The organism is Pseudomonas sp. GZD-209 (assembly GCF_049310485.1).
GTDB lineage: Bacteria > Pseudomonadota > Gammaproteobacteria > Pseudomonadales > Pseudomonadaceae > Aquipseudomonas > Aquipseudomonas sichuanensis.
This window is the reverse complement of record NZ_JBMOWQ010000052.1, coordinates 1-54307: the sequence shown is the minus strand read 5'-3', so window position 1 is coordinate 54307 and position 54307 is coordinate 1. Positions and strand designations below refer to the sequence as shown.

The window sequence follows — 54307 nt, the reverse complement described above, 5'->3', positions numbered from 1 at the left end:
TAACGAGAGCGAGGCCGAGGCGCTGACCGGGGTGGTGGTGACCGACCTCGACAGTGCTCGCCGTGCCGGCGAGCAGTTGATAAAGCTGGGGGCAGGGAAGGTGATCGTCACCCTGGGTGCCCAGGGTGCATTGTTTGTCGACGGGCAGGGCGACAGGCATTTCCCCGTCGCACCGGTCAACGCGGTGGACACCACGGCGGCCGGTGACACCTTCGTCGGTGGCTTTGCCGCCGGCCTGGCCCGCGGCCTTTCGCGCGAAGACGCAATCGTTTTCGGGCAGCGTGCTGCGGCGTTGTCGGTCACCCGCGTGGGGGCCCAGCCTTCGATTCCCTATTTGCAGGAGCTGGCGCCATGAAGAAGACCCCGTTGCTGAACGTTGCCCTGTCACGGGTTATTGCCGGGTTGGGCCATGGCGACATTGTGGTGATCGGTGATGCCGGTTTGCCGTTGCCGCCTGGGGTCGAACTGATCGACCTGGCGCTGACACCGGGGATTCCCGACTTCGCCAGCGTGCTGCGGGTGGTGTTGAGCGAGATGCAGGTGGAGCGGCATGTACTGGCCGAGGAAATCATCCAGGCTGCGCCGCCGGCGTTGGTGGAGGTTGAACGTTTGCGTGGCGAGGGGGTGATCGGCCCGTGCCAGTTACTGACCCACGCTGAATTCAAGGTGTTGTGCCAGCAGGCACGGGCCGTGGTGCGCACGGGTGAGTGCAAGCCTTACAGCAATATCGCGCTGGTGGCGGGCGTCATTTTTTGAGTCGTCACCCTCGCGGGGCAAGCCCGCTCCCACGGTTTGGCGCTGTTCACAGCCAAAGTGAGCTGCCCCTGAGGAGCAGGGTGCCTCAAGAGCGTGGGAGCGGGCTTGCCCCGCGATTGAATGGATCACCAAGCAACAAGGAGTGCTGAATGTCTCTCAAACGCCTGCTCCAAGGAGCTGCTCTGATGTCTGCGTTAACCGCTACCACGTTGATGGCCGCCCCAAGCGACCTGATCATCGACACCGACCCCGGCGCCGACGACGTGGTCGCGCTGCTGCTGGCCATGGCTTCGCCTGACGAGCTGAAAATCCGCGCCATCACCACGGTCGCTGGCAACGTGCGCCTGGACAAGACCTCGCGCAACGCCCGCCTGGCCCGTGAGTGGGGTGGCCGTGAAGATATTCCGGTCTATGCCGGGGCAGGGCGGCCGTTGCTGCGCACGCCGATCTACGCTGCCAATGTGCACGGTGAAGAAGGGCTGACCGGCATCCAGGTGCATGAGCCGAAACAGCCCTTGGCCAAAGGCAATGCCGTGCAATACCTGGTCGATACCCTGGGCGCCGCCGAGCCCCACAGCATCACCGTCGCCATGCTCGGCCCGCAGACCAACCTGGCCCTGGCGCTGATCCAGCAGCCGGACATCGCCAAGGGCATCAAGGAAGTGGTGGTCATGGGCGGCGCTCACTTCAATGGCGGCAATATCACCCCGGCGGCCGAGTTCAACCTGTATGCCGACCCACACGCTGCCGAGGTGGTGCTGGCCAGTGGCGTCAAGCTCACTTACTTGCCGCTGGACGTCACCCACAAGCTGCTCACCAGCGATGCACGCCTCAAGCAACTGGCGGCGGTGAACAACAAGGCCAGCAAGCTGGTGGTGGATATCCTCAACGCCTACATCAAGTTCGACATGGACACCTACGGCATGCCTGGCGGCCCGGTGCACGACGCCAGCGTGATCGCCTACCTGCTCAAGCCCGAGCTGTTCAAGGGGCGGGACATCCACATGGTGGTCGACAGTCGCGAGGGCCCGACTTTTGGCCAGACCGTCGCCGACTGGTACGGCGTGCTCAAACAGCCCGCCAATGTCACCTGGGTGGAGGAGGGCGACGCACAGGGCTTCTTCGATCTGCTCAGCGCACGCCTGGCTCGATTGCAATAGCAGCCTGAGGCGCGTGGCGTTCCAGTACCTGCTCGATGAAGCTGCGCGCCGCTTCACCGCCGCGGTCGCGCACCAGCAGATCGATGGCGATCAGTACCAGTTCTTCGGGCGAACCCGGGCTATAGGCACTCTGGCCTTCGTCCCATTTGACCTTGATGTCGGCATCGATGCTGTGGTTGCTCATGAAGCGCTCTCGCTGGGGCCTGGGCTGAGGAGTCGAATACCGGGTCCTGGCGTTCGAGGGGGAGGCGTTGCGCACTCCACTGTTTGCAGTAAATCATGCCTTGGTCACCTTGGCCCTGCGACTTAGGCATAAGGGCGGCGTCAGGGTGAACCAGTGGTTCGGTGCAAAATCCCGTCACGATTGCCCTTCGCGTCTACGGCCGGGTTCAGGCAGAATCTTGCAGTTTTGCAACAATCAGTTTTAGGGGCTGTCGTATTGGACAGTTCCCACGATCGATTAGGAGGATTCATGTTCCGTACCCGCGCTTCCCTGGCAACCCTGTTGCTGGCTACCGTTCTCGCAGGCTGCAGCACCGGCGGCACCTCGGGTGGCACCGCCGCCCCTGCCGCCCCGGCCGGCAACGATGGCCGCTGCGAAGCCAGTGGCGCCGATTTCACCGTCGGCAAGCCGGCTACCGCGGAGTTGCTCGAGCAAGCGCGCAAGGCCAGTGGCTCGCAGATGGCGCGCATCCTCAAGCCCCACGACATGATCACCCTGGAGTATCGCTCCGAGCGCCTGAACCTGAATGTCGATGACAAAGGTGTGGTTACCCGCGTCAACTGCGGCTGATCCGATCGCAGGGCAAGCACCCTCCCGTGTTAGCGTGGGAGCGGGCTTGCCCCGCGATGAGAGCCTGCAAGGGCCATGGCGCCTTTTCTCGCGCCCAATAAAAAACCCGCCACAAGTGGCGGGTTTTTTACAGCTATCCGAATTACTCCGGACGAACCTGTGCAGCCTGCATGCCCTTCTGGCCGCGCTCGGCGACGAAGGAAACAGTCTGACCTTCTTTCAGGCTCTTGAAACCGTCGGTTTCGATGGCCTTGAAGTGTACGAACAGGTCGTCGCCGCCGCCTTGTGGGGTGATGAAGCCGAAGCCTTTTTCATCATTGAACCATTTGACGGTGCCGGTTTGGCGATTGGACATGGGATGAATCTCCAGAAACATGATTTTTTTTCGAGGTGCGATGCGGCCAAGGCTGCAGGGGCACCGGGTACATCATAGTCTAATTCTGCGGATCAAGCGCCTATTACCTTCGCACTATGTCGATAAAGCGCAAATGAAGGGGGGCAAGGTCGCATAAAACGCGGCTATTTCGGCTTGCAGGCAGCCTGCACGGCGGCCTGGGCACGGTGCATCAGCTTGGCGTCGACACCGTCCGAGCTGTCGAGGTCCTTGATCTCCTCGTCGGTAAAGTTCTTTTTGATGGCCTGGGCGCCGCAGGTGCAGTGCTTGGTCGCCGTCGCGGCGTCGACGCCTTGCGCCTTGGCCGTTTCCTGGCACTGGGCCATGTAGTTTTTCTCCTTGCCCGCCGGGAAATCGCCCGCAGTGGCAGCCAAGGGCAGCAGCAGGGCGCTAACGGCGCAGGCGGCCAGAAGGGAGGGAAGTCGCATAACCGGATACTCCTTGGGTTAAGGTCTCATCAAGAGTAGGTTGCTTCAGAAGGTCTGATAGGAAATTTTCCGTACAAGTTCACCTGGCCGGCACTCTTCCCAAAATTTTCTGCCGACCCCTCTAGCCCCGTGCTAGCATGCCTCCCTTGCGGTATGCCTGTGGCAGCCGCATTTCTTTTTATACCTCCAGTCACTCTGGTTCGCCCCTGACCGGCCGAAAGGTCTCTGCCACTGTGAGGCAGGCTTTCCCGCGGGAAAGGCAGGGCGGATCTTGTACTGGCTCATCCCAACCCACGTGACCTTTGGTAGGGGTCACCACTAGGAGAGGAGGCGCCATGCCCGTTATTACTCTTCCCGATGGCAGTCAACGCACGTTCGACCAGCCGGTATCCGTAGCCGAAGTCGCCGCCTCGATCGGCGCCGGCCTGGCCAAGGCCACCCTGGCCGGCAAGGTCGACGGCAAGCTCGTCGATGCCTGCGACAAGATCGCTCACGACGCCACCCTGCAGATCATCACCCCCAAAGATGCAGAGGGACTGGAGATCATCCGTCACTCGTGCGCCCACCTGATCGGCCACGCAGTGAAGCAGCTGTACCCGACCGCCAAGATGGTGATCGGCCCGGTGATCGACGAAGGCTTCTATTACGACATCGCCTACGAGCGTCCCTTCACCCCGGACGATCTCGCTGCGATTGAAAAGCGCATGCAGCAGCTGATCGACACCGACTACGACGTGGTCAAGAAGATGACCCCGCGTGCCGAAGTCATCGACGTGTTCACCAGCCGTGGCGAAGACTACAAGCTGCGCCTGGTCGAAGACATGCCGGATGAACAGGCCATGGGCCTGTACTACCACGAAGAATACGTCGACATGTGCCGCGGCCCGCACGTGCCGAACACCCGCTTCCTCAAAGCTTTCAAGCTGACCAAGCTGAGCGGCGCCTACTGGCGCGGCGATGCCAAGAACGAGCAGCTGCAGCGCGTGTACGGCACCGCCTGGGCCGACAAGAAGCAGCTGGCGGCCTACATCCAGCGCATCGAAGAAGCCGAAAAACGCGACCACCGCAAGATCGGCAAGCAGCTCGACCTGTTCCACCTGCAGGAAGAAGCGCCGGGCATGGTGTTCTGGCACGCCAACGGCTGGACCATCTACCAGGTACTCGAGCAGTACATGCGTAAAGTCCAGCGCGAAAACGGCTACTCGGAAATCAAGACCCCGCAGGTCGTCGACCGCATCCTCTGGGAGCGTTCCGGCCACTGGACCAACTACGCCGAGAACATGTTCACCACTTCGTCGGAAAGCCGCGACTACGCGGTAAAACCGATGAACTGCCCGTGCCACGTGCAGGTGTTCAACCAGGGCCTGAAGTCCTACCGCGACCTGCCGCTGCGCCTGGCCGAGTTCGGTGCCTGCCACCGCAACGAACCGTCCGGTGCGCTGCACGGCATCATGCGCGTGCGTGGCTTCGTGCAGGACGACGCGCACATCTTCTGTACCGAAGAACAGGTGAAGAAAGAAGCCGCCGACTTCATCAAGCTGACCCTCGATGTGTACAAGGACTTCGGTTTCACCGACGTCGCCATGAAGCTCTCGACTCGCCCGGCCAAGCGCGTGGGTTCCGAAGAGCTGTGGGACCGCGCCGAAGGCGCCCTGGCCGAAGCGCTTAACGACTCCGGCCTTGAGTGGGAATACCAGCCGGGCGAGGGCGCGTTCTACGGCCCGAAGATCGAGTTCACCCTGCGCGATTGCCTGGGCCGTAACTGGCAGTGCGGCACTCTGCAGTACGACCCGAACCTGCCGGAGCGCCTCGACGCCAGCTACATTGCCGAAGACAACAGCCGCGTGCGCCCAGTGATGCTGCACCGCGCCATCCTCGGTTCGTTCGAGCGCTTCATCGGTATGCTCATCGAGCACTACGCTGGCGTGTTCCCGGCATGGCTGGCGCCGACGCAAGCCGTGATCATGAATATCACCGACAAGCAGGCCGATTTCGCCCTCGAGGTCGAGAAATCTCTGAACGGTAGCGGTTTCCGTGCCAAGTCGGACTTGAGAAATGAGAAGATCGGCTTTAAAATCCGCGAGCATACTTTGCTCAAGGTCCCGTACCTTTTGGTTATAGGGGATCGTGAAGTCGAAACGCAAACCGTCGCAGTGCGTACTCGCGAAGGCGCTGACCTGGGCTCCATGCCCGTCGCCCAGTTCGCTGAGCTGCTGCAACAGGCGGTTTCCCGGCGTGGTCGCCAAGAATCGGAGTAATGACTATTAAGCGTGAAATGAGAAACGATAAGCGTGCTGTACCGAAAGCCCCGATCAACGAGAATATCTCGGCCCGCGAGGTTCGGTTAATTGGCGCTGATGGCGAGCAGGTTGGCATCGTCTCGATTGATGAAGCGCTTCGTATTGCTGATGAAGCGAAGCTGGATCTGGTAGAGATCTCTGCAGACGCGGTACCGCCTGTCTGCAAGGTCATGGACTACGGCAAGCACCTCTTCGAGAAGAAGAAGCAGGCCAACGAAGCCAAGAAAAACCAGAAGCAGATTCAGATTAAAGAAATCAAGTTTCGTCCAGGGACGGAGGATGGGGATTACCAGGTAAAACTACGCAACCTGGTACGTTTCCTTACCGATGGGGACAAGGCCAAGATCTCTCTGAGATTCCGTGGCCGTGAGATGGCCCACCAGGAGCTGGGCATGGAGCTGTTGAAGCGGGTTGAAGCTGACCTCGCCGAATACGGCACCGTTGAGCAGCATCCGAAGATGGAAGGACGCCAGCTTATGATGGTCATCGCCCCCAAGAAAAAGAAGTAATCTCCCGGGCACGGCAGGCCTGATGATTATGTGTAATTTTATCGAATGCGGAGTTCCAACATGCCAAAAATGAAAACCAAGAGCGGTGCTGCGAAGCGTTTCCTGAAAACTGCTTCCGGCTTCAAGCACAAGCACGCTTTCAAAAGCCACATCCTGACCAAAATGTCGACCAAGCGTAAGCGTCAACTGCGCGGTGCCAGCTTGCTGCACCCGTCTGACGTGGCAAAAGTCGAGCGCATGCTGCGCGTACGTTAATTTCGGTCAAAGATAGAGGAAGTTACTCATGGCTCGTGTAAAGCGTGGCGTCATCGCTCGTAAGCGTCACAAGAAAATTCTGAAACTGGCTAAAGGCTACTACGGTGCACGTTCGCGCGTATTCCGTGTTGCCAAGCAGGCTGTCATCAAGGCAGGCCAATACGCCTACCGCGACCGTCGCCAGAAGAAGCGTCAGTTCCGCGCTCTGTGGATCGCTCGTATCAACGCCGGTGCACGCACCAACGGCCTGTCTTACAGCCGTCTGATTGCTGGCCTGAAAAAAGCGTCGATCGAAATCGACCGCAAGGTTCTGGCTGACCTGGCAGTGAACGAAAAAGCGGCGTTTGCTGCAATTGTCGAGAAAGCTAAAGCCGTTCTGGCCTAAGTACCCACGACAATCATCCGCCGGCGCCCTGCGCCGTCGGGTGTAAAACGTCATCGATAGGGGAAGAGCCTTCAAAAGCTCTTCCCCTATTTTCGTATCTGGAGTCTGTACATGGAAAACCTGGACGCGCTGGTTGCCCAAGCCCTTGAGGCCGTGGAACGCGCTGAAGACATCACAACCCTGGAACAGATCCGGGTCCAATTCCTCGGCAAGAAAGGCGAGCTGACCCAGGTGATGAAGACCCTGGGCAACCTGCCAGCCGAAGAGCGCCCCAAGGTTGGCGCGCTGATCAACGACGCCAAGGAACGCGTCACCGATGTGCTCAACGCACGCAAGGCCGCCTTTGAAGAGGCCGAGCTCAACGCTCGCCTGGCCGCCGAATGCATCGACGTCACCCTGCCAGGCCGTGGCCAGACCACCGGCGGGCTGCACCCGATCACCCGTACTCTCGAGCGCATCGAGCAGTTCTTCACCCACATCGGCTACGGCATCGCCGAAGGCCCTGAGGTCGAAGACGACTACCACAACTTCGAAGCGCTCAACATCCCCGGCCACCACCCGGCCCGGGCGATGCACGACACCTTCTATTTCAATGCCAACATGCTGCTGCGTACCCACACCTCGCCGGTGCAGGTGCGTACCATGGAATCGAGCCAGCCGCCGATTCGCATTGTCTGCCCGGGCCGCGTCTACCGCTGCGACTCGGATATCACCCATTCGCCGATGTTCCACCAGGTCGAAGGCCTGCTGATCGACCGCGATATCAACTTTGCCGACCTCAAGGGCACCATCGAAGAGTTCCTGCGGGTGTTCTTCGAGAAAGAACTGGCCGTGCGCTTCCGCCCGTCGTTCTTCCCCTTCACCGAGCCGAGCGCCGAAGTGGATATCCAGTGCGTGATGTGCTCCGGCAAAGGCTGCCGCGTGTGCAAGCAGACCGGCTGGCTGGAAGTGATGGGCTGCGGCATGGTCCACCCGAGCGTGCTGCGCATGTCCGGCATCGACCCGGAAGAATTCCAGGGCTTCGCCTTCGGCATGGGCGCCGAGCGCCTGGCCATGCTGCGCTATGGCGTCAACGATTTGCGTCTGTTCTTCGACAACGACCTGCGGTTCCTGGCGCAATTCCGCTAGGCCCAATCGACGCAAATTCTAGGAGAACAGCATGAAATTCAGTGAACAGTGGCTGCGCGGTTGGGTAAACCCGCAAGTCTCCCGTGACGAACTGGTCGCCCGCCTGTCCATGGCCGGCCTCGAAGTCGACAGCGTGACCCCCGCTGCCGGCCAGTTCAGCGGCATCGTGGTGGGCGAGATCCTCGCCACCGAACAACACCCGGACGCCGACAAGCTGCGCGTGTGCCAGGTAAGCAACGGCGCAGAAACCTTCCAGGTGGTCTGCGGCGCCCCCAACGCCCGCCCAGGCATCAAGATCCCGTTCGCCATGATCGGTGCCGAGCTGCCGGGCGACTTCAAGATCAAGAAAGCCAAGCTGCGCGGCGTCGAGTCCTTCGGCATGCTGTGCTCGGCTGCCGAACTGCAGATCAGCGAAGAGAACGACGGCCTGCTGGAACTGGCTGCTGACGCCCCGATTGGCCAGGACATTCGCCAGTACCTGAACCTCGACGACGCCAGCATCGAGATCGGCCTGACCCCGAACCGCGGCGACTGCCTGTCCCTGGCCGGCCTGGCCCGCGACGTCAGCGCCCTGTACGACGTCCCGGTCACTCGCCCGGTAGTGCCGGCTGTCCCCGCAGCCCACGACGAAGTGCGCTCGGTGGAAGTCAGTGCCCCGGCTGCCTGCCCACGTTACCTGGGCCGCGTTATCCGTAACGTCGACCTGAGCAAGCCGACCCCGCTGTGGATGGTCGAGCGCCTGCGCCGCAGCGACGTGCGCAGCATCGACGCCGCCGTCGACATCACCAACTACGTGATGCTCGAACTCGGCCAGCCGATGCACGCCTTCGACCTCGCCGAAATCAACGGCGGCATCCGCGTGCGCATGGCCGAAGAGGGCGAGAAGCTGGTCCTGCTGGACGGCCAGGAAGTTGCCCTGCGCGCCGACACCCTGGTGATCGCCGACCACACCCGCGCCCTGGCCATTGCCGGCGTGATGGGTGGCGAGCACAGCGGCGTCAACACCGAGAAGACCCGCGACCTGTTCCTGGAAAGCGCCTTCTTCGAGCCGATCTCCGTCGCCGGTAAGGCCCGTTCCTACGGCCTGCACACCGACGCCTCGCACCGCTACGAGCGCGGTGTCGATTCGCAACTGGCCCGCGAAGCCATGGAGCGCGCCACCGCGCTGCTGCTGGAGATCGTCGGCGGTGAAGCCGGCCCGATCGTCGAAGCCGTCAGCCAACAGCACCTGCCGAACATCGCGCCGATCACGCTGCGCGACGAACGCATCACCCAGATGCTCGGCCTGCAGATGGACGCCACCCAGGTCGAGCAGTTGCTCAACGCCCTGGAGCTGAAAACCAGCACCAGTGGGGCAGGGCAGTGGACTGTCACCGTGCCAAGCCACCGCTTCGACATCAGCCTGGAAGTCGACCTGATCGAAGAACTGGCCCGCCTGTACGGCTACAACAACCTGCCGGTCCGCTACCCACAGGCGCGCCTGGCGCCCCAGGGCAAGCCAGAGACCCGCGGCGAGCTGCCGAACCTGCGTCGCCTGCTGGTCGCCCGCGGCTACCAGGAAGCCATCACCTACAGCTTCATCGACCCGAAACTGTTCGAGCTGTTCACCCCAGGCGTCGAGCCGCTGGTGCTGGCCAACCCGATCTCCAACGACATGGCCGCCATGCGCGCCTCGCTGTGGCCGGGCCTGGTCAAGGCGATGCAGCACAACCTCAACCGCCAGCAAGACCGCGTGCGCCTGTTCGAAAGCGGCCTGCGCTTCGTCGGCCAGCTGGGTGACCTCAAGCAGCAGCCGATGATCGCCGGCGTCGTCACCGGCAGCCGCCTGCCCGAAGGCTGGGCCAACGGCCGTGACGGCATCGACTTCTTCGACGTGAAAGCTGACGTGGAAGCCCTGCTGGGCTACTCGGGCGCCCTGAGCGACTTCAGCTTCGTCGCCGGCAAGCACCCAGCCCTGCACCCAGGCCAAACCGCCCGCATCGAGCGCGACGGCAAGGAAGTCGGCTACCTCGGCGCCATCCACCCGGAACTGGCCAAGACCCTCGGCCTCGACCGCCCGGTCTACGTCTTCGAGCTGGTGCTCGGCGATGTAGTGGAAGGCCGCCTGCCGAAGTTCAGCGAACTGTCCAAGTTCCCGGAAACCCGCCGTGACCTGGCCTTGATCGCAGGCCGTGATGTGGCTTCCAGTTCGGTGCTTGAAGTAATTCGTGACAATGCCGGCGAATGGCTCACAGACCTCAGGCTGTTTGACGTCTACCAGGGTAAAGGCATTGATCCTGATAGAAAAAGCCTGGCCGTCGGCTTGACCTGGCAACATCCATCGCGCACTCTTAACGACGATGAGGTGAACGAAACCCTGCAAAATATCCTCACCTCGCTCGAACAAAGGTTGAACACCACGTTAAGGAAATAACGGCATGGGTGCTCTGACGAAAGCTGAGATGGCCGAGAGGCTGTACGAGGAGCTGGGGCTCAACAAGCGAGAGGCCAAGGAGCTGGTCGAGCTGTTTTTCGAAGAAATTCGGCATGCGCTTGAAGATAACGAGCAGGTCAAGTTGTCCGGTTTCGGCAACTTCGACCTTCGCGACAAACGCCAGCGGCCGGGCCGCAACCCCAAAACAGGGGAAGAGATCCCGATCACCGCTCGCCGCGTCGTCACCTTTCGTCCAGGGCAGAAGCTGAAAGCCCGGGTAGAGGCCTATGCTGGAACCAAGCCATAACGACGAGCTGCCCCCCATCCCGGGCAAACGCTACTTCACCATCGGTGAAGTCAGCGAGCTCTGTGCGGTAAAACCGCACGTGCTGCGCTACTGGGAGCAGGAATTTCCGCAGCTCAACCCGGTGAAGCGCCGTGGGAACCGGCGGTATTATCAGCGCCAAGACGTGCTGATGATCCGCCAGATCCGCGCTTTGCTGTATGACCAAGGCTTTACCATTGGCGGGGCGCGGTTGCGGCTTTCCAGTGATGAGGTCAAAGATGATTCCAGCCAGTACAAGCAGCTGATTCGGCAGATGATTGCCGAGTTGGAGGATGTGTTGGTGGTGTTGAAGAAGTGACCCGTTTTCCGATGAATGGAAATTTTTGAAAAAAAGCTTTCATTAATCAAAAGGTTAGGGTACATTTCTTCTCGTTCTCGGCAATATTGAGAACCGCCTTGTCGGGGCGTAGCGCAGCCCGGTAGCGCACTTGCATGGGGTGCAAGGGGTCGAGTGTTCGAATCACTCCGTCCCGACCATTATTGAAACGAAAAAGCCCAGTCGGCAACGACTGGGCTTTTTTGTTATATGCATTTTCATTAGGGTTGCTGTCATTTTGGTTAAGTTGACTCTTGTGTTATGTTGGCTGAACCTTCCATTTTTCTCGAGCTGTATCGCTGATCGCATCTACCACAGTCGATGAACTTTAGGAGCTTTTCATGAAGGCAACTGCAGGAACGGCTTTGTCTTGGTCAGAACTCGACCAGGCTCCCGAAGAGCCTGGGGTTTATGCGTGGTACTCCAGACTTGTTATATCAAAGGCAGATATTGATCTGGCCATTAAACAAATTATTCTGGCGCGCGAGAAAAGTATTTATGATGCTCGTGTTACCGTCGAAATGATCTTAGATAAATTTGTTTTTGGGCCATATCAAGAAACGCCATATCAAGTTTCACTGAGAGGGCAGCTAAAGCCAAAATTTATTGGTGAGGTGCTTCATGAGCCATCAAAGTCAGATACTCTGATTGATCGTTTAATACATGAGCCAGAAAGACTCAGGGTCATCGCTGATGTGCTTCGTAAGGCAGCGCCGTGGTTCACTGCGCCATTATATATTGGGATGGCGAAAAATTTGCGATCAAGATTGCTACAACACCGTAAGAAAATAGTAAATCTGAGAGATAAATATGGTGGTGGTAGTAAGGATATCAACGCTGAGGCAGGGTTTGCTAACCAGGTTGCGGCGAGAAATTTTGACCCAACAAATTTATTTGTGCATATTGAAGTAATTGATGTCATTGCTAGTGAGCATAATGATTTAGAAAACATTCTCAATAGGATAAATTATCCAATCTTTGGAAGGAACTGAGATGGCGGCTCTAATTGGTGGCGGGACTAGTGCGTTGGATGTTCACTTGAATGGTACCATTGGTACATTTAAGGTGAGTAAGGAGGATGGTTCTACTGCGGGGATTGAAGTTAGGTATCTTTTAACTCATGTGACTCTCTCTGAAAAAGTAGGGCAGGCGAAGCTACTGAGTATGTTGGCTCCGGTTCGAGAAGTTTTCGATTTGCAACAGCTAGGGTTCGACGAAATTATGCAGCGGGATATCGAAGACTCGCGAGTTTCTCTTGAGTTAATTCCCTATCTTTTGGATACTTCAACCTCAGGACTGATAAAGCTATTTCCACCTATCGTGGCTGTCGCGCTGCCATTAAAGCCAAATAGTCGTGTTCCTGCTTCTAACTATCGAAAGGTAACAAACCGCACAACCGAGTCTTCTGAGCATTCAGGTATCCAAGAGCACCGAATAACTGCAGGGGAGAAGGGAGAAGAGCAATTTGAGTTTTTCCAGCACTATAGGGGTGATACTCCATTATCAGAAGGTGCGCAGCTAAGGCTGGCTAAAGATAATTGCACTCTAGCTATTGTGGATGGACAACACCGTGCGATGGCTTTGCTTGCGCTATACCGGAACCTGACAGGGGGCTGGGCCGACGCTAATCGGAGTCCGTACGAAGGGTATTATAAAGTATGGCCCGATAAAGAAATTCGTTCGTATGACCTTAGTAGTTTACAGCTGCCGGTGCTTATTTGTACATTCCCAGAGCTTGATGCATCATCCGAAAAGGATATAGATGTAGTTCGAGCGGCTAGACGAGTTTTCCTGACACTTAATAAAACAGCAAAAAGCGTATCTGATTCGCGCAATAAGCTTCTTAATGATCAAGATATTGTTGCTGAGTGTCTGCGAGCGACTTTGTCTTATATCAAAGATCTTGATGTAAAAGACGATACTGCTTTAAGAATTTGGAACGTCGAGCTAGATCAAGAGCGGGATCGTGTAAAAATTGCCAGCGATGTCGCGTTTACTGGCGTTAGCCACTTATATCATCTCGCCGATCACCTTCTCATGGGGCACCATGTTCACGGCATCGAGGCTCGTGGTAAAGTTGGCGCTCCCAAGAAGAAATTGGATACCGCCTATGATCGCCTTGGGTTAAAAGATGAGTTAACTCAAGAGCAGCGAGATGTTAATAATAAATTTAATTATTCTGACGAAATAAAGGTTGTTTTCAGAGAGACATGGTCTAGGTTGTACACGCCGATTATAGATAAGCTTTTTGCACTGGTAAATCCGTTTTCTGCTTTTGGACGTGCAACGATAAAACTGAACCAGGAGTTGAGAGCTGGGCGAGATACAGAGCTTGAAAAAATGCTTTTTGATGGGCAAGCAACTGTTCGTATCTTCGACGATTTCCGCGAGGGATTGGCACGGCGTGTGGGTGACAATGAACAGGACTGGAATACACCTGAGATTAAAGAGACACTGATTCGAGTTAATGGGGTGCTTAGCAGTAGAAAGGAAAAAGTTGAAAATATGAAGGCTGATCGAGCTGCATATTTTTTGGCAGCATTAGCTACTTCTTCCCAGAAAAAGGTTATTCTGGATGGTAAAGTTGCAAAGCCCCTTCGAGAGTTCATAGACAAACTTTTTGATAATGTTTTTACAACGGTTGCTTTTCAAACGGCTGTGGTGTGTACGTACTTAGAAATGGTTGAGCGCGCTTATTCAGGTGTCTCTGACTCAACAGATGAGCTTTTACTCGAATATATCGACTCGTTGAATTCTCTTTTCTCACCAAAGACCGGTGAAGGGCTTAAGTCACTGGTTGGGGTTTTTGAAGGTGATCTGCGAATGGATGGTGAAATTGCTATTGCAGCAGGTGGGCCCACCTTTAGAAAAGTTGTCCTACCTGGTGAATTGCAACCGGCGGAATGGCCCAAGTATCGTTATCTTATTCTTGAGATCTGGAAGACTAAAAAGCCAGAGCTGTCCCGCCTGATTGAGATGGACAAAAAAGCATGTCGTGCATCTGTGGCCCAGGCTTTAGTTAAAAGACTTGTGGCAGACTATTGTAAGGAACACAGGATTACAGATGTTGAGCTGAGTGAAGTAACTAGGAAAGAGCTTCAGGAAAGAGCTAGAGTAAACTATGAAGAGTTTTTGCAATTTTTCGACGGAAAGAAATTTAGCTTGGACTCCGATTTGTTTGCCCCGACGGTTGCTGCAGATGAAGACTTTGAAGATGAAGACCTAGATTGATGGTCTTGGCCATCTTGTGTATGGCAAGATGGCCATTTTATTATTTGTGGCAAATCAAACAGGAGCCGCCGCCTTCATCCTCGCCATAAATGTCGTCAAGATCCTCAGCATCAATTCGAGTCCGAAGGGGATTAATAGGAATGCGCTGACGTGCACGGTGCTTCCTAGCCTCATAATCTTCGATAATCTGCTTGCACCGTTCGGGTTTCTCCAGTTCGGACAGCGACTCCCCTGCGGACCAAGTAAATGGTGATCCATGCTCCAAAGCATCTTTTTCGAGAGACTTTGCTTCTTCAAATGCTTCGGGATGGCGTTCCTTAAGTCTTACCCACTCCACTTTTTGTTGGAAAAAACAAAAAGTGCAACCGCTTCTAGAACGCCACTCATAATATTTTGGATATCCTACTCCTGAGGATTCGAGAATATCTATAACTCCGGACTTATCAATGCCAGCTTCTCTAAACGGAAGCTTGATGTGAAGATTTTTTTGTTTGGAGGAGTACCCTTCACGGTACTCCTCGTCAGCTCGGATTGCGACGTAAGAATACACTACATCTCCCGCAGCAAGCATAGGTTTGATCCATTGCTCAAACGGTTTTAGTTTAAGCATCCTAGTGCACCATCTTGTCTGAGGAGATGGTAAGAAATGATTGTATTCACGCAGCCAAAAGTCAAAGTCTCGGCGGGGATTTAAACGAGCGATCGTTTTCCCGAGGTAACCCTCGAGTCTTCCCAGAAACTCGTATACCTCCGGGAGCTCTTTGCCAGTGTCGGTGAAAAAATACTCGATGTTGAGCTCCGGGTACTCTTGTCGCATGAATACCGCCAGTGCGGCACTATCTTTGCCTCCCGACAGACCTAACAAATGTCGTTCCATGCGTCCTTACTCCTGTTCTCCGATAAGCTTCATACCGGCTTTTGCGAGAATTGCAAGAATGAGATCGTTGCTGAAATCATCGTTTTCTAATAATCCAGCTACGGCATTTGCCTTTTCTTCTACCTTTGCTTTGTAACGATCGGTAACTGAAAAAGATTTTGAAAGAAGCTTGAGGTTAGCGCCAGTACCAATGGCGACGGCAAATGCTTCTGTCTTAGGCTTTCTATTTTTTACAGTAGAAAAAACCTCTGCTTGTCTAAAGCGCAGAGCAGCGGAAGAAATCTCTAACAGGGCTGAGTCAATATCCCGATCGATCCAATCTCGAGGAGGTTTGCTTGCGGCCAAGCTGAGCATTCCTTCAATAGAATCTTTCGAGCCGTCAAAGGTGATTAATCGCGTGGCGAATGAGTCTTGTTTGAGGTCGCCTGTGACGCCGGCGACATTATCGGCGCGTTCACGGAGGCTCTTAAGATCCTCTAGGGGCGCATCTAATTCGTTCAGCATAAAATCACATGTTTGTTCGAGCATTTTAGGATAGGCGTGGCTGAGCTCTAAAATTGGTGCTTTTAGAGCCTCTACATAGGAAGCTCCATCGCTAACTCCTAATAATGCCGCAAGATCGACAAATAAGACTTTATGAGGATCTTTTGCTCTTAAAAGAATATCTCTAATCGATCGGGTAGCTTCGCTTATTTTGTGAGTCTTTTGGGTCCACTGAGGAAGAGAAAGCACAAGCGAAACTAACCCTCTTGCGGCCTCAAGTGGATCATGTATCTCAACGTCGCTGCCTGCAGATTTTAAAATATCTGCAATACCTTGAAGGACTAAGCGCCGATCTTCATTAATGATAATCCAGCGCAGTGTAAATCGTGTTTCATCTTGGAGTATTTCGTCAATGTCGGCATCGCTTAGTCGTGGAATGAAAATCCCATCTTTGTATATTGCTAGGTTGGACTTGTGAGTGATGAGAAAAGCCGTAAAAATTACTGGCATGATTCCTTTTTTTATTCCATAGGGTGGCAGTCCCCAAATGGAATAAATGTCGGATACTCTGACCTGGTCTTTGGGGTCATTAAAGAGTGATTTGGTTTCTTCCCAGACTTCATAAAGCCTAGAATCGTCATCTAGTACTGGTGGTGAAAATTGCGGTGATGACTCTGTAGCTGCATGAAGGGAGGTGCTCTTAAGTAGTGTTTCGTAGAGACCTCTTTCGGCCGGATAGCCTTCAATGCCTAAATTTTCTTTGCGTTCGCCTTCAATCATTGCGTGGAGCAAATCGCGACGGGCTTTTACACTGTTGCTCGACAAGCTTTCTCTATTGGCAAGCTCGCTCCATATGAGTGGGGACTTTGAAAATATTTCATCGGCTAAGTCGGATGCAATCGGGGAGAGCGTTACCTCAACTCTCTCTATGATGGAGTTTCCGTCATACCAGATGCAGTTTGTAATTGCAGACTGTAAGTGCTCTGTCAACGTGGTGTTAATGGAGGCAAGCCTAGCATGCACTTCTCTTCGTGCTACGGCGTCGCCTTGTAGTTCATGGCGATCTTTTACAGATTCAAGCGCATTAAGTTCAGCGCTTAATTGCTCAATCTCAGAGTGATTATATGGGATGCCTACGAGAATTGGCCATGGTGAACGCTGAGCTAGCTCCTTCGCCTTTTGAGATGCTTTCTTCTGTGACTCCATTGCTGCTGGAAGAGCAATTATGAACTTCCCAAACTCGCCTTGTTGCGGCTTATAGTCATGAACTAGCTGGTCAATTTCTTGGATCGGATGAATGGAAAGATCCATCCATCTCATTGTTCCAGTTTCATGGTAGTGCCTTTTAGCAACTACGGGGTGGATCCCCATCATTCGAGATAAGCGTTTGTAATCAACCTCTGGGTTCGAGGTCAGCGCCTCCGATACAGCAAGGTCAATGTCGAAGTCGCTGCCTTCAAATACTGACCATGAGTCTATGTGTTTTTTGTAAATGGCAACGCGTAGGTCTGACAGTGCTTTTAAAGCTTTCTGTACATCGAGTTTGCTACGCTCTGTGAAAACGGAGTGTAGAGTTTTTTCATTGGCTGATAAGCCAGACCCTTGTCGAAAGAGATCAATGATCGCAATGCACTTAATCAGATCAATAAGAAAGCTATCGCTGCTTTTAGCCTCAGTGCGCTCTATCGATTCAACAGCCTGTGACCAGCGATGCCCGTCGGAAGAGGCGAGAATAGCAGGCTCTAAGTTTGTTTTTAAATAGTCCCAGTATGTTTGAGGGCGATACCAGGAGAATTTTTCTGATGGAGTGTTTTCTAGATATGAGCTAAATCCAAATGGCTCAGCAGAAGCGAGGAAGCTGAATATGCTTCGTTCATTTTGTCCAAACTGTCTTTTTGAGATTGTAGGTAGTAAGGCTGCCATCGCAGGGTGCAGTGGCCAACAATTCTCCAAAAGGTTTCTAAGCGAAGTTCCTGCAGATGGTCTTCGGGAGCGGATAGACTCTGAAATCACGATGCACGGTTCATCTGCCCAGGCTGGGATAGAACCGCTCTCAATGGCTTTGCTTACTAGTTCAAGTGCTTCGTCATTGCCCGCTACAAATGGAAGATCCACATAGCGACCTTGAACTTTTGACCAGTCATCACGTGTTTCTTTGCCTAGTTTTGAACCATATCGAGAAAAAGATTGGTGCAAGATGCCAATGATTACTAATTTCCCCTTGGCTCGTGCTGCAGCTTCTGCGAGCTCCTGGAAGAAATAGACATCATCACCTTTGCCCGCAGCAGTGGCTTCTAGAAACTTCCCCATCTCGTCTATTATCACCAGTACGCCATCGTGATCTGGTGAGTTTGCCGATTCTACAAGGTCGCCAATTAGCGTGTTTGGGGAATAATTCTTACGAGTTTGTTTGTTCTGTGCTTTTTGAAAGGCCTGACCAAGCTCGCTGACAATGCTTGTTCTTCTACCGACAAGAGGGATTACTAGCCATCCTTTCTGAGTTCCAAAAACTTCATTAAAGTTGGCGATTTTGTCCGCGAGAAGAATGTCTCTCGATCTATTTCGAATATCCTTTTGAGCTAGAACACTGCTAGCTAAGGCGAGCGCCAGCGAAGACTTTCCTCCGCCAAATGGACCTGTCCAAGTAAATGAACGCTGATTTGTTTCATTTATTTGCTTTGAAATGTTCTCTAGAATATTCTTTGCTGTTTTGTGGCAAATAAAGCCCGTGATTGCGTCTTTTCTGCCTATGTCCGAATCTAGTCGGATAGATCGCTGATATTGGTGGGAAATTTTTACTGTGTCAGACAGTTTTTGAGTTTTATTGCTCATAGGCTTTGTTTATAAGCTCGCTTCGCCAATCGATAATGCTGGATGATTGCTTGAATACCTGCCTCATTCCGGCGGTTTCTGTCCAGGCCATATGCCCTTCTGTTAATTCATCTAGCGCTATAAGTCGTTCCGCTATTGAGTTTTCATCCAGCTTGAATACTCTGCCTGGTGAGCCTTCGCCGTATGCGATTGTTTCAAACGCCATCGAACTAACTCCTGGTGATGTTCGCTCCCAAAAATCAAGTAGGGAGTAGGCAAACAATGCATTGCTCAAAGTTGCTTTGGGGCCTCTGCGAAAGCTATATTGTCCCTTATGTGTTTCCTGAATAAGGCCGAGCTCGCCAAGTAGTGGCTCTGCAAAGTCTTCGGGAGTAGATCCTAATGTTCTTGGTGCATAGCTTCTCAGGCAGGTCTCTAAATCGCGTGAAAGAGTAGAGGTAGAGATTTTCTTATTGTTATCTATGGACTTTGCATACTCTTGCAAAGGCAGCTCAAGTTCTTGTCTGTTGAAGTTAGGGGTAGTGACGTTGTTAAAGAGCCATCTCCAAGTTGTTGAGCGATGTCCTTTTCCTGCCAGGCACCAATGTGCATACCAAGCTGTCGATGGATGTTCTAAATACGGATCAAGGCCATCATCTCGCAAGATCATCGAGCCGAGTTCAGAGACTTCAAAGCAATCGCTATCAGTGCTCGACTCTCGCAGAACCTCGCAAGCTAACGCCCAGTGGCGTATAGAGCTAACCATGTTTTTTCCGACGCCAAATATCGAAATAGAATTTGCATCGGTAAAAGTTGACTTTGGAATCTTTCCAATAACAGGAGTGCCTTTTGATTTCACCCAAACCACTTGATCAAAGGCTTTTTTAAGCCACATTTGCCGGAGAGGAAACGTCTCATGCCCTGAAAAATGTGCTTGACTTAGCTGTTTTTTTGATTTTTGCATAAAATCCATCATGAGGCCTTACTGGTGACCACCACCAGTGGGAGCATGAGGGGATTTTAAGCAGATGGGAGCTTCTGCGCAAGGCGTTGCTGTATATGTATACAGTGCCCGTATTACGATAGTGCCGATGCAATGGCCTTCCGCCTGCGTCGCGGGGTCATCCTAGTAGGGGTGTAAGATGAGGGTGCCCTGTATGGTAGGGTGTTTCGCTGAGGTGATGGTCAGAATGTTTTAGTAATCCCCCTACGTGTCAGATTCACCCTATTTTTTGTAGTCCATTTCCGTATCATGCTTCTACGCCTCCGCAGCCGTTGCGATTGCCCCATCAGCCATCTAGTCTCGCCAAGTCGCTACTAACCCAGCGACACGGCTTTGACAGGCCGTTGCTGATGAATGGATTGCACATGCGCGCTTATGGCGGCTGTACGTGGGGCACCTCGTGTGCGCCGGGTTCCTTCATCCTCGGTCTGTCAACCCACGTACCGCTGCCACCATTCTGTTTGACAGCAGGATCTTGGCGGTTCCATCCCGATGAAGGAGTGTAACCATGCTAAAGATCGTCCCCGACCCACCCCACCACAACAAATACACCACCCAAACCCTAGAAGACCTCCTGGTCCAAATCTCCGAATACCTAGTCTGCGCCCTGACCGTCAGCCAGCAGTCCATCCTGCTCCACACCAAACCCCCAGCCCAGGTCCTGACCCTCGCCGCCATCCACGAAATCGACAGCGCCCACACCCTGGTGGAAGTAGCGCTAAGTCGCGTGCAATCCCGACACTGACCTGGCGAACTCGTACTCGCCCTTGATGTTCACCGATCAGGCCCCGCGCCGTTCGCGGGGCCGCAGGAGGAGTGGTATGGACAAGGAATCGCAAACCTCACGCATCAAGCAACTCGCCACCACCGGCGTCGGCCATTTCGGCGAAGGCGGGGAGGCTGGTGTGCAAGCCCCACTGTTCCGCGTGGTACCGGGCCATCCGCTGGACCATGCGGTGGAGCAGGCGACCGTGCTGATGTGTGCGGTGCACAAGATCAGTGACCTGGCGATGGTGGAAACGGATCACCTGCCCACGCTACTGACGGCGATGCACTACCTCAGCGGCATGGCCAAGGCGCTGGTCCAGGATGCGAACCATGGCTTGATGGCCCCAGCCTTGCGGGGCGAATAGAGCAGAAGCAACACGCCCGAAGGTGTCTTCGGGCGACATGACCCTCATGTGATGGTGCCCCGGAAACCGATAACTCGCTCAAGCGCCGCGTCGACTCTCCAGCTTGGCAAACAGATACATGCCAACCAGCATCGCCACCACGAACACAAGCACCTGCCACCGCCCAGTAGACAGCAACGCCACCGCCGGCCCAGGGCAGAAACCGGCAATCCCCCAACCCACGCCAAACACCAGGCTGCCGCCAATCAAGCGGGCATCCAGTGTGCGCTTCACGGGCAACTGCATGGGCGCACCGAGCAAGGACTGTTTGCGCGTGCGCGCCCAGTTCAGCGGGGCGGCCGCCACCGCGATGGCGCCTGCCATCACCAACGCCAGGCTGGGGTCCCAGACCCCGGCCACATCGAGAAACGCCAGCACCTTCGCGGGGTTGGTCATGCCCCCAAGCAGCAGACCGAAGCCAAAGACCAACCCTGCGAGAAAGGCCGTGAACTTGCCCATGTTCAAGCCCCCAGCAGATGGCGGATGACAAACACCGTGGCAAACCCGGTCGCCATGAAGCACAAGGTGGCCAGCATCGACCTGGGCGACAACCGGGACACGCCACAGACGCCATGGCCACTGGTGCAACCCGCAGCGTAGCGGGTTCCCATACCGACCAGCAGGCCGGCAATCACCAACGCCGGCCACCCGGAGTGGATTTCGATCTTGGGCAACACGGCAAACAGCCCCCACAGCACCGGCGCGAGCACCAGGCCGAGCAGGAACAACGCCTTCTCGCTGCGGCCCTCACCATCGCCCTGGATCAGGCTGCCAAGCAGGCCACTGATGCCGGCGATACGGCCATTCGCCAGGATGAACAGGCTGGCGGCCAGGCCGATCAAGGCGCCTCCGGCCAATGACGCCCAAGGCGTGAAGTTGACCCAATCGATGTTCATGCTGCAGCTCCCGGCAACAGAGGTTCTGGTCAAAATATAGGCCTGCGCGGGTACAAGAGCCTGTGCCAAAAGGGCTAACCGTTCGCTGCCGAACTCGGGCATCCGCGGGCCGGGATTGTAGTACCGTTCTGAAACCTGTAACGATGGGCTTGCCCAAGGTTCGCATGGCTGCTTCTGCTGTATTATTGCCTTCGTCAGGCCGCACATGCGGTAGCTGTCGCAGGGCGAGAACAGGAGCAAAACATGTCCAAGTCAAGGGTAAAGGTGACTTTCCTGGCCGCCGAGCGCGAAGCGCAGGAGGCCAAAAAAGCCTTTCTTGAGCTTGTGCATGCTGACATATCAGAGCATCCGGAAAGGATCCAGCCCATCCCGTCAGCGTTGCTGAATCGTATGGGTCACCTTCGGGCCAAAGCGCAAGCGAATCGCGAGCGTACCGAGCTGCTTGAAGGTTGAGTGATGCAGCCAGGGATGATTACACTAGTCAACGAATGGGCACTGTTTGGTCATCCGCTTTTTCTCAGCCGCTTTGAAGCATTGATTGTCGAAGCGGAATGTCTGGCAGCCGATGATCCAGACGGATTCCATAACCATCCCTATTACAAGCTTCTGGAAAAAGTCGATGCCTCTATCATGGAGCGCGTACCGGCAGATCCAGGTGCGAAGGCTTACGTTCAAGGCAACACTCTGGGTAAGGACTGTCGGCACTGGCGCAGGGTCAAAGCCGGGCTGCCCAACCGCTATCGCCTTTTCTTCCAGTACCGAGGCGACGTTCCCAAAAGCATCATCTACGCATGGCTGAATGACGAGGCGACCCTACGCAAGGCTGGCGCTCGCACTGATGTCTATACGGTTTTCAAGGCGATGCTCAAGAAAGGCGCAATGCCCGATGCTTTCGCCGACCTTCTCCAGGCTTCTTCCCCAGTACCTGAGTACAACTGATCAGTTCTGAATCTAACTTCAGAGCTGCAGAAGTAAGCAGAAGCTACGTGCAAAACTCACGGCTCGACAGCATTGGCCACAAACCGTTTCCAGGGGGTGGCAAGCGGCTGTGCAAGAGGGCCAATACGCACAGTGATGCAAGCTGATCTCGTAGGTCCTACAGGATTTCTTCTGCTCTTCATGTAGTCCATTTCCTAACAGCCCTTCTTCAGGCCTTAGCCTGTTGAGATAGTGAATCTGCACGACTAGTCTCGCCCTGCTCGTCGTGTTTCACCGTCCGGGGTTGGCCGGGCCTTCAGATCAGCGCACTGCACAAGGATCGTGCGGTGAGGCCCGGAGGCCCCGGAGGGGGAGACGCGGCGGGCTCTTTTTTTCCACTGGGCGGGTGGCCGGTTGCGGCCGTTGCCGTCGTTGACAGGGGGTAAGCGCATGGACAAGGACGAGCAATCGCAGGAGCGGCAGAAACTGAACGTCATCGCACTGGCCCAACGGGGCAAGCAGATGCCAACACGCCACTGGGTGCAGGCCACGCCGGGGCTGCAGACGCGCGAGGTACTGGAAGAGGCTTCAGTCATCCTGGGCTGCGTCACCGGGCTTACCCAGCAGGCACTTGCCAAACCACGCGAGGCGCAGACGCTGATGCGCGCGACCTTCTACCTCAGCGGCCTGGCCAGGGTAATGATCGAGGGGCAGTTGCCATCGATCAAAGAGCAAGGCGACAAATGAGCCTCGACCGTTAAACGACAAAGCCGCTTCCGGAGCACCGGGAGCGGCTTTTTCATGGGCGAAACCGGCGCGAGCAGATCAAGCCCCGCGCCGGCGCAATACCGTCGCCAACGCCACGGTCAGCACAACCGCCACCACCACGGCCAGCCCCATGGTCGCAGCAATGCCGATGCGCTCCAGCAACCCGGCCACGATCAAATAAAACGCAATCACCCCCACCGCGCCAATCGCATTGCCACGCACCATCATCGCCATCCCGGCGCGCCCGCTTTGCACATGGGCAAACACCACCAACGGCCAGGCGATCACCGGGATCGGCGCGAGCATCCCGCTGGCGGCGGGCCCGAGCCAGCTGGCCAGGCTGGTGGTGACCATCAGCAGGCCGGTGGCGGACACCATGCGCAGGGGTATTTCCCAATAACGGTGGCGGGGCTGGGCGAGGCTGTCGGGCCTGGGCTCGCGGCCACTGGCGCGGATCAGCACGGCGATCAGCAGCAGGGCTACGGCTATCGACAGGGGCAGGCCGCCCCAATGGGTGAAGGCGTAGGCCGCCACGCCATAACACAGCAGCGCCAGCGGCACGGCGCCGGCAATGCCGAAGCGACGGGTGATGTACAGGTAGACGGCGTAGGTGGCCTGCACCGCCGCCAGGCCGCCGAGGGCGCCGGGCACCGCGCCCAGGACGAACGCCGTGCCTTGCTCCAGGCACAGGAAGGTCATCACCAGCGCCGAGGTGATCGGCAGGCCGGACAGCAAGCCGCCGAGCAGGCCTCCCCAGCGCCGTGAGGCGAGGGACACGGCCCACATCAGCAGCGGCGTGACGATGAGTTTCAGGTAGAACAGGGTCATTGCCTGGGTATCCGCTGTTGCCAAGGGTGCGCCCGCCGTCGGCATTGGGTGGGGCGCGGGTGAATCAGCCGCGGCTGGCCTCCAGCGCCTGGGCCAGGTCGGCCATGATGTCGTCGCTGTGCTCGATGCCGATCGACAAGCGCACCATGTCCCGTGGCACGCCGGCCTTTTCCAGCTCTTCATCGTTGAGCTGGCGGTGGGTGGTGGAGGCGGGGTGGCAGGCCAGCGACTTGGCGTCACCGATATTCACCAGGCGCACCACCAACTGCAGCGCGTCGATGAAGCGTGCACCTGCGGCCTGGCCGCCCTTGATGCCGAACGACAGGATCGAGGCCGGCTTGCCGCCGGTGTAGCGCTGGGCCAGGTCATGCTCGGGGTGGTCGGGCAGGCCGGCGTATTTCACCCATGCCACTTGCTCGTGCCCTCGCAGGTAGTGGGCAACTTTGAGCGCGTTCTCGGTGTGGCGCTCCATGCGCAGGGCCAGGGTTTCCAGGCCTTGCAGGATCAGGAAGGCGTTGAACGGCGACAGCGCGGCACCGGTGTTGCGCAGCGGCACCACGCGGCAGCGGCCAATGAACGCGGCGGGGCCGAAGGCTTCGGTGTAGGTCACGCCGTGGTAGGAGGCATCGGGGGTGTTGAGCAGGGCGAAGCGTGCCTTGTGCTCGGCCCAGGGGAACTTGCCCGAGTCGATGACGATGCCGCCGATGCTGGTGCCGTGGCCGCCGATGTATTTGGTCAGCGAGTGCACCACGATGTCGGCGCCGTGCTCGAACGGGCGGCACAGGATCGGCGTGGCCACGGTGTTGTCGACGATCAGCGGCACGCCGTGGCGGTGGGCGGCGGCGGCCAGGGCGGCGATGTCGACGATGTTGCCGGCGGGGTTGCCGATGGACTCGCAGAACACTGCCTTGGTGCGTTCGTCGATCAGCGCTTCGAGGGCGGCGATGTCGTCATGGGCGGCGAAGCGGGTGGTGATGCCCATGCGTGGCAGGGTGTGGGCCAGCAGGTTGTAGGTGCCGCCGTACAGCTTGGCCACCGAGACGATGTTGTCGCCGGCCTCGGCGACGGTCTGGATGGCGTAGGTGATGGCGGCCATGCCAGAAGCCACGGCCAGCGCGCCGACCCCGCCTTCGAGGGCGGCCATGCGCTGTTCGAGCACGTCGTTGGTGGGGTTCATGATGCGCGAGTAGATGTTGCCGGCCACCTTCAGGTCGAACAGGTCGGCACCGTGCTGGGTGTCGTCGAAGGCGAACGAGGTGGTCTGGTAGATCGGCACGGCCACGGCCCGAGTGGTCGGGTCGGGGCTGAAGCCCGCGTGGATGGCGAGTGTTTCCAGCTTCATGCAGTCGTTCCTTGAGCGTGGGTGGAAGCGGCTGAGCATGGAGCGCGACGCGTGTGAGGGTCAAGCCGTTTGGCAGGCAGTTTTGCCCAGGAAGTGAGTGCGTGCGTCCAGCATGTCTGACGTACTTGGTAACTTCTCAATGGCGTATTTTCGGACGCGTCCGACATACAGCTGCACCGAGCGCCATTAGATTGCGAGCCTTTTACAGGGAGTTCGTAACATGGCTTATCACGGATATATGTCGATCAAAGGTTCGCTGCAGGGCTTGATCTCGGCGGGCTGCTCCACCCAGGAGTCCATCGGCAACAAATGCCAACTGGGGCATAGGGATGAAATCATGGTCCTGGCCTTCGACCATGGCCTCACCAATGCCGACAACACGCAGCGCGCGCTGCACCGTCCGGTTTACCTCACCAAGTTCGTCGACAAGGCCACCCCGCTTCTGGCCCAGGCGCTGGACACCGGTGAGCGGGTCGAATGCGATATTCAGTTCTTCCGCACCAGCGCCGCGGGCCTTCTGGAAAAGTACTACTCGGTGAGGCTCGGCGGGGCGGTGATCGTCCAGCAGAACGTTGCCATGCCCCACGCCGTCCTGCTCAACGAGCAGGAGCCGCAAGAGTATCTGGCGCTGCGTTATCGGGATATCTCCTGGGTGCACCATGTGGCCGGGACAACCGGGTATGCAACCTGGGGCGAGGAATGAGCGGGCGCAGCGAGCATGACGTGCCGTGGGACGACGACTTCTGGGAGGTCAGCCATGCCGCGGCGCGGCTGACGCAATGTGCCTGCGAAGTTGCCGCGCGGTGCCTGGATGACGGGATGTTGCGGCTGCAGTTTACGCAGGAGATGGCGTATGTCGGGAAGGGCATTGTGGAGGATGTTCGGACGGGGAGGAAAACGCCGGAGCAAGGGCTGGTTCAAATAAGGAAAGAACATGCCGAGTTGGCTGATCAAGTTTTTCAATATTCAAAACTGGTGGCAGGGTTGGCGGCCGGAGTAATACAGGTTGCAGGCGGTGTCGCTGTATGCAAGCTGACCGCAGGGGTTGCGTGCGCTTTGGGAGGGGGGCACTCGTGCAGCATGGGATCAATGCAATTTATGAAAATGGCAAAAATATTTATCAGGGGAGAACCGATACGGTCGGTCCACTTAGAAAGGGTTATCAGGAAGTAGCCAAAGCGCTGGGAGGGAAGGCTTCGCATGGGAATGTCGTGTATGCCGCTACGGATATGGCGTTGTCTGGTTTTGGGTTGACTACGCTCGTTGTTGGTCGAAATGCTTGGAGGCTTTTTAAGTACATCAGGTCTGACATGGTTCCTGCGTACAAAAATTTGGGGGCAGGAGCTATTGGGCTAGAGCTTGGTGTGAACGTCATGAATGGTGAGTTGATCTGGGTGGAGATTAAGAAATAATGATTTCCTGGTTGTTTGGGGGGGGCGTAGTTTTCGGGGTGGTCATTGCGTATACGCTTAGGTTTAGGTGTTCTGGAGCGAATTTCAGGTGGCTGACTTTCTGGTTGTGCGTGGCTTTCAATTTGTTTTTTCAACTTACTATATGAGGATTATGGAGCGATCCCATTTGCTGTTTATTGGTTATATGCCTGGCTTTAGATATGAGAATCCTGCTGTTGGGTGGTGGTGCATTGTTGGTATGTGGATGCACAGCTTTGCATTTCCCGTGCAGTGGGAGCCAAAGAGATGGTTCAGAAAAAAGTGAAGCGCTACTGCGAATTCATGGGTAATGAAGTCGGCACGCTGGATTTTGGTGTATGGGAGAGCTGAGGGGTTGGCCTTCGTATTCATGCTCATTCACCTATACGGCATTGTGGCAAAAAATAATGTTCGCTGTTTTGGGTTGTCCAGAGGTAAGGCTGAATCAACGCGGCTGGGATGATTGGCTGTAATTAGTGAAGCTTGATGAGGGTGATGCAATGTTGTGGTTTTATATTGCTTTTTCTTTTGTGGCACTTGCCGGATCACGGTTTCTAAGGTGCTGCGTAACCAAGCGAGGCGAGGAGGGCGGGAGGCATGGCGCTGTGATTTTCTACAATTTTATCCTGGCTTTCATGCATTGTTCCGTGAGTGCTCTGGATAAATATTTTTATGTATATCAACGCCCTGACAGCATCGAGCGTCATCCCCATGTGTTCTGGTTTGCTTGCGCATTTGCCGTGCTTCATTTCGTTGCACAATTCCGGAAGAATAATGTGAATTGCTTCCGTTGGAAAAGAGACATGGATATTTTGAGGTAACGCCCTGGGGTGCTTATGACTGCCTTGACGTTTTTTCTTGTCGTGTGCTGGAGCCTCTCATCGTCGGTGCTTCTCTGGTTCTTTTTTTCCGGGGTCAATCTGACCGAGGGCAAAGCGGTATTCGGTTCGTTCTACAACATTGGCTTTGCGGTTTTTTACTTCTTCCATGTCTTCCCTGGTGAATATGAACGATTCGGCCTCCCCGTCGAGACCGTACAGGAACACCCCTGGATCGTCTGGCTGTCGATCCCGATGATTCTCTACCACCTTTGGATCATCCCCGGGCTGACACCTTCCCCCATCCGCTTACGCCGTAAATGGGACCCCACCTTCAAGAGCTACGATGACCCCTGACCCTATCGCCCCACCACCCCCTGAACCCGCGTCGTCTCTTCCTCCAGATACGCCAGCAACGCCGCCACCTCGGTCTCCCCCAACCGCATATTGGGCATCGCCAGCTGGTTGTACTGCTGGTACAGCAGCATGGCCAGCGGGTCTTTTTCGGCCAGCATCTGGTCCGGCACCATCAGCCAGCGTTTCAGCCAGGCTTCGTCGCGCTGGCGGGTCACCCCCAGCAGGTCCGGCCCAATCCCACCGGTGGCACCGCGTTCGGCCTCGCCAACGGTGTGGCACGACGAACAGCGGGTGCGGAACAGCTGCTCGCCGGCACTGGGCGGGCGAATGGCCGGCGCCTGGGTGTAGTCGAGGTTCTGCGCGCTGGCGGTCTTCCAGTTGTGCAGGCTGTTGGCCAGGCGGTCGGCGAGGATGTACGGGCTTTCGAAGGGCGAGGCTTTCATCCAGCGGCCGGTGCTCTGGTTGCCGATGATCAGGCTCAGGTTGTGGTCTTTGCTGCGGCCGTTTTCCAGGCCTTCGATATACAGGCCGAGGCTGCGGCGCAGTTGTTCGATGTCGGCGGCTTCGCCGGTGAGCAGGGTCCAGCCGGGGCCGATGGCGAACTTTTCGGCGTAGCGCTTGAGGGTGGTGGGGGTGTCGTTGTAGGGGTCGATGCTGATCGAGTAGAAGAAGATGTCCTGGCCGACGCGTTCGCCCAGCAGCTTCTGCACCTGGCGCAGGCGCGCGGTTTCCACCGGGCAGGAGTCGCCGCAGCCGGTGAAGATGAAGTTGATGGCCACCACCTTGTCCTTGATCAGGTCGTCGAAGAAACGTACCTGTTTGCCGTCCTGGCTAAGCAGGGGGATGTTGGGGAAATAGTTGGCCCCCCAGGGGGTGTCGGGGTCAGCGCTGGCGCGGGTCGGGGGCAGGGCGCAGGGCAGGCTGAGGATGATCAGCAGGGGCAGCAGCAGGCGCCAGGTGCGGGGCATGGTTTTACCCTCTTGGGTGTGTGACAAGGCCTGGGCTCGTGGGAGCGGGCTTGCCCCGCGATGGGCCGAGCCTGGGCAACGCTGTTGCCTGGGCTGGCGTCATCGCGGGGCAAGCCCGCTCCCACGGTTTCTACTTCACTTGATGCTCAGCGGTGCGGTCACGGTCTGCCCCAGCGCCGACTTCACGGTCACCGCCGGTGGCGAGGCCGGGCCGCTGCCGGTGGTGGTCACCGACAGCTTCCAGCGTGCCCCGGTACCACTGGCGGTCAGTGTCGCCAGGCCCAGGTCGAGCGGGCCACTGGTGGTGTTGGTGCTGACGCGGATGCTGTTGCCACTGGCCACGCTGGTGGTGCCGGCGATTTCCCAGGTCCAGCGGCTGTTGCTGCGCAGTTGCACGCTGGCGCTGCTGACCACCACAGTGTCGGCCTGCACGGCGGGCGATACGGCGATGCTCACCGTGGCCGGGGCCAGCGACTCCAGGCCTTTGGCATCACGCGCCAGGTAGGTGAAGCTGGCGGTGAACGGGGTGGCCACCGTGGCCGGCGGGGTGTAGGTCACCTGGGTGCCGTTGCTGCTCACCGCGCCCATGCCCGAGTCGGGCTGGGCCAGGCCGCTGACCGTCAGCGGCAGGTTGCCGTCGGGGTCGGTGTCGTTGGCCAACACGTTGAGCACGATCGGTTTGCCGGCACTGGTGGCGGCGCTGTCGTTCACCGCCACTGGCGGTTTGTTGCCGGGGTCTTCATTGCCACCACCGTCGCCGTCGGCCTTGCGGAAGGTCGGCAGGGCGGCGGAGTTGACGTACTGCACGCCATCCCAGCCGGGCAGCGGCGTGGGCATCAGCTGGAACTGGCCAGGGTGCTCGATGTCCCAGCGCAGCAGCATCGAGGTGTCTTCATGCTGGGTGTTGTGGCAGTGCTCCATGTAGGTGCCAGCGAACTCGCGGAAGCGAATGGCCATTTCCACTTCCTCGGACGAGTCTTTGTCCGGGCCGATGCGGTACACGTCCTTGCGCGCCCACTTCTCCCATTCCGGCGGCGCCTTGCCGTCGCGGCTGAGGATCACGCCTTCCTCGAAGTGCACGTGCACCGGGTGGCTCCAGCCGTTGCCGCCGTTCTTGATCTTCCACACCTCGAGCGTGCCGTCGCCGCTGAAGCCGGCGGCAGTCGCCTCGTTGGCCAGTTGCGGGGCAGCGCTGATACGCCGTGGGTCCATGCTGAAGCCGAAGCCACCGTCGGTCTTGATGGTCCAGGGCGCGCTGTCGGTGCCGTCCGAGCGGCCGAAGATGAACTCGCGGTGGCGCGCGGCCGCAAGCTTGGTCTGGTCGGCGGCGTTGCCGGGGTTGATGGTCAGCGGAATCATCACCAGGCCTTCGGCCTTGCCGGGTTTGGCCGGTTCATACAGGGTGGGGTCCATGCTCACGTCCTGGCCGCTGTAGGGCTGCACCAGCAGTTGCAGGAACTTGCCGACTGCCGGGTCGCCCTTGTCCCATTCCGGGCCGTTGCTGGCCTGCTTGATCACCGCCTTGTACTTCTCCGACAGGATGTCGGCCAGGGCGATGGGCTGTTTCGGGCCCTTGCCGGTGTCGTGCTCCATCAGGTTGACGAAGTACAGCTTGTCGCCGGCCTTGATCCCGTTCTTGGCGAAGTTGACGATGATGTCGTAGCGCTCGGCGATGCCCTGCAGCGGCAGGATGCCGTTGTTGTCCTGGCGGTCGCCGTCGCCGTTGAGGTCCATGCTGCCGTCGAACGGCACCGCGTGTTCCATGATGTTGCCGTCGTTGCCGATCATGTGGAACGGCACGCGGTTGTACGACACATTGGAGCCGCTCGGGCCCTTGAACTCGCCGCTGCTGCCGGCCACCTCACGCACGATTGCGAACTTGAAGTAGCGCGACACCGAGCCGTTGAGGATGCGGAAGCGGTAGCTGCGCGCACGCACTTTCAGCTTTGGCTGGTACTGCCAGTTGACCAGGATCTGGTCACCGAGGAAGCCATCGGTGTTGAACGGGTTGAACCACAGTTGGCCATTGGCATCCCAGGCCTTGTCGGCGACCACCAGGTTGACGTCGTAGTCGCGGTTGCCCCAAGGCATTGCGCTGCCGCTGGGGAAGCGCAGGTTGACGCCGTCCTGCAGGGCTTCGTTGCCGCGGTCGATGGCCGAGTAGTAGTTCATCATCACCGCGTTGCCCTTGTAGACGTTCTGCGCGGTGAAATCGAGCATGTGGTCGTGGAACCAGTGGGTGCTCATGGTTTCGCGCCAGTCGCCGCGGATCTTGATGCTGCCGTTCTCGCAGGTCTTCAGGCCCGGTGAGCTGTCATTGACGTACAGGGTTTCGCCGGGCGAGCAGGGGAAGGCGGCGCGTGGATCCTGGGCGCGGGTGTTGATGGTGTCGTAGCCGGCCAGCTGGATCGGCCAGCGGTAGTCGTAGTACTGGCCGGGGAAGAAGTAGGCGTTGGCGAAGCCGTCGCTTTCCGCTGGCGAGTGGCCGTTGTGTTCGTGGGTGGAGATGGTGTGCAGGCCAAAGCCGTTGTTGGCCGACGGGTCGATCGGCAGCGCGTTGTAGTGGCGCATCAGCACCGGCTGGCCGTAGCGCACCATCAGCAGCTTGATCGGGAAAGTGCCGTCGAAGGTCCACAGCGCCTTGTGGTTCTGCAGCGGCATCTTCGGGTGGAAGCGTGTGTCGATGCCCTTGGTGGTGCCCAGGGTGGTGGGGATATCCGAGGTCTGGTAGTACAGGCCGCCGGGGCCGAACTCGCCCTTGCTGTAGCCGTGCAGCTGCTTGCGGTCACGCAGGCCCTGGTTGATGCGCGCACCGGCCTGCGCGGTCTTGAACGCGGCCTGCGGGTAGAACTCGTTCCAGCGCTGGTGCGACCAGCCCTTTCCTGGTGGACGGCCTTCGGCGGGCGAGCCTACCGAATTGCGGTTGAGGAACATCTCGATCTGCGCCTTCCACGGGTTGCGGTCGAGCACGTTGGCATACTGCGACGGGAACGGCGTCAGCCCAGGTTGGGTGAGGAAGGCTTCCAGGGCGTTGCCGTTGGGGCTGCTGCGGGCAACGATGTTAGGGTCCTGGGCGGGGGCCGGGCCGAGGATGGGGGGCGGGAACGTCAGTTGGTAGGGCGGGGTGGCCGGGTCGAGTTTTTCCGGGCCGAACTCTTCGAGCAGCAGCAGTTGCTGGGTGAACGGCTCGGCGCCGAACAACGGGCTGGGCTTGCCGTTGGTGGGGTACTTGCGCGAGGTCTGCTGCGCTGGCTGCAGCACGTTGTCGGTGGTTACCGTGGAGCGGTCGCCGTAAACCCCATTGGTCAGCTCCAGCGAGCCTTCGTTGGCTTCTGGCATGCTTTTCAGCGCTTCGAGCGCCGCCGCCGCGGCCACTGGGTTGGCGGGTGGGTCGCTGTAGGCGGAAGGGTCGCCGGGCGGTGGCTGGCTGACGTCGTCCAGGGATCCGGCTACCGCGCCCACCAGCCCGAAGCTGAGCAGTAGCGCCGTGACTGAGGACAACCTGAACACCTGTAGGGATGTTGCAGCTGGTTTCTTCATTGCGGTATGCCCCGTGTTGTGCAACGGGCATCTGTTGCCCACCCTCGGGGGTGGCGCCGTGCCCTGTAGGTGGGATGAGCAACGGCTGTGCCAACGGCAATGTGGCCAAGGGCCAGATATTTCAAGATGTTACAAAAGATGCGAACGCGATACGCTCAGGCTTCGCCGCAAACCTGGGGATAGTCACCCACTGATGGGTGGGGAATGCTGCCCCACTGGCCACCTGTACGGAGCATTCATGGACCCGCTGTTACTGATCGCCCTCGGCGCTGTCGTTGCCGGTTTCGTCCAAGGCCTGTCGGGCTTTGCCTTCGGCATGGTGGCCATGTCGTTCTGGGCCTGGGGCCTGGAACCCCAGGCGGCGGCAGTGCTGACCGTGTTCGGCAGCCTCAGCGGCCAGTTGATCGCCGTGTTCAGTGTGCGCCGGGGGTTCAGCTGGGCCCTGCTGTGGCCCTTCGTGCTCGGCGGGCTGGCTGGCATTCCGCTGGGGGTGTGGGTGCTGCCGTACCTGGACATGCTGTGGTTCAAGGCGGTGTTCGGCAGCCTGCTGGTGCTGTGGTGCCCGCTGATGCTGCTGGCGCCGCGCCTGCCCAGGTTGCGCGGCGGGCGCCTGGCCGATGGCGCGGTGGGCATGGTCGGGGGTGTGCTGGGTGGTATCGGCGGTTTCACCGGCACCGTGCCGACACTGTGGTGCACCTTGCGCGGCTTCGAGCGCGACACCCAGCGCGCGGTGATCCAGAACTTCAACCTGTCGATGCTGGCGGTGACCCTGCTCACCTACATCGGCAGCGGGCTGGTGACGGCGGCGCTGCTGCCGTCGTTTGCCGTGGTGGCGCTGGCGATGCTGCTGCCAACCCTGTTCGGCACACGGTTGTACCTGGGCATCAGCGAGCTGGCGTTTCGCCGGATCGTGCTGGGGCTGCTGACCCTGTCGGGCGTGGCGATGCTGGTGGTGGCGGTGCCGGGGTTGCTCAGCAGAGGCTGAGCCGGTCTTGCGACCAAGGGGCCAGCCAAGGCAAAGATGCCTTGCCGCGGCCCCCGCTTCTTGGCACCCTTGCCCGCCATTGCCTGTCGCCAACCCTGCAGTAAAAGGAACCCAAGGTGAGCTGGGAAAAAGTCGGTAAAGCCCTCGCGGGCCTGCTGGTCGTCGCGGTCACCGTCACAGCGCTCTACGCCCTGTTGCGCGATGACGGCCACCTCGAAGCGCGCCTGACCTACGCCCACCTCACCTACCCGGGCCAGTTCAGCGAACGTATCAGCACGGCCAACGCGTTGCTCAAGTACGAGCGCCTGCATGGTCTCGTCCGCGAGATCGGCAACGGCGCGCTCGCCGACCCGCAGGTCGACAAGCTGGTGGAGCTGGCCCAGGCGCCGTACCTGCAGCTGTTCGCCAAACCATTCGAGGCGGGGCTGGTGGACCACCGCACCGGGCTGCTGATCGAACTGTTCAACCACCGCCAGCGCCCGCTGCAGGCCGTGCAGATCCGCCTGCCGGCCAAGGGCCTGGTGCAGATTCGCGACGCCGCTGGCAACGATACCCTGCTGGAGGCGCCCACCAACCTTATCGAAATCCCCAGTATTGAAGCGGCGGGCGAGAGCTGGATATGGGTGTATTTCGACACTGACTACTCGCAGGTCCGTCAGGGCGGTATCAGCATCCGGCATGCCGACGGCAGCGCCGATATCCAGGTATACCGCGAAGTGCTCGGCTTTTCGGCGCTGGTGGCACGCTACAGTGTTGAACTGATGGTGCTGCTGGGCGTGTTGCTGTTGAGTGTGCTGTGGCTGGGCTATCGCAATCTGGTACAACGCGGGCGCGTCAGCGCCTGAGGCCAGCCAGTCATTTGTTGTTGATGCACTGCGACTGCATCACGTAGCGCACGGTGCGCAGGGCGCCCTGGCTGTCCTCGTAAGTCATCAGGCGGGGCACGACGTTGCAGTTGCGCGGGTCGGCTGACTGGCGCACCAGGCGGGCAACGTCCAGGCGCATGCCGTAGCGGTAGTCGACGATCTCCGGCATGGGCTTGGCGCGCTCTGCCGCGTAGGCGGCCACGGCTTGCTGGTGGTCCTCCAGCAGTTGCTCGTTTGCCCGGCTGGTAAAACCAGTGGCCTGGGCCGAGAGGGACAGCGCCAGCAACGCGGCGCTCAGGGTCAGTCGTAGCATGGTGGGCCTCCGAAAGGGGTGAGGTTTCGAAGCCCAGGCTAGCCAGCACCAGCCAACAGGGGCATGACGCCAGGGTTACAGATGCGCAAGGTATGGCCAGGCCCATGCCCGGCAAGGGCGTCACCCCGGCTCGCCGGCACTCTGCAAGACCCCGCCCGGCGGCATGGGGATGACCTTGTAGCAGGCCTTGGCGGTCGCCAGCAGCGTACCGTCCTCGGCGTGCAGCTCACCGCTGGTGTAGTGCAGTTTGCCGGTGCGCCGGGTAACCCTGGCCACGCCGGCCAGGTGGCCCGGCAGGGCCGGGGCCAGCAAGCGGGTTTCCAGCCTGGCACTCAGCGCCACCTCTTCAGGGCCGAGGGCGGCCAGCACCGCAGCGCCCATGCAGTCATCCAGCATGGCCCCGAGCATGCCGCCGTGGATGCACTGCAGCGGCGTGGTCAACGAAGCCGAGGCATGAAAGCGCACCCGGACCTGGCGTTTATCGGGCTCATAGAAGATGAACTCCCAGCCCAGCAGCGAAGACGCATGCGGGCAGGGGTGGTCGCCATTGGCAACCTTCCAGAACAACGTGGCGCTTTGCATGGCGGGCACTCCCTTTGGGCCGGCAGCTGGCATGTTTCGGGAGGGGCTGGCGCGTGTCTACTGGTAGAAATGCCAGGTGACTGAGGGGAGGGACTGCGTCATTGTGGCGGGCCCGAAGCGTCGTTTGCTGATAATGGAAAGCGACCTGTACGACTTGAATGAGCCCTAAATAAAGACCAAAATCTAGCCCTTCATTGAGGGCTTGATCATGCAGAACATCTTCGCCGACATCACCGTCAGCGTCTCGGAATTGAAGAAGAATCCCACGGCTGTCATGGCAGGTGCACAGGGGCAGCCAGTGGCAGTGCTCAATCATAATCGCGTCATGGGCTACATGGTGCCCGCTGAACTCTATGAGGCGATGATGGAGCAACTGGAAGACATCGAGCTGGCGCAACTGGTCAAGGCTCGTGCGCACGAGAAGGGCGTGCCGGTGAAGCTGGATGACCTATAAGCTCGAGTTTCTGCCCTCTGCGTTGAAGGAGTGGGAGAAACTTGGCCATACCGTGCGTGAGCAAGCCAAGAAGAAGCTGCGTGAGCGGCTGGTACTGCCCAGGGTGCAAGCGGACGCGCTGCGCGATTTGCCCAACCACTACAAGATCAAACTCAAGTCCTCAGGTTATCGACTGGTCTATCGGGTAGAGGATCAGCGAGTCGTTGTGCTGGTGGTGGCGGTAGGCAAGCGCGAGCGCGCGGCGGCCTATCGCTCTGCTCTGAAGCGCTGAAGCAAGCCCTCCTGTCCCGCAAGCCTCACCCACCTCAAGTGCCTGTTAACCCAGTATCCCCAATACCGGACGCAAGCGCGCGCATGACGCAATTGTAATCCGCCCATCACCTTGCCGTTATCCACCAGCAGCGAGCATCAGCCTCGGCCGAAGGGGCTGGGTGCACGCGCATCTGGCCAGACCAGGGACGCTCCAGCGCCGAGGCCGTACAACTACAACAGCCGCAGCGAAGGAGCATCGCATGAGAAACGGTCCGACACTTTCCCTGGCCGCCCTGGTGGCAATGGCCGGCCCCACTGCCTGGGCTGGCGACACGCAGCAAGACGGGTTCATCGAAGGCAGCCGCCTGAATGTGCTCAACCGCAACTTCTACTTCAACCGTGACCACCGCGACGGCCCGGCGCCGACCTACAACAGCGGCAAGGACAGCGCCAACGGCTACTCCGAGGCCTGGGCCCACGCCATCATCACCCGCTTCGAGTCCGGCTTCACCGAGGGCACCGTGGGCGTGGGGCTGGATGCCTTCGCGATGCTCGGGCTCAAACTCGACACCGGCGGTGGGCGCAATGGCGGGCGCAGCTCGTTCGATGTGCTGCCAGTGGACCGCGACGGTCAGGCCCGGGACGAGTACAGCAAGGTCGGCGGCGCCGCCAAATTGCGCCTGTACGACACCGTGCTGCGGGTGGGTGATGTGTTCCCGGCCAACCCGGTGGTGGCCGCCGGCGACTCGCGGCTGCTGCCGGAGAGCTTCCGCGGCGTGACCGTGGAAAACACCAGCCTCAAGGGCCTGACCCTGCAGGGCGGGCGCCTGCATGCCATGAGCCAGCCGGTGTCCAGCGACCTGCGCGACAACTTCGTGACCTTCTACGGCGGCCCGGTGGATTCGCCATGGATTGCCTACGGCGGTGGCGACTACGCGATCAACGACTACGTCAGCGTCAGCCTGTTCGGCAGCCGCCTGAAGGATGTGTGGAACCAGTACTACGCCGGCACCAGCGTGACCTGGCCGCTCAGCGACGAGCTGGCGCTGATCGGCGGGTTCAACTTCTACAACGCCAAGGACGAAGGCCGTCAGCGCCTCGGCCAGTTCGACAACGATATCTGGAGCGCCAAGCTCGGCGTGCGCTACGGCGCCCACACCCTGGCGCTGTCCCATCAGCGCAACAACGGCGACGATGATTTCGACTACCTGCGCCAGTCCGATTCGATCTTCCTCGACAACTCCATCCAGTACAGCGACTTCAACTCGCCGAAGGAGCGTTCCTGGATGCTGCGCTACGACCTGAACATGGCCACCTACGGCGTGCCGGGGCTGACCTTCATGACTCGTTACGGGCGTGGCAGCGACGCCGACTACAGCAACGCCAACGCCTTCTACATGCGCCGCGACGGCAACGGCGACCCGCTCACCGACCAGAAGCGCTGGGAGCGCGATATCGAGGTCAAGTACGTGGTGCAGACCGGCGCGGCCAAAGACCTGTCACTGCGGGTGCGCCAGGCCACCACCCGGGCCACGGCGTTCGAGTCTGACCTGGACGAGGTGCGGCTGATCGTCGAGTACCCGCTGTCGATTCTGTAACAACCCGAATTCACCTTTAGAAGCCCACGCGCTCCTTTGGTTACAGGTGAATGTTTTGGCGCCTCCGTGAGGCGCCTTTTTTTGCCTGTTCAGTGCCTGCGCGTCAGAGCAACCAGCGAAATGCTGCGAATGCTGGCGCATTCGCGCAGGGCAGTGCAGGCAGCCTCCAGCGAGGCGCCGGTGTCGACCAGGTCGTCCAGCAGCAACACATCGGCGCCATGGCGCAGGGTGTCGTTGACGATGAAACAGCCGGCCAGTGCCTTGGCCCGCTGCTCATAGTTGGCGAGGTCGGACATCATGGCGGTGTTCCAGGTTTTCAACAAAAGCTGGTCGCTGTAGCTGCTGCCCAACAATACCGCCACCTGCCTGGCCACTTCGTGGACCGGCTGGCAGGGGCGCTGCCTGCTGGCAGGCATGGGGATGACCAGGTCGAAGCGTTGCCCGGCCAATGCGGCGGCCACCGAGCGAGCGAGGAAGGCGACCTGCTGGAAGTCGTCGCGGTACTTGAGCTGGAACAGCGCCTCGCCGATGTCGGTACGCAGGATCTCAAACTGCATGTGGCCCTGTGCGTTCAGGCCGATGGGGGTACTGAGCACGGTGTGCCTGTCGAGGCTGATGGCTTGGTCCCAGGGGCCGTGGGAGAGGAGGGGTTGGATCAGCATTGCGTGCTTCCTTGAACATGAGTCGATGGGGCGGGTGTTTGCCCGCTGCACTTGTAGTTCGCGGAAACATCTTGCGTCCGACTTTGCGCGTAATCGACTTCATGCTTTCCGTTTTGCGTGTAGTCCTTTTCTGGTGGCCTACCGTTCTCTGCGGCTGGCTTCAGCCCACCCTTAACCAGATCGCCGACGCATCGTCACTCATCTTGAAGCGCGGGTAGCGCACGCAGGCGGCGTCGTCCTGCTCGATGCCGCGCAGGGTACGGGCCAGGTCGGCCAGCCCGTGGCTCAGCAGGCGAGTGATGAATGCGGCCGGGTCGTAGGCCCGGTAGGTGTCGAACAGTGCGGCAAAGCCGTCGCTCATCAGCAGCACATCATCGCCCCTGGCCACCGGGGTGCGGCTGTAGCAGGTGCCGGCGCGGGCCTGTTCGGGTTCGACACCCAGCACGGCCCGCGGCCGCTCGCGGGCGGCGCGGCGGTCGGCCAGCACCGCCGGCGTGCGCACACCGTAGGCGCCGGTGCCAGGGCCCAGGGCAGCGGCTTCGGCGCGTTCGGCCTCACGGTCCGGGGCCGGAGTGAGGAAGGCAATGCCTTCGGCGCTACGGTGCAGCACCACGCAGTCGGCCAGGTGCGCGCAGACCAGCTCGTCGCCCTCCAGGGCCACGGCAGCGAAGGCCGCGCGGGGCAGTTCCCACAGCGCCAGCGGCTCGCGCTGGCGGGCTTGCTCGTAGTCCTTGGCCAGGGTGTCGAATACCTGCTCGCAGATACCTTGCAATGGCCCGCAAGCGCCAGCGAAGGTACGCTGCGCCGCGCCCGCCAGCCAGGCCGCACCGCCGCGCTCACCCAGCAGGCCGGCCGGGCCGAGGTCGGTGGCACCGTCGATGACCCAGGCATGGCGCTCGGCGCAGCCGAGACGGTCATCGTTGGGCACATCCGGCTTGCCGGCCAGGCTCAGGGTCTGGATCAGGTCGAAATGCATGGCGGTCTCCGCGTCAGGGTCAGGTTGCTCTGTTCGGCACCGACCTTGAACGCTGCGGCGCCCGGCGTCAAACCTGGCGCCGGCCAGGTCATTTGGACGGCGGCTTGTCCCAGCAGTCGCTGTACAGCGCGCAGACCTTGTATTGGCGGTCCATCAGCGCCATGCGTTGCATGTGATTTTGCAGGGTAGTGACGGTGGCCTTGTTGTCATCCGCAAAGTAGGTCAGCAGGCGCTCGGCCATACGTTGGGTCCAGGCCCGGCTGCTGGCCTTGTCCAGGCTGTCGGGCGCAGTGGCGAGGCGTTGCAGGGTCTGGTCGTCAGCGCGGTTGAGCTGGTCGGTGTAGACGGCGATGTAGGCGGCGCGCACGGTAAGCTTCTGCTGTTGCATGTCGGCGCGCAGGGTGTCGAGGTTCTGTTTGTACAGTGCCCAATACTCATCCGGTACAGGCAAGTTGCGCTCTTTGCGCAGCTTGGCCACAGTCTCGTCGCTGCTCGGATAGGCAGCCGGTTTGTCCTTGGGCTTGGCGAGCGGGTCCTGGGCCAGGGTCTGTTCAATCCACTGGCTGCGTTGCGGTGTGTCTGGCAGCACGGGGCCAAGCGCTGGAACGGGTGGCTGCGGGGCTGTGGCACAGGCACCGAGCAGCAGTGTGGCGGCCAGTGTCAGGATGGCCGGGATGGAGCGCGACAACATGAATCCTCCTTGATAGGGGCGGGTGGCAAGCGAGGCATTGTGCCACTATCGCTGCCCGCTGCCAGCCCTTGTCACCTGGCCTTCAGTCAGCCTCGAGCCGCAGGCTCGCTGAGGCAGGTTGCGATGCCTACGCGCAAGAACGATCAAGTCGTCCGCCAACACCCTTGGTAGTGTGACGGCGCTGACTGAGGAGCAAGGGAATGCGAAGCATCGAACACATCCTGTGGTACATCGAGACGGCCCTGGACACCGACCTGGACCTGGGCCGTGTTGCCCGGCACTTCGGGCTTTCGCCGTTCGCCCTGGCACGCCAGTTCGCCGCCGCCACCGGCTGGCCGGTGATGCGCTATGTGCGGGCCCGGCGCCTGAGCCGTGCCGCGCAGGCCTTGCGCGGTGGTTGCCCGGACATCCTTGAAGTAGCGCTGGCGGCTGGCTACAGCTCTCACGAAGCGTTCACCCGGGCCTTCTGCGAGCTGTTCGGCATGCCGCCGAGCCAGCTGCGCGGCCAGGCCCACGACCCCTCTGCCTTGCTGGAGCCCCTGCGCATGAAAACCCTCGACTTCATCCCGCTTGCCGAACCGCGTTTCGAACACCGCGATGCCTTCATCATCGCCGGCCTCGGCGGGCGCTTCACCTTCGAGCGCAACGAAGGCATCCCTGGCCTGTGGCAGGCCTTCGACCCCTACGTCGGGCGTGTGCCCGGCCAGGTCGGCGACGCCACCTACGGGGTGTGCTGCAACCCCGGCGACGACGGCAGTTTCGAGTACATCGCCGGGGTCGAGGTGGCCCGCGCCGGCGACCTGCCGCCGAACTTCAGCCATTTCCGGTTGGCGGCACGGGACTATGCGGTGTTCCGCCACCAGGGCCATGTGTCGATGATCCACCAGACGGTCTACACCGTGTTCAACCAGTGGTTGCCGGCGTCCGGCCACCAGGCGGCCGATGCGCCGGAATTCGAGCTGTACAGCGCCGATTTCGACCCGCTGCACGGTGGCGGTTACGTCGACCTGTGGATCCCCCTGGCCGGCCGCTGATCGCGCACCGCCAGTGCGGGCGGGCAGGGGGGCTAGACTCGAGGGACCTCGTGCCCCGGGAACCCCGACCATGACCCCGAAGAACAGCATCTGCCTCTGGTTCGACCATGACGCCGAAGAGGCCGCGAACTTCTATGCCCAAACCTTCCCCGACAGCCAGGTGATCGCCGTACACCTGGCCCCCGGCGACTACCCGTCAGGCAAGCAGGGCGATGTGATCACCGTCGAATTCACGGTAATGGGCATCCCCTGCATCGGCCTCAACGGTGGCAAGGCGTTCAGCCACAGCGAGGCGTTCTCGTTCCAGGTGGCGACCGACAGCCAGGAGGAGACCGACCGCTACTGGAACGCCATCGTCGGCAACGGCGGGCAGGAGAGTGTGTGCGGTTGGTGCAAGGACAAATGGGGGCTGTCGTGGCAGATCAGCCCGCGCGTGCTGACCCAGGCCGTCGCCGGCAGTGACCGGGCGGCAGCCAAGCGGGCCTGGGAGGCGATGATGGACATGGGCAAGATCGACATCGCAACCATCGAGAAAGCCATCAAGGGATGAGCCGTGGACCATTGGTCCGAATCCAGCGCTTCGGCCAATAAAAACATATTTTGATGCTTAAATTACCTTTGTTGGGGGTCATCCACTTCGAGGGTGTCGTCATGAACATCAAGATTGCTGCACTGCTGTTGCTCGCCCTGTGCGCGCAGCCGCTATTCAACCAGGCCTTGGCCAGTACCGATGCGCCCGCCGCCGAGCCTGCGGCACTGAGCACGCGCCTGGCGTTGCGCGATCTGTGGGTCGAGCATGTGTTCTGGGTGCGCAACTACGCCGTTGCCAACCAGGCCGGCAACAAGGCCCAGGCCGACACGGCGGCCAGCCAGGTGGTGAGCAACGCCACCACCATCGCCAACAGCCTGGCGCCGTTGTATGGCCAACCGGCGGCGGAGCAGATGCTCAAGCTGCTGGCCGGGCACTGGGGCGCGGTCAAGCATTACAGCGATGCCACGGTGGCCAAGGACAAGGCCGGGCAGCAGGCGGCGGTGAACGAGCTGTCGGGCAACGCCAAGGCCATCGCCGGGTTCCTGGCCAAGGCCAACCCCTACCTGCCCGAGCCGACCTTGCTGACCCTGCTCAGCGCCCACGGCGGCCACCATGTGGCGCAGATCGACCAGCTCGCCGCCCGCGACTACGCCGGGGAAGCACAGACCTGGCAGATGATGCGCCAACACATGCTGGTGCTGGCCGACGCCCTGGCCGGGGCCTTGGTCAAGCAGTTCCCCGACAAGTTCTGAACAGGAGCCTGCGCCAATGCTGGAAGGATTGGGCCGTACCCAGCGTGACCTGCTCTATGCGCTGTTGCATCAGCCGGCGGGCATGAGCATCGATGACCTGGCCCAGGCGCTGGCGATCACCCGTACCGCGGTGCGCCAGCACCTGGCGGCGCTGGAGCGCGACGGCCTGGTACAGCGCGGTGCCACCCGGCCCACCGGGCGCCGGCCAGAGCAACTGCACCAGCTCACCGAGCAGGCCCGCGAGCTGTTCCCGCGGCAGTACCCCCTGCTGGCCAACCTGCTGATCGACGAGGTCGCCGGCCTGCTTGGCAACGACGCGTTGCTGGCGCTGCTGCGTGGCCTGGGGCGCAAGCTGGCTGCGGACCTTGAGCAGGAGGTGGTCGATGAGGCGCGGATCGTGCAACACATGAACCAGGCCGGCTATGAAGCGGCGGTGTTCTTCCGCTCTTCCGGTGAGCCGGAGATCGTCGCCCACAACTGCGTATTCCATCACCTGGCCAAGGCGCACCCGTCGGTGTGCGAGCTGGACCTGGCGCTGATCGGCGCCCTGGGGGGCGGCGAGGCGCAGCACCTGGAATGCATGCTGCGCGGTGGGCAGGTGTGCCGCTTCGCTGTCAGGCGCCCGAGCGAGGTTGGCGGGTCGCCTGCCAGCACAGCAAAGAACCCAGGGTGACCAGCAGCGCACCCTGCCAGAACTGCAGGGCCAGGTGCGCGCCGAGCCACAGCGCGGCGAACGCCGACGACAGCACCGGGGCAAAGTACGACGCGGTGGCCAGCAGGGTCAGGTTGCCGCGCAGGATGCCGAGGTTCCACAACGCGTAGCCGCCGGCGATGGACAGGCCCGCCCCGAGCAGTTCCAGGCTGGCGCCGGTACTGAAGGCCGGCAGCGTTTCTGCGCTGATGGCGTACTTGAGCCACAGCACCGCCGCGGTGAGCAGGAAGAACAGCACCACATGGTTCTGCCCATCGGCATAGCGGCGGGTGATGTTGCAGTACAGCGCGAAGGTGATCGCGCAGCTGGCCGCCAGGCTGTAGCCCAACGGGTTGGAGCGGATGTTGGCGAGCACGCTGGCCAGCGACAGGCCATCGCTGCCGACCACCCAAAGGATGCCGAGCAGTGCCAGCGCGGTGCCTGGCACGATGTACCAGCGCGCCGCCTGGCGGTTCATCACGATCGCCAGCAGCACGGTCAGGCTCGGCCACAAGTAGTTGACCACCATCAGCTGGATCGCCTGGGTGCTGTCCAGGGCATAGCCTAGCGCCAGTGACAGGCAGATCTCGTAGGCGACGAACAGCGCCGAGCCGCCGAGCAGGTACCAGGGCGAGGCTTTGCGCAAACGTGGCTTGCCCAGCAATACCAGCAGCAACAGCGCGCCCAGGGTGTAGATCAGCGCCGCGCCGCCAATGGCGCCGAAGTGCTGGCTGACGCTGCGGATCAGGCCCGAGGCGGTGCTCCACAGCAAGATGGCGGCGAGGCCGCAGAGGGTGGCGTTGCGTCCGGTAATCCTGGCCATGGGCGGGCTCGCTGGAAAAGGCGCGGAGTCTAACCGGGTAGAGAGTTTGTATCCAAGTCTGGCGACAGAGCAGGAGGGGGCGGCGCATCCATGCGCCTAGAAATATCAGAAGCTGTACTTGGCGGTCAGCATGAAGTTGCGTGGGTCGCCAAAGGTGTCGCCACCGTAGTCCACCGATTTGGAAATCGACGAGTAGTAGTGCTTGTCGAACACGTTGTTGGCGTTGAGCTGCAGGTCCAGATGGGGGCTTACCTGGTAGCCGGCCATCAGGTCGGTAACCGCATAGCCGCCCTGGATCAACCGGTAGCTGCTGCCATCGGCCAGGGCGATGTCGTTGTACATGCGGCTCTGCCAGGTGACGCCGCCACCCACGCGCAGTTTTTCCAGCGGGCCCTGGAAGCGGTACGTGGTGTACAGCTTGAACTGGTGCTCGGGGGTGTCGGAGTTGAGCGGCTTGTTGATGTTCTGCGGGTTGTTCTGGTCCTTGACGGTGTGCACGCGGGCATAGGTATAGCCACCACCGATCTGCCACTGCTCGGTCAGCGCGCCCTGCAGTTCGAAGTCGATGCCCTGGCTGCGCACCTCGCCGGAGGCCTGGTAGCAGCTCAGTTGCGGGCAGTTCGGCAGTTTCACCTCGACCTGGCGGTTTTCCTGGTCGATGCGGAACACGGCCAGGCTGGCGTTCAGTGCGCCGTCGAAGTACTCGCCCTTGATGCCGACCTCGTAGTTCTTGCCGACGATCGGCGTTACCGGTTTACCGGAGCCGTCGCGCCCGTCCTGCGGGGTGAAGATGTCGGTGTAGCTGACGTAGACCGAGTGCTGGTCATCCAGGTCGTAGATCAGGCCGCCGTAGCGGGTGACCTTGCGGGTGACCTTGTAGTCGCCGGCGTCGTTGTCGCGCTGGTCGTAGTCGTACCAGTCCAGGCGCCCGCCGAGGATCAGCTTGAGCGGGTCGGCCAGGCTCAGGCGGGTGGTGCTGTAGACGCCTTCCTGGTTGATCAGGTAGCGGTTGTTGCTGGTGTGCACGAAGCCGGGCTTGCCGCCACCCAGGGGGTAGTCGGTGTTGTACGGGCTGTAGTTGTCCTCGTTCATGTCGTAGAGGCGCTTGCTGGCGCCGACCACCAGTTCGTGGGTGCGGCCCAGGGCCTGGAACGGGCCGCTGGCAAAGGCATCCAGGCCCAGCTGGTTCTCGTCGTGTTTCGACTGGTAGACCGTCCGGCTCAGGGTCTTGGCGGCGTTCCAGCGCGACTGGTACGAGCCGCGGAACAGCGCGTCCTGCTCGCTGTAGTTGGCGTTGACCTGCAGCTTCCAGTCGTTGGCCAGGCGGTGGCGCACTTCGGCGAACAGGGTGTTGATCTCCTGGTCCTTGTTCTCCCAGTCGGTGCCCGGGTTGTACGAGCGCGACACGTCCAGGTGATGGCCGCCGAGGTCGGTGGGGATGGCGCCCCAGAAGAAGTTGGTCTTGTCCTTCTGGTGGGAGAAACCGAGGGTGAGGGTGGTGTCTTCGCTCAGGTCGGCTTCGGTGATGGCGTAGAACAGGCCGTGATCTTCTTCCTGGCCATCGCGAAAGCCGTTGGCGTCGCGGTATGAGGTGACCACTCGGCCGCGCAGGGTGCCGCTGTCGTTGAGCGGGCTGGAGGCGTCGAGCTCGCCGCGGTAGTTGTCCCAGCTGCCGGCGGCGCCGGTCAGGGTGACTTTCTGCTCGGCCAATGGGCGCTTGCGCACCAGGTTGATGGCGGCCGAGGGGGTGCCGGCGCCGGTGACCAGGCCGGTGGAGCCGCGCACCACCTCCACCCGGTCGAACATCGCCAGGTTGGGCTGGGCGCCGACCACCCAGCCGGTGTACGCGCTCGGGATGCCGTCGTACATGATGTTGTCGACGTCAAAGCCGCGGGCGGTGTAGGTCTGGCGGCCCGGGCCGTTGGACTGGTTGAGGAACAGGCCTGGCGTGTACTTGGCCACATCGTTGATGCTGGTCATGGCCTGGTCGTCCATGCGCTGGCGCGTGATCACGGTCACCGACTGGGGTGTTTCGCGCATGGTCAGTGGCAGCTTGGTAGCGGTGGACATGGCCCCGGTGGTGTACGACTGCGAACCTTCGGTGGTGCTGCCCAGATGGCTGTCGTTGATGGCCGTGGCGCCCAGTTCGAGCACGGCCGGCGCATCGGTTTGCGGCGGTTCGGCGGCGACTGCGAGGGGCAGGGAGGCCATGCAGACAGCCATGGCCAGCAGGTTGCGCGTGGGCGTGAAGCGGCGGGGCAAGCGAAGCGGATACATGCCGGGCTTTATCCTTATTACTAGTGCTTATGAGAATGATTAGCAATAAGTCTGTCAGGATTTCTCGCTCGGTCATAGCCCGAGCGGATATAAATTTGACGTATTTTTCACAATTACCATTCGGGCGAATAGCTTTCGCAGGGCTGACCCACGCTGCTCAAGCCTTGGAGGAGGGCGACCCGACAAGCCGCGCGGGGCTGGCGGTGATCTGTTTGCCACGCTGTTGCGCCACTTCCCGTGCCTGGCCGTCGCGCTGCTTGCCGTGGCGCGCCTGTCCCACCAGTTGCGGAATCAGCGGCCCTTCCGGCAGGTGCCGCCAGAACCGCCCGGGCAGATGCTGGCGCAAGGCGTCGGGGTTGAGCCGGGCCGGGTTGAAGGTGTGGCGGTAATAGGTCAGCCACAGCTCGGCGTCGGGGTCTTCGGCCGTGTGCGCCCACTGCTGCCAGGCTTCGGGGCAGCGCCGCTGGTATTCAAGCGACGTACCGTCGTAGCGCACGCCATCGCGTGGCGTGGCGATCAGCCAGCGCTGGCGCCCCAGGCGTTCGGCAAAGTGGCCGCTGGCGCTGTCGAGGATGTCGTGGGCCGGTTCGTGGTAGGCCACCAGGTCCAACTGCAGGTGTTCGGCCAGCGCCGCAGGCAGTGGCACGAAGCGTACGAAGGCATGCAGGTGATGGGCTTCGCGGCCGACCTGCTTGATGCGCCGTTGCAGCTCGCTGCCCAGGCGGTCGCCGGCGAGCATGGCGGTGCGGTCGCCATGGGCGACGCGCCAGAGCACTTCGTACAGCAGGTTCCAGCGCTGTTCACCGCGGTAGCGCCCGGCCTGCTCCAGTTGGGCCAGCAAGGCCGCCGGCACCCGGGCATGGAAGGGGCCTGGGCCTTCGGGCAGTGCCTCTGGGACGGCCAGCAGGTCGTCCATCGGGCCCTGGCTCCAGGTGACTTCGGCCGGGTCGATACCGTGGCCGAGCAGGCGCCTGGCCTGGTCGCGCCAGGTGGCGAAGCAGTCGTCGCAATCGAGCGCGATCACCCCCACAACCCCATCTGCACGGGGGCCTGGGGTTCGCGCAGGCGCTCGCGCAACAGCCCGCTGCGCAGTTCGGCCTGGGCCGGTCGGTAGTCGCTGGTGACGATGAACGGGCGAGCTTTTTCCAGCACGCAGCGTAGCTGGATCAGGTCGTCGTAGCGGATCCGCCGTTCGCGGCGCAGGGCCACCATGCGTTGCACGCTGCGCAGGCCGATGCCGGGGATGCGCGCCAGCAGCGCAGGTTCTGCGCGGTTGACGTCGAGCGGGAACACCTCGCGGTTGGCCAGCGCCCAGGCCAGTTTCGGGTCGATGTCCAGCGCCAGGTTGCCACTTGCGCCAAGCAGCTCGCCGGCCTTGTAGCCATAGCCGCGCAACAGGAAGTCGGCCTGGTACAGGCGGTGCTCGCGCAGCAGTGGCGGGGCCGCCAGGGGCACGCTGGCGGGGCTGTCGGGGATCGGGCTGAAGGCCGAGTAGTACACGCGCTTGAGGCCGTAGCCCTGGTACAGCGATTCGGCGTTGCGCAGCAGGGTGCTGTCGTCGGTGGCGTCGGCGCCGACGATCACCTGGGTGCTCTGCCCGGCGGGGGTGAAGCGCGGCGCCCGGGGCTCGTTGGCCACCGCTTGCTGGCCCTGATGGATCACGCCCATGGCCTGGCGGATAGTGCTGGCCTGCTTCTCCGGGGCCAGGCGCTGGAGGCTGGCGTCGGTGGGCAGTTCGATATTGACGCTGAGCCGGTCGGCCAGGCGCCCGGCCTCCTCGATCAGCAGCGGGTCGGCATCCGGGATGGTCTTGAGGTGGATGTAGCCACGGAAGTTGTGCTCTTCGCGCAGCAGGCGCGCCACCCGGATCAGTTGCTCCATGGTGTAGTCGGCCGAGCGGATGATCCCGGAGCTCAAAAACAGCCCGCTGATGCAGTTGCGCCGGTAGAAATCCAGGGTCAGGCGCACCACTTCCTCAGGGCTGAAGCGTGCCCGCGGCACGTTGCTGGAGCGGCGGTTGACGCAGTACTGGCAGTCGTACAGGCAGAAGTTGGTCAGCAGCACCTTGAGCAGCGACACGCAGCGCCCGTCGGGGGTGTAGCTGTGGCAAATGCCTGTTCCGTCGGTGGCGCCCAGCCCCTCACGGCCACGCGAACCGCGCTTGGGCGCACCGCTGCTGGCGCAGGAAGCGTCGTATTTGGCGGCGTCGGCGAGGATGCCGAGTTTGGCGATGAGCTGCATGGGATGATCCGAAATACTGAATATTCATACAGTATTTCGGGATTGAGCTGATGGCAAGTGTCCGTTGTCGAGACTTGCGGCATCAGCGTTGCGCTATCGCTGACAAGTCACGATGGCCAACCGCAGCGCCCACAGGCGCCTACCCGACTGTTTTACTCGGCTAAGCTTCATTTCAGTTTGTTTCAGGCTTACGACTCATTGAAAGGGTGCGCACATGAAGATCGTCGGTAAATCCCCATGGGCCCTGGCGGCCCTGTGCCTGGCCATGGGCCTGGCGACCGCCCAGGCTGCCGAGAGCAAGAAGGTCGATGTGATGTTGGTGGGCGGCGGCATCATGAGTTCCACCCTTGCCGTGTGGCTCAACGAGCTGGAGCCGGGCTGGTCGATGGAGATGGTCGAGCGCCTGGACAAGGTTGCCGAAGAAAGCTCCAACGGCTGGAACAACGCCGGCACCGGGCATTCGGCCCTGGCCGAGCTCAACTACACCCCGGAGAAGGACGGCAAGATCGACATCAGCAAGGCGGTGGAGATCAACGAATCGTTCCAGATCACCCGGCAGTTCCTCGCCTGGCAGGTGAAGCAGGGGGTGCTGAAGAACCCACGCTCGTTCATCAACACCACGCCGCACATGAGTTTCGTCTGGGGCGACGACAACATCCGCTTCCTGCGCAAACGCTACGAGGCGCTGCAGGCCAGCCCGCTGTTCAAGCCCATGCAGTATTCCGAAGACCACGCGCAGATCGCCAAGTGGGTGCCGCTGATGATGGAAGGGCGCGACCCCAACCAGAAGCTCGCGGTGACCTGGACGCCGATAGGCACCGACGTCAACTTTGGCGAGATCACCCGCCAGTACGTGGGCTACCTGCAGACCCGGCCGAACTTCGACCTCAAGCTGTCCACCGAGGTCGAGAACATCACCCGCAACGACGATGGCAGCTGGCACGTCGAGTACAAGAGCCTCAAAGATGGCAGCACCGCCGCCACCGACGCCAAGTTCCTGTTCATCGGTGCCGGCGGCGCCGCGCTGCCGTTGCTGCAGAAGTCCGGCATCGACGAGGCCAAGGACTATGCCGGCTTCCCGGTGGGCGGCTCGTTCCTGGTCACCGACAACCCGGCCATCGCCCAACGCCACATGGCCAAGGCCTACGGCATCGCCGCCACCGGTGCGCCGCCGATGTCGGTGCCGCACCTGGATACCCGGGTGCTCGATGGCAAGCGGATGATCCTGTTCGGGCCGTTCGCCACCTTCTCCACCAAGTTCCTCAAGCAGGGTTCGCTGCTGGACCTGCTGGGCAGCACCACGGTCCATAACACCTGGCCCATGGTGCGGGTCGGGGTGCGCGAGTTCGACCTGGTGCAGTACCTGGTCGGCCAGGTGCTGCAGTCCGACGATGACCGCTTTGCCGCGCTGCAGACCTATTTCCCCGAGGCCAAGCCTGCGGACTGGCGCCTGTGGCAGGCCGGGCAGCGGGTGCAGATCATCAAGAAGGACGAGAACCAGGGTGGCGTGCTCAAGCTGGGTACCGAGATCGTCACTTCCAAGGACGGCAGCATCGCCGGGCTGCTGGGCGCCTCGCCGGGGGCCTCGACCGCGCCACCGATCATGCTCGACCTGCTGGGCAAGGTGTTCAAGGACAAGCTGGCCACGCCCGAATGGCAGGCCAAGGTCAGGCAGATCATCCCGTCTTATGGCATCCGCCTGAACGAGCATCCGGACAAGGTGCAGGAGGAGTGGGACTACACCAGTGCAGTGCTGCAGCTGGCGCCGCCCAGTGAGGTTGCCGCGCCCTGACTCAGCCTTGCGACCGCTTTGCGGTCTTTTCGCTGGCAAGCCAGCTCCCACCTCGACCGCGCTGAGCTCAAGCCATGCGCAATCGGAGTGGGAGCCGGCTGGCCGGCGATGGGGCCGTAGCGCATCCAGCGTCTTTACGCACCCACCTGCGCCGCCACCTCCCGCACCTGCTGACGGAACCAGCGCCGCAACGGATCGGCATGGGTTCGTTCATGCCAGATCTGCATCACCTCCACCTGTGGCAGCGTCAGCGGCAGCGGGTGGATGCACAGTTCGGCGTCGCGCTCGAGCGCATCGACGGCCAGTGAGCGCAGGCAAGTAAGCAGCAGGTCGGTGCCACTGACCAGTCGCGTCGGGGCGATGAAACTGGACAGCCCGGCGACAATCCGCCGCTCATGGCCCAGGGCGCGCAAGGCGCGGTCGACACGGCCGTCGAGGTCGCCGGTCAGGGTGGTGATCAGGTGCTCGCAGGCCACGAAGGCCTCAAGGCTCAAGCCGTCGGTCAGCCTTGGGTTGCCCCGTGAAGCCAGCACCACGAAGTCCTCGCCAAGCAGCCGCTGCTGGTGAAAGGTGTCTGGCAGGCCGGTGTAGAAACCGGCGATGGCCAGGTCGCAGGTGCCTTTCTCCAGCGCCTCGCGGGGCAATTCGCCACGGGTGTTGTGGGTGACCAGGGTGAGGTTTGGTGCCTGGCTGCGCAGGACCGGCAGCAATCTGGGCAGCAACGTCTGTTCGAGGTAATCGGTGCTGTACAGGTGCAGGCGGGCAGGGCGGGCGAGGAAGTTTTCACCATCGCAGCGCTCGAAGAAGCTTTGCAGTTGACCGATCAGCACCTGCACCTGCGGCGCCAGTTCATGGGCCCGAGGCGTGGGCGTGAGCCCGCGTGGCGCGCGAACGAACAGCGGGTCGCCGAACTGGTGGCGCAACTTGTTCAGCTTGTGGCTCAGCGCCGGCTGGCTGAGGGCCATGCGCTCGGCGGCACGGGAGGCGTTGCGCTCCTCGTAGAGCACCTGGAACAGGTGCAGCAGATTCAGGTCTTTGTTGGTGATATTCATATTTTGAATCGCAGGAATAAGTGCTTTCGAATTATCGAATCCTAACGCGATGGCTAGCATGGGCCCAGTCAATTCGAACCTGCACGGAACATACCCATGTCCATCGCCATTTTCGCCACGATCCACCCCAGCCCCGAGCACTATCAGGCAGCCGCCCAGGCCCTGCAGTTGATGGTTGAACACAGCCGTGCCGAGCCCGGCAACCTGCGCTACGACCTGTTTGTCCGCGACGGTGAGCCCTTGGCATTCGAGCTGTTCGAGCTGTACGTCGATGAGGCTGCGGTCGAGGCGCATCGTAGCAGCGCTCATTACCAGGCCTACCGCGCCGCCACTGGCGCGTGGCTGGCCGCGCCTACCCAGGTAAAACTGGCCCGCCCACTGAACCTCGCACCCTTCAACTGATCAGGACATCTGCATGAAAATCTTCACACCTATCGCCCTGGCCAGCGCACTGGCGGCCGGTGGTGCCGTCGCCGCGCCCAAGGGCGAAGTGCTGGTGCTGCTGTCCAGCGAACACCAGCTGGCGCTCCAGGATGGCAAGCAATACGCCACGGGGTATTACCTCAATGAATTCGGCGTGCCTGCCGACCAACTGCTCAAGGCGGGCTACTCGCTGGTGCTGGTCACGCCCAAGGGCAATGCGCCGCGGGTAGACGAGCGTTCGATCGACCCGATGTACTTCGGCGGCGACAAGGCCGAGATGCAGCGCATCCACCAGGTGGTCGAGGGCTTGCCGGGCATCCACGACACGCTGTCGGTCAAGGAAGTGTTGGCCGGTGACCTTGATCGCTACGCCGGAATCTTCATCCCGGGCGGCCATGCACCGCTGATCGACCTGGCCAACAACCCAGAGGTCGGTGCCTTGCTGCGCCATTTCCATCAGGCCGGCAAGCCCACTGCAGCCATCTGCCATGGCCCGATCACCTTGCTGTCGGCGCAGCAGGACCCGGCGGCCTACCGCGCTGCCCTGGCCCGTGGTGAAACCCCGGCGGCCAGCGACTGGAGCTATCAGGGCTACCGCATGACCATCTTCTCCGACCCCGAGGAGCAGGTGTTCGAAGGCTCGCTCAAGGGTGAGCGCCTGCAGTTCTACCCGGCCAAGGCCATGGCCGGCGCGGGTGGCAACATGAGCTATGCCGAGGCCTGGCAGCCGCATGTAGTGGTCGATCGCGAACTGATCACCGGGCAGAACCCGTTCTCCGACAAGGCCCTCGCCAAGGCGCTGCTGGAGCAGTTGGCGCGAGCCCGGAACTAACGGCGCTTGAAGCGCTGAGGCCGGCGCGCCGGTGGTTGCTCAGCGCTTGGCTGGCCTGGTCAGGGCATCGACCATCAGCACCGCTGCGCCGGCCATGATGGCGATATCCGCCAGGTTGAACACGCCGGTGTGCAGCGTGCCGATGTTGAGCACCAGGTAGTCGACCACATGCCCCTCGCGAAACACCCGGTCGATCAAGTTGGACAGCCCACCCACGGCGATGAACCAGGCGGCGAAGGCCTTGATCGGCGCCGCCTGCCAGTGCCTGAACGCCCAGACGCTGGCCCAGCAGCACACCGCGCCCACGGCGACCACGAAGATCAGTTGCTTGAGCAGCGCCGGCATGCCGGCACCCAGGCTGAGGAAGGCGCCGGGGTTGAGGCTCAGGGCCAGGTCGAGCCAGATGCTCTGGTTGCCCAGGACATAACTGTGGTTATCGAGGGCTACCAGGGCGATCAGCTTCACCCACTGGTCAATGATGATGAAGGCAACGCCCAGGACAAGGACGAGGGTACGGCTGGAGAACATGGTGGCAATTCCTTTGCTGCACGGGTGCGGCCGTCCGGTAGTGGCGGGTGTGCCGGCAGCGCGGCGAAGATAGCGCAGGCGGGTCTAGACTTAAAGCCCGGGCCCGGTTCTGCTGCGGGCCTATCATCGATCCGACCACCGCCCCGGACCGGACGTCGCCGACGGTGGCCTTCCTGCAGAGGAGGTCAGGTCATGGACGAGGCAAGGCTTCACGAATTCATGGGCAAGCTGGTGGGCGACATGGGCGCCGCGGCGACCCTGGCCAACGTGGTGCTGGGCGACGAGCTCGGCCTGTACCGGGCGATGGCCGACAGCCAGCCGGTCAGCCCCGAGGTGCTTGCCGAGCGCACCGGGTGCCAGCCGCGGCTGGTGCGCGAATGGCTCAATGGCCAGGCCGCGGCGGGTTACGTAGTACACGATCAAGGCAATTTCACCCTGCCCGAAGAGCAGGCCATGACCCTGGCGCTGGAAGACTCGCCGGCCTACATGGCCGGCGGCGCGGCGGTGCTGGCGGCGCTGTTCCACGACAAGGACAAGCTGGTGAAGGCCATGCGCGGTGACGGCGCACTGGCCTGGGGTGACCACCACCCGTGCATGTTCAGTGGCACCGAACGGTTTTTCCGCCCGGGCTATCGCACCTTCCTGGTGGCCGATTGGCTGCCGGCGCTTGAGGGCGTGGTCAGCAAGCTGCAGGCCGGCGCGCAGGTGGCGGATGTGGGGTGCGGTCATGGTGCCTCCACCATCGTCATGGCCCAGGCGTTTCCACAGTCGAATTTTGTCGGCTATGACTATCACGCGCCTTCGGTGGCCACCGCCACCGAACGGGCACGGGATGCCGGAGTGGGCGGGCAGGTGAGCTTTCAGCAGGCGTCGGCCAAGGATTACCCCGGCCACGATCTGGACCTGGTGTGCTTCTTCGATTGCCTGCATGACATGGGCGACCCGGTTGGCGCGGCGCGGCATGCGTACAAGGCATTGAAGGCGGATGGCACGGTGATGCTGGTCGAGCCGTTCGCCGAGGACAGCCTGGACGCCAATATCAACCCGGTGGGGCGCTTGTTCTATGCCGCGTCGACCTTCATCTGCACGCCCAATTCACTGTCGCAGGAAGTTGGGCTGGGGCTGGGGGCGCAGGCGGGGGAGGCGCGGTTGCGGGCGGTGTTCGAGGAGGCGGGGTTCAAGCGCTTCCGGCGGGCGACGCAGACACCGTTCAACCTGATTCTGGAGGCACGCAAGTAACACGTGAATCTGCAGCGGCCAAATCGCGGGGGGGGGAGAACCCCCCCCCCACAACCACAAAAAAACAGAGAGCGGGGGTGCGCCAGA

The 54307-nt window shown here is 60.5% G+C and carries 58 protein-coding genes and 1 tRNA gene (1 of these 59 cut by a window edge); 36 read left to right on the top strand and 23 right to left on the bottom strand.

Annotated elements, in window-relative coordinates; translation table 11 throughout:
* From rbsK to ACO6VM_RS07510, 3 genes are all read left to right on the top strand, one after another.
* On the top strand, nt 1-355 hold the 3' end of the coding sequence (gene rbsK / locus ACO6VM_RS07520) for a ribokinase (RefSeq protein ID WP_422403002.1). It extends 554 nt beyond the left edge of the window; the window shows 355 of its 909 coding nt (coding positions 555-909); the start codon falls outside the window, past its left edge; it ends in the stop codon at nt 353-355.
* Nucleotides 352-756, top strand: a complete 405-nt coding sequence (gene rbsD / locus ACO6VM_RS07515) for a D-ribose pyranase (RefSeq protein WP_422403001.1) — start codon at nt 352-354, stop codon at nt 754-756. Before rbsK ends, rbsD begins: the two co-directional genes overlap by 4 nt.
* A 149-nt stretch (nt 757-905) precedes the next feature.
* On the top strand, nt 906-1916 hold the full coding sequence (locus ACO6VM_RS07510) for a nucleoside hydrolase (RefSeq protein ID WP_422403000.1): 1011 nt from the start codon (nt 906-908) through the stop codon (nt 1914-1916).
* Here the strand turns inward: ACO6VM_RS07510 and ACO6VM_RS07505 are convergent.
* Nucleotides 1888-2100 (bottom strand): hypothetical protein, encoded by a 213-nt coding sequence (locus ACO6VM_RS07505; RefSeq protein ID WP_401059298.1) that lies wholly within the window; start codon nt 2098-2100, stop codon nt 1888-1890. The two genes, ACO6VM_RS07510 and ACO6VM_RS07505, sit on opposite strands and share 29 nt — an antisense overlap.
* A gap of 288 nt (nt 2101-2388) precedes the next feature.
* Here ACO6VM_RS07505 and ACO6VM_RS07500 point away from each other — a divergent pair, with 288 nt between their 5' ends.
* Complete coding sequence (locus ACO6VM_RS07500) at nt 2389-2709, top strand: I78 family peptidase inhibitor (protein WP_125859349.1); 321 nt, start codon at nt 2389-2391, stop codon at nt 2707-2709.
* A 142-nt stretch (nt 2710-2851) separates the two neighbouring features.
* Here ACO6VM_RS07500 and ACO6VM_RS07495 read toward each other — a convergent pair whose 3' ends face one another.
* Together ACO6VM_RS07495 and ACO6VM_RS07490 are read right to left on the bottom strand one after the other, a co-directional pair.
* Complete coding sequence (locus ACO6VM_RS07495) at nt 2852-3064, bottom strand: cold-shock protein (protein WP_110993890.1); 213 nt, start codon at nt 3062-3064, stop codon at nt 2852-2854.
* A gap of 164 nt (nt 3065-3228) precedes the next feature.
* Nucleotides 3229-3531 carry a hypothetical protein gene (locus tag ACO6VM_RS07490; RefSeq protein ID WP_390968990.1) on the bottom strand — a complete coding sequence of 101 codons (303 nt, stop codon included), beginning with the start codon at nt 3529-3531 and terminating at the stop codon, nt 3229-3231.
* A 335-nt stretch (nt 3532-3866) separates the two neighbouring features.
* Between ACO6VM_RS07490 and thrS the strand changes: the two genes are divergently transcribed.
* The 11 genes from thrS (at nt 3867) to ACO6VM_RS07435 (ending at nt 14414) form a co-directional block, all read left to right on the top strand.
* On the top strand, nt 3867-5789 hold the full coding sequence (gene thrS, locus ACO6VM_RS07485) for a threonine--tRNA ligase (protein WP_401059295.1): 1923 nt from the start codon (nt 3867-3869) through the stop codon (nt 5787-5789).
* Complete coding sequence (gene infC, locus ACO6VM_RS07480; protein WP_012052879.1) at nt 5789-6340, top strand: translation initiation factor IF-3; 552 nt, start codon at nt 5789-5791, stop codon at nt 6338-6340. Before thrS ends, infC begins: the two co-directional genes overlap by 1 nt.
* A gap of 60 nt (nt 6341-6400) precedes the next feature.
* On the top strand, nt 6401-6595 hold the full coding sequence (gene rpmI, locus ACO6VM_RS07475) for a 50S ribosomal protein L35 (protein WP_003250667.1): 195 nt from the start codon (nt 6401-6403) through the stop codon (nt 6593-6595).
* A gap of 28 nt (nt 6596-6623) precedes the next feature.
* Entirely contained in the window at nt 6624-6980 is a 357-nt protein-coding gene (gene rplT, locus ACO6VM_RS07470) for a 50S ribosomal protein L20 (protein WP_003250671.1), read from the top strand.
* Between the two features lie 111 nt (nt 6981-7091).
* A complete protein-coding gene (gene pheS / locus ACO6VM_RS07465) occupies nt 7092-8108 on the top strand; it encodes a phenylalanine--tRNA ligase subunit alpha (RefSeq protein WP_110993887.1) in 1017 nt (338 codons plus the stop codon).
* 31 nt (nt 8109-8139) lie between these two features.
* Nucleotides 8140-10521 (top strand): phenylalanine--tRNA ligase subunit beta, encoded by a 2382-nt coding sequence (gene pheT, locus ACO6VM_RS07460; RefSeq protein WP_401059293.1) that lies wholly within the window; start codon nt 8140-8142, stop codon nt 10519-10521.
* Nucleotides 10522-10525: 4 nt separating this feature from the next.
* Nucleotides 10526-10828 carry an integration host factor subunit alpha gene (gene ihfA / locus ACO6VM_RS07455; protein ID WP_009394049.1) on the top strand — a complete coding sequence of 101 codons (303 nt, stop codon included), beginning with the start codon at nt 10526-10528 and terminating at the stop codon, nt 10826-10828.
* On the top strand, nt 10809-11165 hold the full coding sequence (locus ACO6VM_RS07450) for a MerR family transcriptional regulator (RefSeq protein WP_125859345.1): 357 nt from the start codon (nt 10809-10811) through the stop codon (nt 11163-11165). The genes ihfA and ACO6VM_RS07450 overlap by 20 nt, the downstream gene beginning before the upstream one ends.
* 102 nt (nt 11166-11267) lie before the next feature.
* Nucleotides 11268-11344: transfer RNA gene (locus ACO6VM_RS07445), tRNA-Pro, on the top strand.
* Nucleotides 11345-11524: 180 nt separating this feature from the next.
* Nucleotides 11525-12175, top strand: coding sequence for a hypothetical protein (locus ACO6VM_RS07440; RefSeq protein ID WP_422402999.1), 651 nt, complete (start codon nt 11525-11527; stop codon nt 12173-12175).
* Between the two features lies 1 nt (nt 12176).
* On the top strand, nt 12177-14414 hold the full coding sequence (locus ACO6VM_RS07435; RefSeq protein WP_422402998.1) for a hypothetical protein: 2238 nt from the start codon (nt 12177-12179) through the stop codon (nt 14412-14414).
* Between the two features lie 40 nt (nt 14415-14454).
* Here the strand turns inward: ACO6VM_RS07435 and ACO6VM_RS07430 are convergent, their stop codons facing one another.
* The 3 genes from ACO6VM_RS07430 to ACO6VM_RS07420 are packed head-to-tail and all read right to left on the bottom strand — an operon-like array spanning nt 14455 to nt 19558.
* Complete coding sequence (locus ACO6VM_RS07430) at nt 14455-15291, bottom strand: phosphoadenosine phosphosulfate reductase family protein (protein ID WP_422402997.1); 837 nt, start codon at nt 15289-15291, stop codon at nt 14455-14457.
* Nucleotides 15292-15297: 6 nt separating this feature from the next.
* The gene (locus tag ACO6VM_RS07425) at nt 15298-18606 is read right to left on the bottom strand and encodes an ATP-binding protein (RefSeq protein WP_422402996.1); all 3309 of its coding nucleotides are present in this window, start codon (nt 18604-18606) and stop codon (nt 15298-15300) included.
* Nucleotides 18596-19558, bottom strand: coding sequence for a DUF4007 family protein (locus ACO6VM_RS07420; RefSeq protein ID WP_422402995.1), 963 nt, complete (start codon nt 19556-19558; stop codon nt 18596-18598). Before ACO6VM_RS07420 ends, ACO6VM_RS07425 begins: the two co-directional genes overlap by 11 nt.
* A gap of 538 nt (nt 19559-20096) precedes the next feature.
* On the opposite strand from ACO6VM_RS07420, the gene ACO6VM_RS07415 reads away from it, so the two are divergent.
* Complete coding sequence (locus tag ACO6VM_RS07415; protein ID WP_322360635.1) at nt 20097-20333, top strand: hypothetical protein; 237 nt, start codon at nt 20097-20099, stop codon at nt 20331-20333.
* Nucleotides 20334-20409: 76 nt separating this feature from the next.
* Nucleotides 20410-20721, top strand: coding sequence for a DUF3077 domain-containing protein (locus tag ACO6VM_RS07410; protein ID WP_422402994.1), 312 nt, complete (start codon nt 20410-20412; stop codon nt 20719-20721).
* A 78-nt stretch (nt 20722-20799) separates the two neighbouring features.
* On the opposite strand, the gene ACO6VM_RS07405 is transcribed toward ACO6VM_RS07410, so the two are convergent.
* Both ACO6VM_RS07405 and ACO6VM_RS07400 read right to left on the bottom strand, forming a co-directional pair.
* The gene (locus ACO6VM_RS07405) at nt 20800-21219 is read right to left on the bottom strand and encodes a DUF6691 family protein (RefSeq protein WP_422402993.1); all 420 of its coding nucleotides are present in this window, start codon (nt 21217-21219) and stop codon (nt 20800-20802) included.
* Nucleotides 21220-21221: 2 nt separating this feature from the next.
* Nucleotides 21222-21656, bottom strand: coding sequence for a YeeE/YedE family protein (locus ACO6VM_RS07400; RefSeq protein ID WP_422402992.1), 435 nt, complete (start codon nt 21654-21656; stop codon nt 21222-21224).
* A 243-nt stretch (nt 21657-21899) separates the two neighbouring features.
* On the opposite strand from ACO6VM_RS07400, the gene ACO6VM_RS07395 reads away from it, so the two are divergent.
* From ACO6VM_RS07395 to ACO6VM_RS07385, 3 genes are all read left to right on the top strand, one after another.
* Complete coding sequence (locus tag ACO6VM_RS07395) at nt 21900-22109, top strand: hypothetical protein (protein ID WP_422402991.1); 210 nt, start codon at nt 21900-21902, stop codon at nt 22107-22109.
* Between the two features lie 3 nt (nt 22110-22112).
* Nucleotides 22113-22595, top strand: a complete 483-nt coding sequence (locus ACO6VM_RS07390; protein WP_422402990.1) for a type II toxin-antitoxin system YhaV family toxin — start codon at nt 22113-22115, stop codon at nt 22593-22595.
* Between the two features lie 429 nt (nt 22596-23024).
* Nucleotides 23025-23321, top strand: coding sequence for a DUF3077 domain-containing protein (locus ACO6VM_RS07385; RefSeq protein WP_125859331.1), 297 nt, complete (start codon nt 23025-23027; stop codon nt 23319-23321).
* 78 nt (nt 23322-23399) lie between these two features.
* Here the strand turns inward: ACO6VM_RS07385 and ACO6VM_RS07380 are convergent, their stop codons facing one another.
* Both ACO6VM_RS07380 and ACO6VM_RS07375 read right to left on the bottom strand, forming a co-directional pair.
* Nucleotides 23400-24170, bottom strand: a complete 771-nt coding sequence (locus ACO6VM_RS07380; protein WP_422402989.1) for a hypothetical protein — start codon at nt 24168-24170, stop codon at nt 23400-23402.
* A 64-nt stretch (nt 24171-24234) separates the two neighbouring features.
* A complete protein-coding gene (locus ACO6VM_RS07375) occupies nt 24235-25512 on the bottom strand; it encodes a bifunctional O-acetylhomoserine aminocarboxypropyltransferase/cysteine synthase (RefSeq protein ID WP_422402988.1) in 1278 nt (425 codons plus the stop codon).
* 220 nt (nt 25513-25732) lie between these two features.
* Between ACO6VM_RS07375 and ACO6VM_RS07370 the strand changes: the two genes are divergently transcribed.
* From ACO6VM_RS07370 to ACO6VM_RS07360, 3 genes are all read left to right on the top strand, one after another.
* On the top strand, nt 25733-26215 hold the full coding sequence (locus tag ACO6VM_RS07370; protein ID WP_422402987.1) for an Hcp family type VI secretion system effector: 483 nt from the start codon (nt 25733-25735) through the stop codon (nt 26213-26215).
* Nucleotides 26216-26537: 322 nt separating this feature from the next.
* On the top strand, nt 26538-26924 hold the full coding sequence (locus ACO6VM_RS07365; protein ID WP_422402986.1) for a DUF4225 domain-containing protein: 387 nt from the start codon (nt 26538-26540) through the stop codon (nt 26922-26924).
* Between the two features lie 854 nt (nt 26925-27778).
* A complete protein-coding gene (locus tag ACO6VM_RS07360; protein ID WP_422402985.1) occupies nt 27779-28117 on the top strand; it encodes a hypothetical protein in 339 nt (112 codons plus the stop codon).
* Between the two features lie 2 nt (nt 28118-28119).
* Here ACO6VM_RS07360 and ACO6VM_RS07355 read toward each other — a convergent pair whose 3' ends face one another.
* Together ACO6VM_RS07355 and ACO6VM_RS07350 are read right to left on the bottom strand one after the other, a co-directional pair.
* Entirely contained in the window at nt 28120-29085 is a 966-nt protein-coding gene (locus tag ACO6VM_RS07355; RefSeq protein WP_422402984.1) for an SCO family protein, read from the bottom strand.
* A gap of 135 nt (nt 29086-29220) precedes the next feature.
* Nucleotides 29221-32625 (bottom strand): Ig-like domain-containing protein, encoded by a 3405-nt coding sequence (locus ACO6VM_RS07350; RefSeq protein ID WP_422402983.1) that lies wholly within the window; start codon nt 32623-32625, stop codon nt 29221-29223.
* A gap of 238 nt (nt 32626-32863) precedes the next feature.
* Here ACO6VM_RS07350 and ACO6VM_RS07345 point away from each other — a divergent pair, with 238 nt between their 5' ends.
* Together ACO6VM_RS07345 and ACO6VM_RS07340 are read left to right on the top strand one after the other, a co-directional pair.
* Nucleotides 32864-33610, top strand: a complete 747-nt coding sequence (locus ACO6VM_RS07345) for a sulfite exporter TauE/SafE family protein (RefSeq protein WP_125859325.1) — start codon at nt 32864-32866, stop codon at nt 33608-33610.
* Between the two features lie 116 nt (nt 33611-33726).
* Nucleotides 33727-34455, top strand: a complete 729-nt coding sequence (locus ACO6VM_RS07340; protein WP_422402982.1) for a hypothetical protein — start codon at nt 33727-33729, stop codon at nt 34453-34455.
* Nucleotides 34456-34465: 10 nt separating this feature from the next.
* On the opposite strand, the gene ACO6VM_RS07335 is transcribed toward ACO6VM_RS07340, so the two are convergent.
* Nucleotides 34466-34789: a DUF2790 domain-containing protein gene (locus ACO6VM_RS07335; protein WP_125859323.1), complete on the bottom strand. Its 324-nt coding sequence runs from the start codon at nt 34787-34789 to the stop codon at nt 34466-34468.
* Between the two features lie 120 nt (nt 34790-34909).
* Complete coding sequence (locus tag ACO6VM_RS07330) at nt 34910-35371, bottom strand: PaaI family thioesterase (RefSeq protein WP_422402981.1); 462 nt, start codon at nt 35369-35371, stop codon at nt 34910-34912.
* A gap of 208 nt (nt 35372-35579) precedes the next feature.
* Between ACO6VM_RS07330 and ACO6VM_RS07325 the strand changes: the two genes are divergently transcribed.
* The 3 genes from ACO6VM_RS07325 to ACO6VM_RS07315 all read left to right on the top strand — a co-directional run bounded on the left by ACO6VM_RS07325 (nt 35580) and on the right by ACO6VM_RS07315 (nt 37675).
* Entirely contained in the window at nt 35580-35825 is a 246-nt protein-coding gene (locus ACO6VM_RS07325; protein WP_125464712.1) for a type II toxin-antitoxin system prevent-host-death family antitoxin, read from the top strand.
* Nucleotides 35815-36096: a type II toxin-antitoxin system RelE family toxin gene (locus ACO6VM_RS07320; RefSeq protein ID WP_422402980.1), complete on the top strand. Its 282-nt coding sequence runs from the start codon at nt 35815-35817 to the stop codon at nt 36094-36096. The genes ACO6VM_RS07325 and ACO6VM_RS07320 overlap by 11 nt, the downstream gene beginning before the upstream one ends.
* A 241-nt stretch (nt 36097-36337) precedes the next feature.
* A complete protein-coding gene (locus ACO6VM_RS07315; protein WP_422402979.1) occupies nt 36338-37675 on the top strand; it encodes an OprD family porin in 1338 nt (445 codons plus the stop codon).
* Nucleotides 37676-37764: 89 nt separating this feature from the next.
* On the opposite strand, the gene ACO6VM_RS07310 is transcribed toward ACO6VM_RS07315, so the two are convergent.
* From ACO6VM_RS07310 to ACO6VM_RS07300, 3 genes are all read right to left on the bottom strand, one after another.
* On the bottom strand, nt 37765-38337 hold the full coding sequence (locus ACO6VM_RS07310; RefSeq protein WP_422402978.1) for a ComF family protein: 573 nt from the start codon (nt 38335-38337) through the stop codon (nt 37765-37767).
* Between the two features lie 160 nt (nt 38338-38497).
* On the bottom strand, nt 38498-39313 hold the full coding sequence (locus ACO6VM_RS07305) for a protein phosphatase 2C domain-containing protein (protein ID WP_422402977.1): 816 nt from the start codon (nt 39311-39313) through the stop codon (nt 38498-38500).
* Between the two features lie 88 nt (nt 39314-39401).
* The gene (locus tag ACO6VM_RS07300; RefSeq protein WP_422402976.1) at nt 39402-40004 is read right to left on the bottom strand and encodes a hypothetical protein; all 603 of its coding nucleotides are present in this window, start codon (nt 40002-40004) and stop codon (nt 39402-39404) included.
* Nucleotides 40005-40204: 200 nt separating this feature from the next.
* On the opposite strand from ACO6VM_RS07300, the gene ACO6VM_RS07295 reads away from it, so the two are divergent.
* The 4 genes from ACO6VM_RS07295 (at nt 40205) to ACO6VM_RS07280 (ending at nt 42995) form a co-directional block, all read left to right on the top strand.
* Entirely contained in the window at nt 40205-41038 is an 834-nt protein-coding gene (locus ACO6VM_RS07295) for an AraC family transcriptional regulator (RefSeq protein WP_258642354.1), read from the top strand.
* Nucleotides 41039-41108: 70 nt separating this feature from the next.
* Complete coding sequence (locus ACO6VM_RS07290; RefSeq protein ID WP_422402975.1) at nt 41109-41588, top strand: VOC family protein; 480 nt, start codon at nt 41109-41111, stop codon at nt 41586-41588.
* Between the two features lie 101 nt (nt 41589-41689).
* Nucleotides 41690-42322: a hypothetical protein gene (locus tag ACO6VM_RS07285; RefSeq protein ID WP_422402974.1), complete on the top strand. Its 633-nt coding sequence runs from the start codon at nt 41690-41692 to the stop codon at nt 42320-42322.
* Nucleotides 42323-42338: 16 nt separating this feature from the next.
* On the top strand, nt 42339-42995 hold the full coding sequence (locus tag ACO6VM_RS07280; protein WP_258642350.1) for a helix-turn-helix transcriptional regulator: 657 nt from the start codon (nt 42339-42341) through the stop codon (nt 42993-42995).
* Here ACO6VM_RS07280 and yddG read toward each other — a convergent pair.
* From yddG to ACO6VM_RS07260, 4 genes are all read right to left on the bottom strand, one after another.
* Complete coding sequence (gene yddG, locus ACO6VM_RS07275) at nt 42937-43836, bottom strand: aromatic amino acid DMT transporter YddG (protein ID WP_401058185.1); 900 nt, start codon at nt 43834-43836, stop codon at nt 42937-42939. The genes ACO6VM_RS07280 and yddG overlap by 59 nt on opposite strands.
* 105 nt (nt 43837-43941) lie before the next feature.
* Nucleotides 43942-46113, bottom strand: coding sequence for a TonB-dependent siderophore receptor (locus tag ACO6VM_RS07270; protein ID WP_401058187.1), 2172 nt, complete (start codon nt 46111-46113; stop codon nt 43942-43944).
* 157 nt (nt 46114-46270) lie between these two features.
* Nucleotides 46271-47143, bottom strand: coding sequence for a TIGR03915 family putative DNA repair protein (locus tag ACO6VM_RS07265; protein WP_401058189.1), 873 nt, complete (start codon nt 47141-47143; stop codon nt 46271-46273).
* Complete coding sequence (locus ACO6VM_RS07260; protein ID WP_390967797.1) at nt 47134-48354, bottom strand: putative DNA modification/repair radical SAM protein; 1221 nt, start codon at nt 48352-48354, stop codon at nt 47134-47136. Before ACO6VM_RS07260 ends, ACO6VM_RS07265 begins: the two co-directional genes overlap by 10 nt.
* 214 nt (nt 48355-48568) lie before the next feature.
* Here ACO6VM_RS07260 and mqo point away from each other — a divergent pair, with 214 nt between their 5' ends.
* Entirely contained in the window at nt 48569-50146 is a 1578-nt protein-coding gene (gene mqo / locus ACO6VM_RS07255) for a malate dehydrogenase (quinone) (protein WP_401058191.1), read from the top strand.
* A gap of 134 nt (nt 50147-50280) precedes the next feature.
* Here mqo and ACO6VM_RS07250 read toward each other — a convergent pair whose 3' ends face one another.
* The gene (locus ACO6VM_RS07250) at nt 50281-51198 is read right to left on the bottom strand and encodes a LysR family transcriptional regulator (RefSeq protein WP_401058193.1); all 918 of its coding nucleotides are present in this window, start codon (nt 51196-51198) and stop codon (nt 50281-50283) included.
* Between the two features lie 96 nt (nt 51199-51294).
* On the opposite strand from ACO6VM_RS07250, the gene ACO6VM_RS07245 reads away from it, so the two are divergent.
* Nucleotides 51295-51600, top strand: a complete 306-nt coding sequence (locus ACO6VM_RS07245; RefSeq protein WP_401058195.1) for a putative quinol monooxygenase — start codon at nt 51295-51297, stop codon at nt 51598-51600.
* Between the two features lie 13 nt (nt 51601-51613).
* Nucleotides 51614-52453: a type 1 glutamine amidotransferase domain-containing protein gene (locus ACO6VM_RS07240; protein WP_422402973.1), complete on the top strand. Its 840-nt coding sequence runs from the start codon at nt 51614-51616 to the stop codon at nt 52451-52453.
* A gap of 39 nt (nt 52454-52492) precedes the next feature.
* Here ACO6VM_RS07240 and ACO6VM_RS07235 read toward each other — a convergent pair whose 3' ends face one another.
* On the bottom strand, nt 52493-52981 hold the full coding sequence (locus ACO6VM_RS07235; protein ID WP_125464693.1) for a signal peptidase II: 489 nt from the start codon (nt 52979-52981) through the stop codon (nt 52493-52495).
* A gap of 192 nt (nt 52982-53173) precedes the next feature.
* On the opposite strand from ACO6VM_RS07235, the gene ACO6VM_RS07230 reads away from it, so the two are divergent.
* Nucleotides 53174-54220, top strand: coding sequence for a class I SAM-dependent methyltransferase (locus ACO6VM_RS07230; protein ID WP_401058200.1), 1047 nt, complete (start codon nt 53174-53176; stop codon nt 54218-54220).
* Nucleotides 54221-54307: the final 87 nt, after the last annotated feature.

Coding starts and splice junctions, on each gene's coding strand:
- ACO6VM_RS07325 (WP_125464712.1), top strand. CDS start 35,580: ATGCAGAACATCTTCGCCGACATCACCGTCAGCGTCTCGGAATTGAAG.
- ACO6VM_RS07505 (WP_401059298.1), bottom strand. CDS start 2,100: ATGAGCAACCACAGCATCGATGCCGACATCAAGGTCAAATGGGACGAA.
- pheT (WP_401059293.1), top strand. CDS start 8,140: ATGAAATTCAGTGAACAGTGGCTGCGCGGTTGGGTAAACCCGCAAGTC.
- ACO6VM_RS07280 (WP_258642350.1), top strand. CDS start 42,339: ATGCTGGAAGGATTGGGCCGTACCCAGCGTGACCTGCTCTATGCGCTG.
- thrS (WP_401059295.1), top strand. CDS start 3,867: ATGCCCGTTATTACTCTTCCCGATGGCAGTCAACGCACGTTCGACCAG.
- ACO6VM_RS07295 (WP_258642354.1), top strand. CDS start 40,205: ATGCGAAGCATCGAACACATCCTGTGGTACATCGAGACGGCCCTGGAC.
- ACO6VM_RS07330 (WP_422402981.1), bottom strand. CDS start 35,371: ATGCAAAGCGCCACGTTGTTCTGGAAGGTTGCCAATGGCGACCACCCC.
- ACO6VM_RS07235 (WP_125464693.1), bottom strand. CDS start 52,981: ATGTTCTCCAGCCGTACCCTCGTCCTTGTCCTGGGCGTTGCCTTCATC.
- ACO6VM_RS07310 (WP_422402978.1), bottom strand. CDS start 38,337: ATGCTGATCCAACCCCTCCTCTCCCACGGCCCCTGGGACCAAGCCATC.
- ACO6VM_RS07490 (WP_390968990.1), bottom strand. CDS start 3,531: ATGCGACTTCCCTCCCTTCTGGCCGCCTGCGCCGTTAGCGCCCTGCTG.
- ACO6VM_RS07270 (WP_401058187.1), bottom strand. CDS start 46,113: ATGTATCCGCTTCGCTTGCCCCGCCGCTTCACGCCCACGCGCAACCTG.
- ACO6VM_RS07230 (WP_401058200.1), top strand. CDS start 53,174: ATGGACGAGGCAAGGCTTCACGAATTCATGGGCAAGCTGGTGGGCGAC.
- ACO6VM_RS07450 (WP_125859345.1), top strand. CDS start 10,809: ATGCTGGAACCAAGCCATAACGACGAGCTGCCCCCCATCCCGGGCAAA.
- ACO6VM_RS07395 (WP_422402991.1), top strand. CDS start 21,900: ATGTCCAAGTCAAGGGTAAAGGTGACTTTCCTGGCCGCCGAGCGCGAA.
- ACO6VM_RS07320 (WP_422402980.1), top strand. CDS start 35,815: ATGACCTATAAGCTCGAGTTTCTGCCCTCTGCGTTGAAGGAGTGGGAG.
- ACO6VM_RS07355 (WP_422402984.1), bottom strand. CDS start 29,085: ATGCCCCGCACCTGGCGCCTGCTGCTGCCCCTGCTGATCATCCTCAGC.
- infC (WP_012052879.1), top strand. CDS start 5,789: ATGACTATTAAGCGTGAAATGAGAAACGATAAGCGTGCTGTACCGAAA.
- ACO6VM_RS07410 (WP_422402994.1), top strand. CDS start 20,410: ATGGACAAGGAATCGCAAACCTCACGCATCAAGCAACTCGCCACCACC.
- ACO6VM_RS07400 (WP_422402992.1), bottom strand. CDS start 21,656: ATGAACATCGATTGGGTCAACTTCACGCCTTGGGCGTCATTGGCCGGA.
- rpmI (WP_003250667.1), top strand. CDS start 6,401: ATGCCAAAAATGAAAACCAAGAGCGGTGCTGCGAAGCGTTTCCTGAAA.
- ACO6VM_RS07250 (WP_401058193.1), bottom strand. CDS start 51,198: ATGAATATCACCAACAAAGACCTGAATCTGCTGCACCTGTTCCAGGTG.
- ACO6VM_RS07260 (WP_390967797.1), bottom strand. CDS start 48,354: ATGCAGCTCATCGCCAAACTCGGCATCCTCGCCGACGCCGCCAAATAC.
- ACO6VM_RS07430 (WP_422402997.1), bottom strand. CDS start 15,291: ATGGAACGACATTTGTTAGGTCTGTCGGGAGGCAAAGATAGTGCCGCA.
- ACO6VM_RS07300 (WP_422402976.1), bottom strand. CDS start 40,004: ATGTTGTCGCGCTCCATCCCGGCCATCCTGACACTGGCCGCCACACTG.
- ACO6VM_RS07285 (WP_422402974.1), top strand. CDS start 41,690: ATGAACATCAAGATTGCTGCACTGCTGTTGCTCGCCCTGTGCGCGCAG.
- ACO6VM_RS07305 (WP_422402977.1), bottom strand. CDS start 39,313: ATGCATTTCGACCTGATCCAGACCCTGAGCCTGGCCGGCAAGCCGGAT.
- rplT (WP_003250671.1), top strand. CDS start 6,624: ATGGCTCGTGTAAAGCGTGGCGTCATCGCTCGTAAGCGTCACAAGAAA.
- ACO6VM_RS07425 (WP_422402996.1), bottom strand. CDS start 18,606: ATGAGCAATAAAACTCAAAAACTGTCTGACACAGTAAAAATTTCCCAC.
- ACO6VM_RS07510 (WP_422403000.1), top strand. CDS start 906: ATGTCTCTCAAACGCCTGCTCCAAGGAGCTGCTCTGATGTCTGCGTTA.
- ACO6VM_RS07335 (WP_125859323.1), bottom strand. CDS start 34,789: ATGCTACGACTGACCCTGAGCGCCGCGTTGCTGGCGCTGTCCCTCTCG.
- ACO6VM_RS07415 (WP_322360635.1), top strand. CDS start 20,097: ATGCTAAAGATCGTCCCCGACCCACCCCACCACAACAAATACACCACC.
- ACO6VM_RS07315 (WP_422402979.1), top strand. CDS start 36,338: ATGAGAAACGGTCCGACACTTTCCCTGGCCGCCCTGGTGGCAATGGCC.
- ACO6VM_RS07440 (WP_422402999.1), top strand. CDS start 11,525: ATGAAGGCAACTGCAGGAACGGCTTTGTCTTGGTCAGAACTCGACCAG.
- ACO6VM_RS07385 (WP_125859331.1), top strand. CDS start 23,025: ATGGACAAGGACGAGCAATCGCAGGAGCGGCAGAAACTGAACGTCATC.
- ACO6VM_RS07495 (WP_110993890.1), bottom strand. CDS start 3,064: ATGTCCAATCGCCAAACCGGCACCGTCAAATGGTTCAATGATGAAAAA.
- ACO6VM_RS07245 (WP_401058195.1), top strand. CDS start 51,295: ATGTCCATCGCCATTTTCGCCACGATCCACCCCAGCCCCGAGCACTAT.
- ACO6VM_RS07435 (WP_422402998.1), top strand. CDS start 12,177: ATGGCGGCTCTAATTGGTGGCGGGACTAGTGCGTTGGATGTTCACTTG.
- ACO6VM_RS07345 (WP_125859325.1), top strand. CDS start 32,864: ATGGACCCGCTGTTACTGATCGCCCTCGGCGCTGTCGTTGCCGGTTTC.
- ACO6VM_RS07405 (WP_422402993.1), bottom strand. CDS start 21,219: ATGGGCAAGTTCACGGCCTTTCTCGCAGGGTTGGTCTTTGGCTTCGGT.
- ihfA (WP_009394049.1), top strand. CDS start 10,526: ATGGGTGCTCTGACGAAAGCTGAGATGGCCGAGAGGCTGTACGAGGAG.
- ACO6VM_RS07365 (WP_422402986.1), top strand. CDS start 26,538: ATGCAAGCTGACCGCAGGGGTTGCGTGCGCTTTGGGAGGGGGGCACTC.
- pheS (WP_110993887.1), top strand. CDS start 7,092: ATGGAAAACCTGGACGCGCTGGTTGCCCAAGCCCTTGAGGCCGTGGAA.
- ACO6VM_RS07350 (WP_422402983.1), bottom strand. CDS start 32,625: ATGAAGAAACCAGCTGCAACATCCCTACAGGTGTTCAGGTTGTCCTCA.
- mqo (WP_401058191.1), top strand. CDS start 48,569: ATGAAGATCGTCGGTAAATCCCCATGGGCCCTGGCGGCCCTGTGCCTG.
- ACO6VM_RS07370 (WP_422402987.1), top strand. CDS start 25,733: ATGGCTTATCACGGATATATGTCGATCAAAGGTTCGCTGCAGGGCTTG.
- ACO6VM_RS07420 (WP_422402995.1), bottom strand. CDS start 19,558: ATGGATTTTATGCAAAAATCAAAAAAACAGCTAAGTCAAGCACATTTT.
- ACO6VM_RS07390 (WP_422402990.1), top strand. CDS start 22,113: ATGCAGCCAGGGATGATTACACTAGTCAACGAATGGGCACTGTTTGGT.
- ACO6VM_RS07500 (WP_125859349.1), top strand. CDS start 2,389: ATGTTCCGTACCCGCGCTTCCCTGGCAACCCTGTTGCTGGCTACCGTT.
- ACO6VM_RS07380 (WP_422402989.1), bottom strand. CDS start 24,170: ATGACCCTGTTCTACCTGAAACTCATCGTCACGCCGCTGCTGATGTGG.
- ACO6VM_RS07360 (WP_422402985.1), top strand. CDS start 27,779: ATGACTGCCTTGACGTTTTTTCTTGTCGTGTGCTGGAGCCTCTCATCG.
- ACO6VM_RS07290 (WP_422402975.1), top strand. CDS start 41,109: ATGACCCCGAAGAACAGCATCTGCCTCTGGTTCGACCATGACGCCGAA.
- rbsD (WP_422403001.1), top strand. CDS start 352: ATGAAGAAGACCCCGTTGCTGAACGTTGCCCTGTCACGGGTTATTGCC.
- ACO6VM_RS07375 (WP_422402988.1), bottom strand. CDS start 25,512: ATGAAGCTGGAAACACTCGCCATCCACGCGGGCTTCAGCCCCGACCCG.
- ACO6VM_RS07240 (WP_422402973.1), top strand. CDS start 51,614: ATGAAAATCTTCACACCTATCGCCCTGGCCAGCGCACTGGCGGCCGGT.
- yddG (WP_401058185.1), bottom strand. CDS start 43,836: ATGGCCAGGATTACCGGACGCAACGCCACCCTCTGCGGCCTCGCCGCC.